The organism is Anoxybacillus sp. ST70, from assembly GCF_019553625.1.
Taxonomy (GTDB): Bacteria; Bacillota; Bacilli; order Bacillales; family Anoxybacillaceae; genus Anoxybacillus; species Anoxybacillus gonensis.
Window position 1 is genome coordinate 115,344 of sequence record NZ_JAHZOF010000007.1, and the last position, 52,555, is coordinate 167,898.

Genomic DNA, 52,555 nt, shown 5'->3' on the forward strand with positions numbered 1-52,555 from the left:
CAACGGTCTTGATCCAGAATATACAGTGATCGGTCGGGTAGCACGGCGCATTTGGGCGGTTGCGATGCGGGAGAAATATGGGGCGAACGAACGAAGCCAAAAGTTGAAATATCACGTACAAACATCAGGACGTTCCCTTCACGCCCAAGAAATTGATTTTAATGACATTCGTACAACATTACAGGCGCTCATGGCGCTTCATGATAACTGCAACTCGCTTCATACGAACGCTTACGACGAGGCGATCACCACGCCGACTGAGGAGTCTGTTCGTCGTGCGATGGCGATTCAGCTCATCATTACAAAAGAACATGGGTTAACGAAAAACGAAAACCCGCTACAAGGTTCATTCATTATCGAAGAATTAACAGATTTAGTTGAAGAAGCGGTGTTGAAAGAGTTTGAGCGTCTCGATGAGCGTGGCGGTGTGCTTGGCGCGATGGAAATGCAATATCAGCGCGGCAAAATTCAAGATGAATCGATGTATTACGAAATGAAAAAACATAGCGGGGAAATGCCGATCATTGGCGTAAACACATATTTAAACCCGAATGCAGCAGTCGAAGAAGAAATCGAAAGCTTACAGCTCGCGCGCGCATCATATGAAGAAAAACAACTTCAACTCGAAAACTTACGCAAATTCCATGAAGAACATAAAGACGAAGTGGAAGAAGCGCTTGCGCGGTTAAAACATGTCGCGGTAAGCGGCGGAAACATTTTTGCTGAGCTGATGGAGACAGTCAAAGTCGCTAGCTTAGGACAAATTACAAAGGCGTTGTATGAAGTCGGTGGACAATATCGCCGCAATATGTAATGTCGGGGGATGTCCCGACATTTTTTTTGGGCAACGCTCTAGCATAAAGTAAATGAATTTGTTTATAATGAATGGTATGGATTTTTGTTGTTTTCATACGTTGGAGAAAGGGAGTGCGGAAAGTGAGTTTGGAGCAATACTCTCAAGAACAATTGCGAGAGATGTCTTTCGTCGAACTTGCGTATTTGCTATTGTGTGAGAAAAAGCAAACGGTGTCTTTTCAAGAGATGGTCGAACAGCTAGTCGCGATTAAAGGATTATCTGAAAGCGAAGTGAGCGCGCGATTGGCGCAGTTTTATACAGATTTAAACGTCGATGGACGGTTTATTTGTATCGGGGAAACAGCTTGGGGCTTGCGCGCATGGTACCCATACGACCAAACAGAAGATGAAGCGGTACCTGTGGAGCGCGTGAAGAAGAAGAAAAAAGTCGCGGATGACTTTGATGACTTTGATGACATGATCGATGAAGACGAATTAGTATATGACGATTTAGATGAAGAATTATTAGACGATGAAGAGCTGTTAGACGATGACTTTGTATTAGATGAAGATGAAGAAGTAATCGATGATTTATTAGATGAAGAACTAAGTTTAGATGACGCCCCGCTTGATGAAGAGCTAGACGTCGTCGATGAAGAATTAGAGTTAGAAGAAGATGAGGAATTATAACCTTGACTTTTTACATCGATATATGTAGAATTCTGTTTGGGCTCTTTTCATAGAGATACGTTCGCTCCCTTACATATTTGTAAGCGGAGCGTTTTTATTTTTCCCCGAATTCGCACACACTGTAACTATTCCAAATGAGTTGAGGGGGAAGGTTTAATGACGAAATATATTTTTGTAACAGGTGGCGTCGTTTCATCGCTTGGGAAAGGAATTACGGCTGCTTCACTCGGTCGATTATTAAAAAATCGTGGCTTGAAAGTAACGATTCAAAAATTTGATCCGTACATTAACGTTGACCCAGGCACGATGAGTCCGTATCAACACGGAGAAGTGTTTGTCACAGATGACGGAGCGGAAACAGACTTAGATTTAGGTCATTATGAGCGCTTTATTGATATTAACTTAAACAAATATAGCAACGTGACAACAGGAAAAATTTATTCGACCGTATTGAAAAAGGAACGCCGTGGCGACTATTTAGGCGGAACGGTACAAGTTATTCCGCACATTACAAACGAAATTAAAGAACGCGTATTCAGAGCAGGACGTGAAACGAATGCCGATGTCGTCATTACTGAAATCGGTGGAACAGTTGGCGACATTGAATCTCTTCCGTTTTTGGAAGCTATTCGTCAAATCAAAAGCGACGTCGGTCGCGACAACGTGATGTATATTCATTGTACGCTCGTGCCGTACATTAAAGCAGCAGGTGAAATGAAGACGAAACCGACGCAACATAGCGTCAAAGAATTGCGCAGCTTAGGCATTCAGCCAAACGTCATCGTCGTGCGCACAGAAATGCCAATGTCTCAAGATATGAAAGATAAAATTGCTTTGTTCTGTGACATTGATCCGAAAGCGGTCATTGAAGCGCGCGATGCCGATACGTTATACGCTGTACCGCTCATGCTTCAAGAACAAAAGTTAGACCAAATTGTTTGTGAGCATTTAAAACTAAACTGCAACGAAGCGGATATGACAGAATGGATCGCACTCGTTGAAAAAGTGCGCAATTTATCAAATAAAACAACGATTGCGCTCGTCGGAAAATACGTTGAGCTTCAAGATGCGTACATTTCTGTCGTGGAAGCATTACGTCATGCAGGATATGCGTTTGATGCAGATATAGACATTCGTTGGATTAACTCTGAGCATGTCGATCGCGACAATGTGGCGCAGCTGCTTCAAGGAGTAAACGGTATTCTCGTTCCGGGCGGATTTGGCGATCGTGGAATCGAAGGAAAAATTGAGGCTATTCGCTATGCGCGTGAGCAACGCATCCCATTCCTCGGCATTTGTCTAGGTATGCAATTAGCATCTGTGGAGTTTGCTCGTCATGTCGTCGGGTTAAAAGATGCCCATTCGGCAGAAATCGATCCAAACACGCCACATCCGATTATCGACTTATTGCCAGAGCAAAAAGATATCGAAGATTTAGGCGGAACGCTTCGTCTCGGTTTATATCCGTGCAAGCTCGTTGAAGGAACGAAAGCATACGAAGCATATCAAGATGAAGTCATTTATGAGCGCCATCGCCATCGTTATGAATTTAACAATGAATATCGTACGGTGATGGAAGAAAACGGTTTTGTTTTTTCAGGGACAAGCCCAGATGGCCGTCTTGTAGAAATTATCGAATTGAAAGATCATCCGTGGTTTGTTGCGGCGCAGTTTCATCCGGAGTTTACATCTCGTCCGACGCGTCCACAGCCACTGTTCCGCGAATTTATTCGCGCATCGCTAGAAAAATAATAGAGGATGTCCGCTATGGGCATCCTCTTATTCATATTCGGCAACAATTTCTTTTGTCATCAGCACTAAACTATGATAAGCGAACAAAGCAACGACAGCGGAAGGGAAGCCGATCCGTGAGCCATCTTCTGTTGGGACGAGCGGCTGTTTCAAACATAAATCAATATGTACATCGACGTAATCAACGAGCGACGGTTTCGAACTCTCTGCGATAGATGACATACCGATCGTCCATATGTTTTGTTCGTGAAGCTGTTTTGCGATGCGAATCGCTTCTTCATCTGTGCAAAAGCGCGAAACGATGAGCACGCGGTCAGCGGTCGTTACTTCGTTCATGTTTAGAGGTTTAACGTTCGGCAATTTTTCAGCTCCGTGCAGCGCTTCAGCGACGACAGCTTCCATTTCGTCCATGCCGTAAACAAAAATGGTGCCGTCGCTAATGATCGCTTGGGCAAATAAACGGGCAGCATCTTCAAACTGCTCTTCTTCTTGCGCACTTATTCGCTGAAACACACCTGCAAGCTGCGTCGATAATATTTTTAACATAATCCATCTCCTTTTTATGCGACTTTCGCTTTTTGCTCATTATATTAAAAAATAAAAAAATGATCAAAATTAGAACATAAAGCAGGATAAATGGTAAAAATTTTGAAATAATGATACGATAATAAAAATAGCAGTTTTACATATGAAAAAGAGAAAATAAGAGGTGTTTATATGGCGGGGAAGATTTTGATTGTGGACGACCAGTTTGGCATTCGCATTTTATTAAACGAAGTGTTTCAAAAAGAAGGATATGAAACGTATCAGGCGGCAAACGGTGTTCAAGCGCTCGATTTGTTTGCGAAGCACTCCCCGGATTTAGTGTTGTTAGATATGAAAATTCCAGGCATGGACGGGGTAGAAATTTTAAAGAAGATGAAAGAAATGAATGAGCATGTAAAAGTCATCGTGATGACGGCTTACGGCGAACTCGATATGATTCATGAAACGAAAAAGCTCGGTGCGCTGACCCATTTTGCGAAACCTTTTGACATAGACGATATGCGTGATGCAGTGAAAAAATATATCGGTTAACCGTTGACAGCTTTTTGAACTTTTTTCACAAAGTTTTGTTCGTTTCGGTGAATAAGGTTGATGTGTGGAAACAAAGTTTGTTATTCTTATAATGTACATACTATTCGATGTCGTCTTGTATAAATTTGTCGTATTTTGGTCATTGTACATGTGAGAGGCGCTTTCGGATAGTGAATAATGGCTACATTTAAGGAGGATTTAGCGATGCCTTTAGTTTCAATGACGGAAATGCTTAAACAAGCATTGGCGGGCAAGTATGCGGTCGGTCAATTCAATATTAACAACTTAGAATGGACACAAGCGATTTTAGCAGCAGCGGAAGAAGAAAAATCCCCTGTGATCCTTGGCGTGTCTGAAGGAGCAGCTCGCTACATGGGCGGCTTTAAAACGGTTGTGAACATGGTGAAAGGATTAATGGAAGACATGAACATTACTGTTCCTGTCGCTATTCACCTTGACCATGGTTCAAGCTTTGAAAAATGTAAAGCAGCGATTGACGCTGGATTTACATCCGTTATGATCGATGCATCACATCATCCGTTTGAAGAAAACGTTGAAATTACATCAAAAGTTGTTGAGTACGCTCATGCGCGTGGTGTATCTGTTGAAGCTGAGTTAGGAACAGTCGGCGGACAAGAAGATGACGTTGTTGCAGAAGGAATTATTTATGCAAATCCAGATGAGTGCGAAGAACTTGTGAAGCGCACAGGCATTGACTGTTTAGCGCCAGCGCTCGGTTCTGTACACGGTCCATACAAAGGAGAGCCAAAATTAGGATTTAAAGAGATGGAAGAAATTCGCGATCGTACAGGTGTACCGCTCGTTTTACACGGTGGAACAGGTATCCCAACAGAACAAATTCAACGTGCCATTTCACTTGGTACATCTAAAATTAACGTAAATACAGAAAACCAAATGGCGTTTACAAAAGTTGTGCGCGAAGTGTTAGCGAAAGATGAAAAAGTGTACGATCCACGCAAATTCCTCGGCCCTGGCCGCGATGCGATTAAAGAAACAGTCATCGGCAAAATGCGCGAATTCGGTTCTTCCGGCAAAGCGTTGTAATACAAGCCGCACCGTTTCAGCCTTGCTGAAGCGGGCGGTTTTGTTTCATTCCATTTTTGAAAGCGTTTAGGAGGTTGAAAATTATGAAATTTTTTATTGACACGGCAAATATTGATGAAATTCGCCACGCTCATGAACTAGGCATTTTAGCGGGAGTAACAACAAACCCAAGCCTCGTCGCAAAAGAAAACGTGTCGTTCCACGATCGTCTTCGTGAAATTACTTCTCTCGTTTCCGGTTCCGTTAGTGCGGAAGTGATCGCAACGGATGCAGAAGGAATGATTGCAGAAGGGGAAGAATTAGCGAAAATCGCACCGAACATTACGATTAAAGTGCCGATGACGCCAGAAGGGTTAAAGGCGGTAAAAGTATTTAGCGAAAAAGGAATTAAAACAAATGTCACGCTCATTTTTAGTGCGAATCAAGCGTTGCTAGCGGCGCGTGCTGGTGCGACATACGTATCGCCGTTTTTAGGTCGTTTAGATGATATCGGTCATAACGGCTTAGAGTTAATTGAAACGATTGCGAACATTTTTGCCATTCACGACATTGATACAGAAATTATCGCGGCATCGATCCGTCATCCACAACATGTGACAGAGGCAGCATTAAAAGGTGCACATATTGCGACAGTACCTTACAACGTACTTATGCAACTATTTAAACATCCGCTTACAGATCAAGGCATCGAAAAGTTTTTAGCAGACTGGAATAAAGCAAACCAAAAATAATGATTGAGCAGTTTTCCGTCGCGTTCTAGGACTTGCTTTGCGAGAAGGGAGACACATATGGAAAAGTTAAAAATTGTCGGCGGTGACCTCCTTCAAGGCTCCGTGCGCATTAGTGGAGCGAAAAATAGCGCCGTCGCGCTCATTCCAGCCGCTATTTTAGCCAACTCACCTGTAGTCATTGAAGGGTTGCCGAACATTTCAGACGTTCATGTGTTAGGACAATTAATTGAAGAAATTGGCGGTACATTTCATTTTGATGAAAACGAAGTCGTCATTGACCCGTCGCATATCGTTTCCATGCCTTTGCCGAACGGAAAAGTAAAAAAATTGCGCGCTTCATATTACTTGATGGGCGCGATGCTTGGACGTTTTAAAAAAGCGGTCATCGGACTTCCGGGCGGTTGCCATTTAGGACCGCGCCCCATTGATCAGCACATTAAAGGATTTGAGGCGCTTGGCGCGAAAGTGACTAACGAGCAAGGAGCGATTTATTTACGGGCGGAAGAGCTTCGTGGAGCGCGCATTTATTTGGACGTTGTCAGCGTTGGAGCGACGATTAACATTATGTTAGCCGCCGTCTTAGCAAAAGGAAGAACAATTATTGAAAACGCGGCAAAAGAGCCGGAAATTATTGACGTTGCGACGCTGTTGACGAACATGGGGGCACGCATTAAAGGAGCGGGAACAGACGTCATTCGCATTGACGGTGTAGAACAGTTGCACGGTTGCCGCCATTCCATTATTCCGGATCGCATTGAAGCAGGAACGTATATGATTATCGGTGCGGCCATGGGGAAAGAAATGATTATTGACAACGTCATTCCGCAACATTTAGAAGCAGTCATTGCAAAAATGCGAGAAATGGGTGTTGTTGTTGAAACGAGCGATGACCAAATTTTTATTGCGACGAAAGATCATCTTCGTGCCGTCGATATTAAAACGCTCGTTTACCCTGGCTTTCCGACCGATTTACAACAGCCATTCACTTCACTATTAACGAAAGCGTCTGGGACGAGCATTGTGACAGATACGATTTATAGTGCCCGATTTAAACATATTGATGAATTGCGGCGCATGAACGCCAATGTGAAAGTCGAAGGACGGTCAGCCATTATTACAGGTCCATCACGACTACAAGGAGCAAAAGTGCGCGCAACCGATTTGCGTGCGGGTGCTGCGCTTGTCGTCGCCGGATTAATGGCCGAAGGGGTTACAGAAATTACAGGATTAGAACATATTGATCGCGGCTACAGCAACTTAGTTGACAAACTTGTCAACCTTGGCGCTACCGTTTGGCGCGAACAAATGACAGAACAAGAAATCGAGCAACTGAAGAACACATAATGCACCAAAGGGGAGAGGGAGAAACGATGGAAAGAAGTTTATCGATGGAGCTTGTCCGTGTCACAGAAGCTGCTGCATTAGCTGCAGCCCGCTGGATGGGGCGTGGGAAAAAAGACGAAGCAGATGAAGCTGCCACGTCTGCGATGCGCGACGTATTTGATACGATTCCGATGAAAGGAACGGTCGTCATCGGTGAAGGGGAAATGGACGAAGCACCGATGCTATATATTGGGGAAAAGCTTGGCAACGGGTACGGTCCGCGCGTTGATGTGGCGGTTGATCCGCTTGAAGGAACGAACATTGTCGCTTCTGGCGGGTGGAACGCGTTAGCGGTCGTCGCTGTGGCGGATCACGGCAATTTGCTTCATGCGCCAGATATGTACATGGACAAAATTGCGGTTGGGCCAGAAGCGGTCGGCATGATCGACATTAACGCTCCAATTATCGATAATTTAAAAGCGGTTGCCAAAGCGAAAAATAAAGATATTGAAGACGTTGTGGCGATCATTTTAAATCGCCCGCGCCACGAGCGCATCATTGCGGAGTTGCGTGAAGCAGGCGCGCGCATTAAGCTCATTAATGACGGTGACGTCGCTGCCGCAATTAATACAGCATTTGATCATACAGGTGTAGACATTTTATTTGGGTCAGGAGGCGCTCCAGAAGGGGTGTTAGCGGCTGTGGCGCTCAAATGTCTCGGCGGGGAAATACAAGGGAAGCTATTGCCACAAAACGATGCCGAACTAGAGCGATGCAAAAAAATGGGGTTAGATGTAAACCGTGTATTGCGCATGGAAGATCTCGTAAAAGGGGACGATGCCATTTTTGCCGCAACAGGTGTAACGGACGGAGAATTGTTGCGCGGTGTGCAATTTAAAGGAACATACGGCGAGACGCACTCTGTTGTCATGCGTGCGAAATCAGGCACCGTTCGTTTCATTGAAGGGCGCCATAGCTTAAGGAAAAAGCCGAACCTCGTCATCAAATAATCGCGAGATGCGCGAACTTTTCGCGCTCTCGCTCTTTTTCTATTGATTGACAATATAAAAAAAGGGTAAAATAGTCATGTTACGTTTCTTCTCGTAATCATCTTTTCATCTTCGCTGTTTCCATCCAAAAGAGCAATTCATGAAAATTAAATAAAAGAGTGGTGTAAGTATGGAGTTAGGAGATTTAACGATTGCAACGCTAGAAAATATGACCATTAAAGAGCTATATGAATTAGCTCGTCAATACAAAATTTCATATTACAGTAAACTGACAAAGAAAGAATTGATTTTTGCCATTTTAAAAGCGCGCGCTGAACAAGACGGCCTCTTTTTCATGGAAGGCGTGCTTGAAATTATTCAATCAGAAGGATTTGGCTTTTTGCGTCCAATTAACTATTCCCCTAGTTCGGAAGATATTTATATTTCCGCATCGCAAATTCGTCGCTTTGATTTGCGCAACGGTGATAAAGTATCAGGAAAAGTGCGCCCGCCAAAAGAAAATGAACGGTATTTCGGCTTGCTGCACGTCGAGGCAGTAAACGGTGAAGACCCAGAAATTGCGAAAGAACGCGTTCACTTCCCGGCGCTAACACCGCTTTATCCGAACCGACAAATGAAGCTAGAGACGACACCAGACAAGCTATCTACTCGCCTCATTGATTTGATTGCTCCGATCGGATTTGGCCAGCGCGGTTTAATTGTCGCGCCTCCGAAAGCGGGAAAAACGATGTTGTTAAAAGAAATTGCCAACAGCATTACAACAAATCACCCAGATGTTGAACTCATCGTTTTGCTTATTGATGAGCGTCCAGAAGAAGTGACGGATATTGAACGTTCTGTATCGGCGGATGTCGTCAGCTCGACGTTTGATGAAGTGCCAGAAAACCATATTAAAGTGGCGGAGCTTGTGCTTGAACGTGCGATGCGCCTCGTTGAACATAAGCGTGATGTCGTTATCTTAATGGATAGTATTACGCGTTTAGCGCGCGCATACAACTTAGTCATTCCTCCAAGCGGACGCACGTTATCGGGAGGAATTGACCCGGCCGCATTCCACCGTCCGAAACGGTTTTTTGGAGCGGCGCGAAACATCGAAGAAGGGGGCAGCTTAACGATTTTAGCGACTGCTCTTGTCGATACAGGTTCGCGCATGGACGATGTCATTTACGAAGAATTTAAAGGAACAGGAAATATGGAGCTTCATCTCGATCGCTCATTAGCGGAAAAACGAATTTTCCCTGCCATCGACATTCGTCGTTCGGGCACGCGAAAAGAAGAATTATTAATTCCAAAAGAACATTTAGAAAAATTGTGGGCCATTCGTAAAACGATGTCAGATACGCCAGACTTTATTGAGCGATTTATTCATCGATTAAAGCAAACGAAAACGAACGAAGAGTTTTTTGCGATGTTAGATGAAGAGTGGAAAGCAGCCGGAAATTTAAAACGGTTATAAATGGATAGTTGCAAAACAGCGATACGGTTGTTATAATTTTATCATGTGTGTTTTTCATTGCATATAAACTCTGTTTCGAAAAGATTCAGGGCGGAAGGAGATGAAATGAGATGAAAGCAGGAATCCATCCAAACTATAAAAAAGTGATGGTTAAATGCGCGTGTGGAAACGAGTTTGAGAGCGGTTCTGTAAAAGACGAAGTGCGCGTAGAAATTTGCTCAGCGTGCCACCCATTCTATACAGGACGTCAAAAATTCGCTTCTGCTGCAGGACGTGTTGATAAATTTAACAAAAAATACGGCCTTAAGTAATCCGTATGTTATGAAAACAGGCAAGCGAACTTCTTTTCACTTGCCTGTTTTTTTCGTGAAAGTTTGAAAGAAAGGGGTCGCCCTGATGTATGTCATGAAGCAATCCGGCTGGCTAGAAGTCATTTGCGGGAGCATGTTTTCCGGAAAATCGGAGGAGCTCATTCGTCGCGTACGACGCGCGCAGTTTGCGAAACAAGAAGTGAAAGTGTTTAAGCCAGCGATCGATAATCGATATAGCGAAGAAGCAGTCGTTTCTCATAATGGAACATCTGTTATCGCCATCCCTGTTTCTTGTGCGCTAGACATTCGAAAGCACATCTCCACACATACGGATGTTGTGGCAATCGATGAAGTGCAATTTTTTGACGAACATGTCGTTGATGTTGTTCAACAGCTCGCCGATGAAGGATACCGTGTCATCGTCGCTGGGTTAGATCAAGATTTTCGCGGCGAACCGTTCGGCCCTGTCCCGACGTTAATGTCTATCGCTGAATCGGTGACAAAGCTACAAGCTGTTTGTACCGTTTGCGGTTCCCCTGCATCGCGCACACAGCGGCTCATTAATGGGCGTCCAGCATCTTACCACGATCCCGTCATTTTAATCGGAGCCAGTGAATCGTACGAACCACGATGCCGCCATCATCATGAAGTGCCTGATCATCCAAAGAAAAATAAAACATGTAAAGAAACGGCCACTCGTCCATAAGGGCGAGTTTTTTCATATGGTTGTTTATGATATAATGAAAAGTCGAGGTGAGAAAAATGTTCGATCGTTTACAGGCGGTAGAAGCCCGTTATGAAAAATTAAATGAGCTATTAATGGATCCAGAAGTATTAAATGACCCGAAAAAATTGCGTGATTATTCAAAAGAACAGTCCGATTTAGCGGAGACGGTACAAACGTATCGCGAATATAAATCGGTGCGCGAGCAGTTGGCGGATGCGAAAGCGATGCTTGAAGAAAAGCTTGATCCGGATATGCGCGACATGGTGAAAGAAGAAATTAGTGAACTAGAAGAGCGCGAAGAACAGCTTGTTGAAAAGTTAAAAGTATTGTTGCTTCCAAAAGATCCGAATGACGATAAAAACGTCATTATGGAAATTCGCGGAGCGGCAGGTGGAGAGGAAGCGGCGCTTTTTGCAGGCGATTTATATCGCATGTATACGCGCTATGCCGAGTCGCAAGGATGGAAAACAGAAGTGATTGAAGCACACCCGACAGGACTTGGCGGCTATAAAGAAATTATTTTCATGATTCAAGGAAAAGGGGCATATTCGAAATTAAAATTTGAAAACGGTGCCCATCGTGTGCAGCGTGTACCAGAGACAGAATCAGGCGGACGCATTCATACGTCAACGGCGACAGTCGCTTGCTTGCCGGAGATGGAAGAAATCGAAATTGAAATTAACGAAAAAGATATTCGTGTTGATACGTTTGCATCGAGCGGTCCGGGCGGGCAAAGCGTCAATACGACGATGTCAGCTGTTCGTTTAACCCACATTCCAACAGGCATTGTCGTGTCTTGCCAAGATGAAAAATCGCAAATTAAAAATAAAGAAAAAGCGATGAAAGTATTGCGTGCGCGCATTTACGATAAATATCAACAAGAAGCGCGTGCAGAATACGATCAAACGCGGAAACAAGCGGTCGGAACAGGCGATCGTTCCGAGCGGATTCGCACGTACAACTTTCCTCAAAATCGCGTCACCGATCATCGGATCGGATTGACGATTCAAAAACTTGATCAAGTGTTAGAAGGAAAATTGGATGAAATTATCGATGCGCTCATTTTAGACGATCAATCGAAAAAATTGGAGCAAGCGAACAATGAGCAGTAAAATATATGAAGTCCTCCAATGGGCTTCTTCTTTTTTCCGAGAGCATGGAAAGGAAGAAACGGCTGCGGAATGGTTATTGCGTCATCATTTACAAATGACGCGTGCGCAACTATTCGCTAATTTGCGCGATCCGATCGATGAAACATGCAAACAAACATTTATGGCGGATGTAAAAAAACATGCGCTAGAGCATATCCCAATTCAATATTTAATCGGATATGAACAGTTTTACGGACGGACGTTTATCGTCAATGAACACGTATTAATTCCGCGCCCAGAAACAGAAGAGCTTGTTTCTCATGTGCTTGCCCGAACAACTGAAAAGCCGCTTTCCGTTGTTGATGTCGGAACAGGCAGCGGAGCGATTGCAGTGACGTTGTCGTTAGAGCGACCAACGTGGCATGTGTACGGCGTGGATATTGCGGCTTCATCGCTTGAAGTGGCGAAGCGAAATGCCGATCAGCTTGGCGCTTGCGTTCATTGGTTAGAAGGGGATTTACTGCAACCGATCATCGACCGTGGCATACAAGTAGATGTTGTCGTTTCTAATCCGCCATACATCCCCGCACACGACATTTCGACGTTATCGCCTATCGTGCAAAAAGAGCCGTTTCGAGCGCTCGTCGGTGGCGAAGATGGGTTGTTATTTTATCGTCGTTTAGCGAACGAACTGCCGCATGTCGTTACCCCGCAGGCGCTTATTGCGTTTGAAATCGGTCACGGACAAGGGCAAGCGGTGGAAACGATGTTGCAACAAGCATTTCCTTCGGCGCGCATTGACGTTCTGTTTGATATAAACGGCAAAGAGCGCATCGTCATCGCCGATCTCGCTTCCGAGTAACATCGGAAGCTTTTTTATATTTTTTCATTTTGATAGTTTATCAACTTCTCTTTCTGGTTACACTGCATAACAAGAAAGGGGAGGTAAACGATGAACAAATACGTTATCATTTTATATATGACAATCGTGATGATTGGGGGCATTGTCACGATATATGGGCAACAAACAGAGGCACAAAGCGATGTTGTCATTCCAAACGAAGCGGTACGGTTGCGCATTTTAGCAAATAGCGACTCACGAGAGGATCAAGCGTTAAAACGCGCGGTTCGCGACGCAGTAAATGAACAAATAACAACATGGGTTAGCGACTTAACGTCATTTGAAGAGGCGAAACAAGTCATTGCCCAACATGTGCCAGACATTGAACAAACGGTCGCTCGTGTTCTTCATGAGAAGAAGAGCGATCAGACGTACAACGTGACGTTTGGACGCGTGTCATTTCCGACGAAAATATACGGATCATATATATATCCAGCAGGTGAGTATGATGCTGTATTAATTACGCTCGGTAAAGGGGAAGGAGCAAACTGGTGGTGCGTCTTGTTTCCGCCGCTCTGTTTCCTCGACTTTTCCACAGGTGAAGCTGTTCGTCCTGTGGAAAAGCAAATAGAGCAACAAGAACGAATGGATGAACAACCGCTTGTTGTGGAAGACGAGCAGCAAGTAGAAGTGAAATTTTTCGTGGCGGAAGTATGGAAGAAGCTTATTCAATAACATATCCACAAAATTATCAACAAAAATGAGGAACTTATTCACAATTTGTGGACAATTGTTGTTTGGTTTGTGTGAATCTTTTATACTCATGGAAGAAAAAAGTTGTAAAATGCGTGTGAAATGTTGATAAAAAAGCAAGCGATTTGAATATTTATGAGGTGAAAACGTTGAAGACACAGGTGTTTTTTGTGGATAAAAATGTGGATGATTTAAATACTTATCCACACATTTTGCAAGCCGCTTCGTATTTACAGCGAGGTGAGCTTGTCGCTTTTCCGACAGAAACGGTGTATGGTCTTGGTGCGAACGCGATGTCCACGGCTGCTGTGGAAAACATTTTTGTCGCCAAAGGAAGACCGAGCGATAATCCACTGATTGTCCACATTGCGACAAAGGAGCAATTGCACGATATTGCCTGCGACATTCCCCCTGTCGCACACACATTGATGGACCATTTTTGGCCTGGACCGTTGACGCTTATTCTTCCAAAAAAAGAAGCCGTGTCTCCACGTGTGACGGCAGGGTTGAACACGGTAGCCGTTCGCATGCCGAATCATCCGATTGCCCTTGCGCTCATTCAGGCAAGCGGTCTGCCTATTGCTGCGCCAAGTGCGAATCGTTCCGGAAGACCAAGTCCGACGACGGCTAAACATGTGCTAGATGATTTAGATGGACGCATTGCGGCCATTGTCGATGGAGGGGCAACAGGCGTCGGGGTGGAATCGACGGTTATTGACTGCACGACAGCAATTCCGACGATTTTACGACCGGGTGGCGTAACGAAAGAGGACATTGAACAAGTGATCGGTGTTGTGGATATCGATCGTGCGCTTGTGGAAAAAGGAGCGGTGCCGAAATCTCCGGGAATGAAATATACACATTATGCTCCCAAAGCGCCGTTAATTGTCGTCAACGGTTCTTCGACCTTTTTGCAACAACTTGTGAATGAAAAGCGCGCCAACGGCTTAAGAGTAGGAGTGTTGACGACAGAAGAACGTCGTCACACATATGAAGCTGACGTTGTCATTCCTTGTGGACGACGGAGCGATTTACGGACGGTTGCTCAACATTTATATGATGTACTGCGAGCGTTTGATGAAACGAATGTGGATATCATTTATAGCGAGTCTTTCCCGAATGAGGGGATGGGTGTAGCCATTATGAACCGTTTATTAAAAGCAGCAGGTCATGAACAAATCATGGAAAAATGATGTCTAAACTCCTTAGGGTGTGCATATGTTAACGTGAAGGCACGTCCTAAGGGGGCATTCGTATGATTGGGGAAATGATCACATTGGCGATGATGGCATTTGCGTTAGGAATGGATGCATTTTCAGTCAGCCTCGGCATGGGGTTGCTTCGGCTTCGTTTGAAACAAATCGCCTATATTGGATTAACGGTCGGTTTCTTTCATATCGTCATGCCTTTAGCAGGCATGATGATTGGGCAGCTATTATCTGTCCAGCTCGGTCATATGGCGACGTATATCGGTGGGGGATTGTTGTTTATTCTCGGTGTGCAAATGGTCATCGCTTCGTTTCGTCATGAACAAGAACGTTGGCTGAGGCCTGTTGGCATCGGTTTGTTTTTATTTGCATTTAGCGTCAGCCTCGACAGTTTTTCTGTCGGACTCAGTTTAGGGATTTACGGAGTAGAGATCGTATTAGCGGTCATGGCGTTTGGGGTTACGAGCATGGTGTTGACATGGATTGGGCTGCTTCTTGGGCGGCGTTTTCAACGTTGTTTAGGTACATATAGCGAGGCGCTCGGTGGCGCCATTTTGCTTTTGTTTGCATGCAAACTTTTATTTCCGCTATGAGCTGGAGCGTTTCCAGTTCTTTTTTCTTTTTTTCGCTCTATATTTTGTCCAACCGTTTGCTTTATAATAATAGTAAACATGTGGGAATGATGCGAGGTGTGAATAAGTGAATCAAACGAACGTTTTGTTTGTATGCACAGGAAATACGTGCCGCAGTCCGATGGCAGAAGCGTTGCTAAAGCATAAACAATTGCCGCATGTGCAAGTGAGATCAGCCGGCATATTTGCGTTTGATGGAAGTGACGCTTCACAACATGCGAAAGCTGCGCTCGCTGAAAAAGGAATCCATATCGACCATCGTGCGACGTTATTATCGAAAGAACATATTGATTGGGCGACGTACGTGTTGACGATGACCGAAAGTCATAAACAACATGTGTTAGCGCGTTTCCCAGAGGCAGAAGGAAAAACGTTTACGTTACACGAATTTCTTGGGGGCGATAAAGATGTCGTCGATCCGTTTGGTGGCTCCATTGACGTGTATCGTCAAACGCGCGATGAGCTCGAACAAGCAATCGAAAAGCTACATGAAAAGCTATAAAGCAAGGGGGATGTATGATGGGGGGAAAATACACATTTAGCTTACAAAAAAAGCTAGCCATTTTTACAACTGTATTAGCAATCATTACGTATTCAACGAGCGCTTTTTACATTTATGTGCTTTACGACTATGTAAAACAATGGCTTCCGTTTAGTAAAAATACGTTTACAATTTTGACGTTGCTTCTCGGTATTTTTTGGTCTGGTGTCTTAGCATATTTTGCGGCGCGTGTCATTACGAAACCGCTTTCTCAACTGGAGCAAGCAGCGTTAAAAGCGGCGGAAGGTGAAATCGGACAAGATGTGCCTGTGCCAAAATCCGATGATGAAATTCGTGCGCTTGCGCTCGCGTTTAACGATATGTTGCGAAGCTTGCGTGACATGGTGCGCAACATTCAACAAAATTTTGCGCATACGAATGAAAAAGTAGTAGAGATGACAAACGTGTCTCGCATCGCTGCGGAACAAGCGGAAAACATTGCGCGCACGATTGATGAAATTTCAAAAGGGGCGGACAATTCAGCCGTTGCGATGCAGACGACGGCAGAAGCGGTGGAAGATGTGTTAGTGATCGCAGGGAATGTACAACAAAAAGCGATGCAGTCTGAAAAGCTATCGACCGATATGGTCGAAACGCTTGAACAAAGCCGTCGCGTCATCGGTTCACTTATTGCAGGCATTCAACAATTAGCGAAAAACAACGAAGCGTCATTACATGTTGTGCGGCGTTTAGAAGATCATGCGAAAGAAGTCGGGCAAATTATTTCGCTGGTTGGAGATATTGCAGGACAGACGAATTTACTCGCGCTCAATGCTTCGATTGAGGCGGCGCGTGCTGGTGAACACGGGAAAGGTTTTGCTGTCGTTGCAGAAGAAGTAAGAAAGTTGGCAGATGAAAGCGCCAAAGCAGTACAAGGTATTTCTGAGCTTGTGCAAAACATCCAACATGAAGTAGGAAACGTCGTCAATCAAATTACAGAGCAAGTGAAAAAAGCAAATGATGAGGCGAAAAAAGGAAATGAAACAAACGAAGCAATTTCGCATATGAGCGCATCGATTCATGAAGTGGCAGATGCGGTGAAACAAATTGCCCAACTTGTCGATGAACAAATGAAATACATTCAACAAACATCTGTTCAATCACAAGAAGTTGCGGCGATTGCCGAACAAACGTCGGCCGGTGCTGAAGAAGTGACAGCAGCGACACAAGAACAAACAGCGGTCATTGAAAGCATGCGCGAGCTAGCGACAGAACTAGGAGAACAAGCAGAAAAATTAAAACAAACGATTGCCCGTTTTCGTTTGTAAGCATAATAAATGATGAAAAGACCGTCTCGACCCGTTAAAATGAAAAGAGACGGCTTTTTCTTTATAACGATAAGGAGGGGTTCAAACGTGAAAGTAGCCATTGCATCAGACCATGGTGGCATTCGAATTCGTGAGGAAATCAAAAAACTAATGGATGAAATGGGTATCGAATATACAGACTTTGGGTGTGAGTGTGAAACATCGGTCGATTATCCAGATTATGCCCTGCCAGTTGCGCAAAAAGTGGCGAGCGGCGAATTTGACCGCGGGATTTTAATTTGCGGAACAGGAATCGGCATGAGCATCGCAGCAAACAAAGTGAAAGGAATTCGTTGCGCCCTCGTTCACGACGTATTTAGTGCAAAAGCGACGCGCGAACATAACGACAGCAATATATTAGCGATGGGAGAGCGCGTCATCGGACCAGGATTGGCACGAGAAATTGCGAAAGTATGGTTGACGACTCCGTTTGAAGGAGGCCGTCACGAAAAACGCATTCAAAAAATTTCTGCTTATGAAAACGAGCAATAAAGGTGGGAATAGCGTGACGGACATGGAACGATGGCGCAATGAATGGCAAACGGCGCTAGCTGAGTTTCGTGCACAAGTGCCGCTAACGGATAAAGATGTTGTCGTCATTGGATGTAGCACAAGTGAAGTCATTGGGGAAAAAATTGGGACGGCAGGAACGATGGACGTGGCGGCCATGTTATTTCAAGAACTAAAACGGTGGCACGACGAAACGGGGGTACAGCTTGCGTTTCAATGTTGTGAACATTTAAACCGCGCATTAGTTGTGGAACGACAAACAGCTGTGACAAAGCAGCTTGAAATCGTGACGGTCATTCCGGTTCGCCACGCTGGTGGAGCGATGGCGGCATATGCATATACGCAATTTCGCGATCCTGTCGTTGTTGAACATATTCGGGCAGATGCAGGCATCGACATCGGGGCTACATTAATTGGCATGCATTTAAAGCACGTCACTGTTCCTGTGCGAACATCGATCAAACAAATTGGACATGCGGTGCTCACATTTGCGAAAACACGACCGAAACTGATCGGGGGCGAGCGCGCCGTGTATTCGCAAGAAAAGGCGAACAAATCATGTTGAATCGGTTAAATTTGTTCACTTTTTCATTTGAAAATGTGTTAAGATAAAAAAGAATATTCACACTTTAGGGGAGGATTGTCAATGAGTCGCTTGTCACAGCAAGATCCGCAAGTATTTCAAGCTATTCAAGATGAATTAAAACGACAACAAACGAAAATTGAATTAATTGCATCAGAAAACTTCGTTAGCGAAGCGGTCATGGAAGCGCAAGGGTCGGTATTAACGAACAAGTATGCAGAAGGATATCCGGGACGTCGCTATTACGGCGGTTGTGAACATGTTGACGTCGTTGAAGAGCTTGCGCGTGAGCGTGCAAAACAATTGTTCGGAGCCGAGCATGCAAATGTTCAGCCGCACTCAGGAGCGCAAGCGAACATGGCTGTATATTTTACCATTTTAGAGCACGGTGATACTGTACTTGGCATGAACTTATCACACGGAGGGCATTTGACGCACGGTAGCCCGGTTAACTTTAGCGGCATACAATACAATTTTATTGAGTATGGCGTCGATCCAGAAACGCACCGTATTAACTACGATGACGTTCGTGAAAAAGCATTAAAACATAAACCGAAATTAATCGTTGCTGGGGCAAGCGCATATCCTCGCACGATTGACTTTGCGAAGTTTCGTGAAATTGCCGATGAAGTAGGCGCTTATTTCATGGTCGATATGGCACATATCGCTGGGCTTGTTGCGGCAGGGTTGCATCCAAATCCTGTTCCTTATGCTCATTTTGTGACGACAACAACGCATAAAACGTTGCGCGGTCCACGCGGGGGAATGATTTTATGCCAAGAGCAATTTGCAAAACAAATTGATAAAGCGATTTTCCCAGGCATTCAAGGCGGTCCGCTCATGCATGTCATCGCTGCCAAAGCTGTTGCGCTCGGAGAGGCGTTGCAAGATGATTTCAAAACATATGCGCAAAACATCGTGAACAACGCCAAACGGTTAGCAGAAGCGTTAACGGCAGAAGGGTTTACACTCGTTTCTGGCGGAACGGACAACCATCTATTGTTAATTGACTTGCGTTCGATCGGATTAACAGGAAAAGTTGCTGAGAAAGTGCTCGATGAAATCGGCATCACCGTGAATAAAAATACGATTCCATACGATCCAGAAAGCCCGTTTGTCACAAGCGGTATTCGCATCGGTACAGCGGCCGTAACAAGCCGCGGCTTTGGTCTTGAGGAAATGGATGAAATTGCGCGCATCATTTCCATTGCGCTCAAACATAAAGACGATGAACAAAAATTAGACGAAGCGCGCCGCCGCGTTGCAGCATTAACAGAAAAATTCCCATTGTACGTATAACGACAGGTGTCCCGAATGGGGCACCTTTTCTTCGGTTGAATCATCGTCTGTTTTTATGTAAAATTTACAAGAATGCATATGAAAAAGGAGCGATTGACATGAGTAAAGTGTACGTATTTGATCATCCGTTAATTCAACATAAGCTTACATACATTCGCGACAAACATACAGGAACAAAAGAGTTCCGTGAGCTTGTCGAAGAAGTAGCGACGCTCATGGCATTTGAAATTACACGCGATTTGCCGCTTCAAGAAGTTGAAATCGAAACGCCTGTCAGCAAAGCAAAAGCGAAAGTGATCGCAGGAAAAAAATTAGGCATCATCCCGATTTTACGTGCAGGAATCGGAATGGTTGACGGGATTTTAAAGCTTATTCCAGCCGCAAAAGTTGGACATATCGGTCTATATCGCGATCCGGAAACGTTAAAACCGGTCGAATATTACGTGAAACTTCCAACGGATGTTGAAGAACGCGACTTCATTGTCGTCGATCCGATGCTTGCGACAGGTGGATCCGCTGTGGAAGCCATTCATGCGTTGAAAAAACGTGGCGCAAAAAACATTAAATTTATGTGTTTAATTGCTGCGCCAGAAGGAGTCGAAGCGGTGCAACAAGCGCATCCGGACGTCGATATTTATATCGCTGCGTTAGATGAAAAGTTAAACGATCACGGCTATATTGTGCCAGGTCTTGGCGATGCTGGAGACCGTCTATTCGGAACGAAGTAAGGTGGGTATAATGAATAAACGAAAAGTGATGACCATTTTCGGGACGAGACCGGAAGCGATCAAAATGGCTCCGCTCGTTTTAGAGTTGCAAAAGTACGAAGACATTGAATCGATTGTGACTGTGACAGCACAACATCGCCAAATGCTTGATCAAGTGCTCGATATTTTTGGCATTCAACCAGATTATGATTTAAACATTATGAAAGAGCGCCAAACGCTTGTCGATATTACGACAAGGGCGCTTGCCGGCTTGGACGATGTTATGAAAAAAGTACAGCCTGACATCGTGCTCGTTCATGGCGACACGACAACGACATTTGTCGCTAGTCTGGCGGCGTTTTACAACCAAATTGCAGTCGGACATGTAGAAGCAGGACTTAGAACGTGGAATAAGTACTCGCCATTTCCGGAAGAAATGAATCGACAATTGACGGGGGTATTAGCTGACTTGCATTTTGCCCCGACCCCAAAAGCAGCCGAAAATTTACGTGCAGAAAACAAGCCAGAGCACGCCATTTTCATTACAGGCAACACAGCGATCGATGCGTTAAAAACAACGGTGCGCGAGACTTATACGCATCCGATTTTAGAAAAGGTAGCGGGAAGCCGCATGATTTTATTGACAGCGCATCGTCGTGAAAACCTTGGCGAGCCGATGCGAAACATGTTCCGAGCGGTGAAAAGGCTCGTTGAAAATTACAATGACGTGCAAGTCGTTTATCCTGTTCATTTAAATCCGGTCGTGCGCGAGTTAGCGAACGACATGTTAGGAAACGATGAACGCATTCATTTAATTGACCCGTTAGACGTCATCGACTTTCATAACTTTGCGGCGAGAGCGCACATCATTTTAACAGATTCAGGCGGTGTTCAAGAAGAAGCCCCTTCACTTGGCGTGCCTGTACTCGTCTTGCGCGACACAACTGAACGACCGGAGGGCATCGAAGCCGGAACGCTCAAGCTTGCGGGAACAGATGAACAAACGATTTACGCGCTAGCAAGCGAGCTATTAACAGATGAAAAAGCGTACGAGCAAATGGCGAAAGCGTCCAATCCGTACGGTGACGGTTGGGCATCGAAGCGGATTGTCGAAGCGATTCGTTACTATTTTAAACAAAGCGATGTTCCGCCAACGCCATTTCAATAAGAAAAAGGGATGTGACGACGCATCCCTTTTTCTTACCAAAAATTTTCCCTATTTTTGTGACCGAACACATTGACATCGTGTTTTCACTATTGTATGCTTACAAAGGGATAAGGATAACCTTTTTAAAAATACAGTAAATTCTGAAAATGAAAAGTGAGGCTTCCGTATGCGACAACATGAGCGCCATCCGTTTCGAGCGATCGGTTTGATGACGGCCATCTCCTCTCAACTTGTCGGTTCCGTTTTAGTTGGGGTTTTTGGAGGGCGTTTTGTCGACGAGCGTTTTGGTACCGAACCGCTTTTTTTAATTGTCGGTTTGCTTCTCGGATTAGCGGCTGGTGTTTATGCGATGATTCGCCTCATTCGCTCATTTTTTTCAGGAGAGGAAAAATGAACGAGTTACAGCAACATTGGCGCCGTCACAAATCATACATACTATACTTGCTGTCGATTTACGTGTTAGGTTGGGCATTTACGCCTTATCAGCAAGCGTTTTCAAGTTTGCTTCTCGGGACGGTTATCAGCCTATATAACGGTTGGACGATGGTGCGGAAAGTGGAGCGGTTTGGACAAGCGGTTGCGTCTGGACAAAAAGCGCGCTCGCTTGGCATGATGTCGCGCATGGCTGCTGCTGCGTTCGCTGTATTTATTGCTTTTCGTTGGCCTGAACAGTTTTCTGTCGGCTGGATCGTATTGGGATTAATGACATCTTATATTGTCATTATAATAGATTTCTTTTTCCAAAAAACAAAAGGGGAAGAGAGGTGAGTACAGATGCATCACGAAGCTCCTTTATACACGCTGTTTGGCTTAACATTTAACTTAGCCAACGTATTAATGATTACGGTTACATCCGTCATCGTCTTTGTCATTGCCGTATTAGCCACGCGCAACTTAGCGATGAAGCCAACGGGAATGCAAAATTTTCTTGAATGGGTTATGGATTTTGTCAAAGGAATTATTAAAAGCAACATGGATTGGAAAACAGGTGGACGCTTTCATATGCTCGGCATGACGCTCATCATGTACATTTTTGTAGCGAACATGCTCGGTCTGCCGTTTTCAGTCGTCATCGACAATAAGCTATGGTGGAAATCACCGACAGCTGATCCAGTCGTGACGTTGACGTTGGCGACGATGGTTGTCGCGTTATCGCATTACTATGGCATTAAGCTTAACGGGTTTAAAGAATATGCAAAAGGATTCGTTAGCCCAATGCCAATTTTGTTCCCATTAAAAATTATTGAAGAATTTGCGAATACATTAACGCTCGGTCTCCGTCTATACGGGAACATTTTTGCGGGTGAAATTTTGTTAGCGCTCTTAGCGGGAAGTTTAGCGACAGGAGTCGGCGGAACAATTGCGGCGATCATTCCAACGATCGCATGGCAAGGATTTAGTATTTTCGTCGGCGCGATCCAAGCGTTTATTTTCACGATGTTAACAATGGTTTATATGGCGCACAAAGTGAGTCATGACCATTAATTTTCAATACACATTCATTTCAACATAAAAAATTGAAGGAGGACTTTTCAAATGGGTGTATTAGCAGCTGCAATTGCAATTGGTTTAGCGGCACTTGGTGCTGGTATTGGTAACGGTTTAATCGTATCTCGTACAGTAGAGGGAATTGCACGTCAACCAGAGGCGCGCGGTATGTTACAAACAACAATGTTTATCGGGGTAGCGTTAGTCGAAGCGATTCCGATCATCGCGGTCGTTATCGCGTTCATGGTTCAAGGTCGTTAAAACTGAGCGCTCGTTCGAAACGAGCGGTAACTGCATACGGAAACGAAACTCGTTCAACAATGGCGAAGATCATTCCATGAGAACCTTCGCCATTCCTTTATGTTCGTACGCACACGTTCCGACTAGTATTCGGGCGATTTTTGAAGGGAGTGAAACGCGCGGTGGTAAACATGTTTGTATTAGGCGCTGGTGGACATGGGTTCAACGGCGGCGATATCGCATTCCAATTAGTCATGTTCTTATTGCTCATGTTTTTGCTTCGCAAATATGCGTTCGGTCCATTAATGGGCGTCATGAAACAGCGCGAAGAGCATATTGCGAACGAAATTGAGCAAGCAGAAAAGCATCATCAAGAAGCGAAAAAGCTTGCAGAAGAGCAACGTGAATTAATGAAAAAGTCACGCCAAGAAGCGCAAGCGCTGATCGAAGAAGCTCGCAAGCTTGGCGAAGAGCAAAAAGAGCAAATCATTCAAGCCGCTCGTCAAGAAGCAGAGCGCTTAAAAGAGGCAGCGAAAAAAGAAATCGCACAAGAAAAAGAACAGGCGATGGCAGCGTTGCGTCAACAAGTCGCTTCTTTATCTGTACTTATTGCATCAAAAGTCATTGAAAAAGAGTTGAGCGAACAAGATCAAGCGAAGCTGATTAGTGAGTACATTCAAGAGGTAGGAGAAAGCCGATGAACAAACAAGTCGTAGCGAAACGATATGCGTCGGCACTTTTTGAAATTGCGAAAGAACAGCAGCTTCTTGATCAGCTCGAACAAGAACTTCGCGTCGTCAAACAAGTGTTTGCACAAAATGAAGCGCTTCTTTCTGTGCTAAACCATCCAAAAATTGCGCTAACGAAAAAGAAAGCGCTCGTCCAAGAAGCGTTTGCGAACATTTCGACGGTATTGCAACATACGCTCATGTTGCTTTTAGATCGCCATCGCATCGACATCGTGAACGATTTAGCAGATGCGTTTATTGCGCTAGCAAATGAAGCACGCGGTGTAGCTGAGGCGATCGTTTATTCGGCTCGTCCGTTAACGGAAGACGAAACGAATGCGCTTGCAGACGTGTTTGCGAAAAAAGTTGGCGTCGACGCGCTTCGCATTACAAACGTCATTGATAAAGATGTGATCGGCGGCGTCAAAGTGCGCATCGGAAACCGCATTTTCGACGGAAGCGTCAGCGGAAAATTAGCAAGATTACAGCGACAGTTAACTCGCTAACATTTATAGATAGGGGTGAAATGCATGAGCATCAAAGCGGAAGAAATTAGCGCGCTGATAAAAAAGCAAATTGAAAACTATCAGTCTGAAATCGAAGTGAGCGATGTCGGTACAGTCATTCAAGTTGGTGACGGAATCGCTCGTGCTCATGGCCTCGACAACGTTATGTCAGGAGAGCTTGTTGAGTTTGCCAACGGCGTCATGGGATTGGCGCTAAACTTAGAAGAAAACAACGTCGGTATCGTTATTTTAGGACCGTACACAGGCATTAAAGAAGGCGATGAAGTACGTCGTACAGGTCGCATTATGGAAGTGCCAGTAGGTGAAGCGTTAATCGGTCGTGTCGTCAATCCATTAGGTCAACCAGTTGACGGACTTGGTCCAATCGAAACGACAGAAACTCGCCCGATTGAAAGCCCAGCGCCTGGCGTTATGGATCGTAAATCTGTCCATGAGCCACTTCAAACGGGAATTAAGGCGATTGACGCGCTTGTGCCAATCGGTCGCGGTCAACGTGAGTTAATTATCGGAGACCGTCAAACAGGAAAAACGTCCGTTGCAGTAGATACAATCATTAACCAAAAAGGGAAAAACATGATTTGTATTTATGTGGCGATCGGACAAAAAGAATCAACAGTTCGTAACGTCGTTGAAACGTTGCGTAAATACGGTGCATTAGATTACACAATCGTCGTTACAGCGTCTGCGTCACAGCCAGCTCCGCTTTTATTCTTAGCACCATATGCGGGCGTAACGATGGGCGAATACTTCATGTACAAAGGACAACACGTTCTTGTTGTATACGATGACTTATCAAAACAAGCGGCAGCTTATCGTGAGCTTTCGTTATTATTACGCCGTCCGCCAGGTCGTGAAGCGTATCCAGGTGACGTATTCTACTTGCATTCTCGCTTGCTTGAGCGGGCAGCAAAATTAAGCGATGCGAAAGGTGCAGGTTCATTAACAGCGTTGCCGTTCGTTGAAACACAAGCGGGCGACATTTCAGCATACATTCCAACGAACGTCATTTCCATCACAGACGGGCAAATTTTCTTGCAGTCTGACTTGTTCTTCTCAGGCGTGCGTCCAGCGATTAACGCCGGTCTTTCTGTATCGCGCGTCGGTGGGGCAGCACAAATTAAAGCGATGAAAAAAGTATCTGGTACGTTGCGTCTTGACTTAGCGGCATATCGCGAGTTAGAGGCGTTTGCGCAGTTCGGTTCTGACCTTGATAAAGCAACACAAGCGAAACTTGCTCGCGGTGCGCGCACAGTTGAAGTGTTAAAACAAGGTTTACATGAGCCGCTACCAGTTGAAAAACAAGTAGCGATTATTTACGCATTAACACGCGGCTTTTTAGATGACATTCCAGTAGAAGACATTCGCCGCTTTGAAAAAGAGTTCCATGCATGGTTAGACAAAGACGAAAACGGTCAAAAACTGATGGAACATATTCGCACAACAGGCGATCTTCCAAACGAAGAAGACTTCAACAAAGCGATTGAAGCGTTCAAAAAGACGTTTGTTGTATCGGAGTAAGAAAAGTGAGCGGAACAGCTTAGCTGTTCCGTCCCTTTCAACAATTGAGCGAAAAAGGTGGTGAAACCTTTGGGAGCATCGTTACGCGATATAAAAGCGCGCATTAACACGACAAAAAAGACGAGCCAAATTACAAAAGCGATGGAAATGGTCTCGGCATCAAAATTAAATCGTGCGGAACATAATGCAAGATCGTTTACGCCGTATATGGAAAAAATTCAAGAGGTCGTCGCGAGCGTCGCGCTCGGAAGCAACGACGCTTCTCATCCGATGCTTGTGAAGCGCCCGGTAAAAAAGACGGGATATTTAGTCATTACATCTGACCGTGGCTTAGCTGGCGCCTACAACAGCAACGTGCTTCGTACCGTTTTTCAAACGATTCAAGAGCGTCACCGTTCGACAGAAGAATATGCGATTATTGCGATTGGTCGCGTCGGCTTAAACTTCTTTAAACGCCGCAATATTCCGGTAGCTTTACATATTACCGGTTTGCCAGATCAACCAACGTTTGCGGACATTAAAGAAATTGCGAACAAAACGGTGAACATGTTTGCAGATGGTACGTTTGATGAATTGTATATGTTTTACAATCATTTCGTAAGCGCCATCCAACAAGATGTGACGGAGAAAAAGTTATTACCATTAACCGATTTAGCATCGGAGAAAAAGTTGACCACTTACGAATTTGAACCGTCACAAGAAGAAATTTTAGAAGTGTTGTTGCCGCAATACGCTGAAAGCTTAATTTATGGCGCGTTGCTCGATGCGAAAGCGAGCGAGCATGCTGCGCGGATGACAGCGATGAAAAACGCAACAGACAACGCAAAAGAATTGATTCGGACACTTACGCTTTCTTACAACCGCGCTCGTCAAGCAGCGATTACGCAAGAAATTACAGAGATTGTGGCCGGAGCGAACGCCTTGCAATAGCTTAAGCAGTTAGTTAGGAGGGAAAACGATGGCAAAAGGACGCGTTATTCAAGTTATGGGTCCTGTTGTAGACGTAAAGTTCGAAGACGGACACTTACCTGCGATTTACAACGCCCTAAAAATTAAACATAAAGCGCGTAACGAAAAAGAAGTCGATATCGACTTAACGTTAGAAGTAGCCCTTCACCTTGGGGACGACACAGTGCGCACAATTGCGATGTCAACGACTGACGGATTAGTGCGTGGAATGGAAGTCATCGATACGGGAGCACCGATTTCTGTTCCTGTCGGTGAAGTCACGCTCGGACGCGTATTTAACGTATTAGGAGAGCCGATTGACTTAGGAGAAGATATTCCAGCAGACGCTCGTCGCGATGCAATTCACCGTCCAGCACCAAAATTCGAACAACTTTCAACACAAGTTGAAATTCTTGAAACAGGGATTAAAGTTGTAGACCTTCTTGCCCCTTATATTAAAGGTGGAAAAATCGGTTTGTTCGGTGGTGCAGGAGTAGGAAAAACGGTTTTAATCCAAGAGTTAATTAACAACATCGCGCAAGAGCACGGTGGTATTTCTGTATTCGCCGGCGTTGGTGAGCGTACGCGCGAAGGAAACGACTTGTACCATGAAATGAAAGACTCTGGCGTTATTAACAAAACAGCGATGGTATTCGGTCAGATGAACGAGCCGCCTGGAGCACGTATGCGCGTTGCGTTAACAGGATTAACAATGGCGGAATATTTCCGTGATGAGCAAGGACAAGACGTATTGTTCTTCATCGACAACATTTTCCGTTTCACGCAAGCAGGTTCAGAAGTTTCTGCCCTATTAGGACGCATGCCTTCAGCGGTAGGTTACCAACCAACACTTGCGACAGAAATGGGTCAATTACAAGAGCGTATTACATCAACAGCTGTCGGTTCGGTTACGTCGATCCAAGCGATTTACGTTCCAGCGGACGACTACACTGACCCAGCACCAGCGACAACGTTCGCACACTTAGATGCGACAACAAACTTAGAGCGTAAATTATCAGAGATGGGTATTTACCCAGCGGTAGACCCGCTTGCATCGACATCTCGTGCGCTTTCACCAGAAATTGTTGGAGAAGAGCATTACCAAGTGGCGCGCAAAGTGCAACAAACGTTGCAACGCTATAAAGAATTACAAGACATTATCGCCATTCTTGGTATGGATGAGCTTTCAGAAGAAGATAAACTTGTCGTTCATCGCGCTCGTCGCATTCAGTTCTTCTTATCACAAAACTTCCACGTCGCTGAACAGTTTACAGGGCAACCAGGTTCATACGTACCTGTAAAAGAGACAGTTCGTGGCTTTAAAGAAATTTTGGAAGGAAAATATGACCATCTTCCAGAAGATGCGTTCCGCTTAGTTGGCCGCATTGAAGAAGTAATTGAAAAAGCGAGAAAAATGGGCGTAGAAGTTTAATAAGGGACCGAGGAGGATTTTTTCATGAAGACGATTAAAGTCAGTGTCGTAACTCCGGACGGCCCAGTGTATGAAGCGGATGTGGAAATGGTAAGCGCTAAAGCGCAAAGCGGCGAACTCGGCGTGTTGCCAGGGCACATTCCGATGGTCGCACCGCTAGAAATTGGCGCGGTTCGTTTAAAAAAAGGAAACGCGACTGAGCTCGTGGCGGTGAGCGGTGGCTTTTTAGAAGTTCGCCCTGATCGTGTGACGATTTTAGCGCAAGCAGCAGAACGAGCAGAAAGTATTGACGTTGCGCGCGCAAAAGCGGCGAAAGAGCGGGCTGAACGCCGCTTGCAAGCGAAACAAGATGATATTGATCATAAACGGGCGGAATTAGCTTTACGTCGTGCGATTAACCGTTTAAATGTTGCGAATCGCAATTTTTAACCCTAGGAGCATCGTCTCTTAGGGTTTTTTTGTTTATTTTTGGAACAAGTTTTATCGACACATATGTGAAGAAGTGATATAATGTTATCGGTTACAGTCGTAATAGTATGACGTTTTTGAAAAATGTGTATAAAGTCACAAAGGGGTGGGACATCGTTGAACGTTTATGTAAACAGTTATGTAGTCGTCTTTGTGTTTCTTTGTTTAGGCATTTTACTTCCAATCGTTGCACTCACGGCGGGGCGTTTTCTTCGTCCACATGCGCCAAATGCAGCGAAACAAACAACGTACGAAAGCGGATTAGATCCGTTCCACGATTCACGCGTGCAGTTTAACATACGGTATTACATTTTTGCGTTATTGTTCGTCATTTTTGACGTAGAGACGGTATTTTTATATCCGTGGGCGGTGGCGTTTGAAAAGCTTGGTGCATTTGCGCTCATTGAAATGCTCATTTTCGTCGTCATGTTGTTGATTGGACTTGTGTATGCTTGGAAGAAGAAGGTGTTAAAATGGATGTAAAATTATTGAACGTATCAGATCAAGAAATGGAAGAAATGCGTCGCAACGTTTTTTTAACGACGTTAGAACAGCTCAAAGCATGGGCGCGCAGCAACTCATTATGGCCGCTCACGTTCGGTCTTGCCTGTTGTGCGATTGAAATGATGGGGGTTGGCTCTTCGCATTACGATTTAGATCGTTTTGGTTCTTTTTTCCGTACGTCGCCTCGCCAATCCGACGTCATGATCGTCTCAGGAACGGTGACGAAAAAAATGGCGCCAATCGTTCGCCGTTTATATGATCAAATGCCTGAACCGAAATGGGTGATTGCGATGGGTTCTTGTGCGACAGCAGGTGGGCCGTATGTAAAATCGTATTGCGTCGTAAAAGGTGTTGATCAAATTGTACCGGTTGACGTATATATTCCAGGCTGTCCGCCAAATCCAGCTGCATTAATTTATGGCATTAACAAACTGAAAGAAAAAATTCGCTACGAAGCGAAAACAGGAAAGAAGGTGCTGTAAGTTATGGATGAAAAAGATTTACAGCAACTAAAAAAAGAGGCGGCGGAACGGGCGAAACAATTAGCGAAAGAGCGTCTTGCGACGAAGCAAGCAGCGGAACAAACTGAGCCTCCGCTCGAAGGTGAAGAAGACCTTGCGCTAGCGAAGAAAAAAGCAGCAGCAGCAGCGAAAGCAAAAGCTGAAGCGTTAGCGAAACAAAAAGCGGCAGAGTCAGGGGAATTAAGCGAAGAAGAATTGGCGAAGAAAAAAGCAGCGGCAGCAGCGAAAGCGAAAGCCGCGGCGTTAGCAAAACAAAAAGCGGCAGAGTCAGGGGAATTAAGCGAAGAAGAATTGGCGAAGAAAAAAGCAGCGGCAGCAGCGAAGGCGAAAGCCGCAGCGTTAGCGAAACAAAAAGCGGCAGAGTCAGGGGAATTAAGCGAAGAAGAATTGGCGAAGAAAAAAGCAGCGGCAGCAGCGAAAGCGAAAGCCGCAGCGTTAGCAAAACAAAAAGCGGCAGAGTCAGGGGAATTAAGCGAAGAAGAATTGGCGAAGAAAAAAGCGGCGGCAGCAGCGAAGGCGAAAGCCGCAGCGGCAGCAAAAGCAAAAAGTGCAGATGTCGCTGAAGAAAAAGAGGAAAAGCCGTCACCAAATCAGCCATATCTCGACAAATACGTTAAAGTCATTGAAGAACATCTCGGAAAAGATGTATTAGAAAACGCTTACATCAATCGTTTGTCGAAAGACGTGCCGACGCTCGTTGTAAAAAAAGATACATATTTTAAAGTGGCTGAGTTTTTAAAATATAATGAGCAGCTAAGTTTTGATTATTTATCAGAATTGCACGGAACAGACTTTCAAACGCATATGGAAGTGTATGTGCACTTATATTCGTATAAAAATCGCCAATCAGTTGCGTTGAAAGTAAAAATTGATCGCGATCAACCGGTCATTGACTCGCTCGTTCCGCTTTGGCCAGGAGCAAATTGGCCGGAGTGTGAGGCGTATGATTTGCTTGGCATTCGTTTTGAAGGTCATCCGCAACTCATTCGCATTTTCTTAGGGGAAAACTGGGTCGGCTATCCGCTTCGGAAAGATTACGAGCCGTACGATATGGAGGGTTAAGGCGTGCTGAGAACAGAGGAGATGCTTTTAAACGTCGGACCGCAACATCCGAGCACACACGGCGTGTTTCGTCTCGTGTTAAAAATCGATGGGGAAATCATTAAGGAAGCGACTCCTGTCATCGGTTATCTTCATCGCGGGACAGAAAAAATCGCAGAAAATTTGCAGTATACACAAATCATCCCATACACTGATCGCATGGACTATTTATCAGCGATGACGAACAACTACGTCATTTGTCACGCAGTAGAGACGATGATGGGCATTGAAGTGCCGGAGCGTGCCGAGTATTTACGCGTGCTTGCGATGGAGCTCGGTCGCATTGCGAGCCACCTCGTTTGGTGGGGAACGTATTTGCTTGATATTGGTGCAGTCAGTCCGTTTTTATATGCGTTTCGTGAGCGGGAAATGATTATTAATCTATTAAATGAACTATCAGGTGCGCGCTTAACGTTTAACTACATGCGTGTGGGCGGCGTGAAATGGGATGCGCCAGACGGATGGATTGATAAAGTAAAACAGTTCGTTCCATATATGCGCAAACAGCTAGAAGGCTACCATGAACTTGTCACGGGAAATGAAATTTTCCGCAACCGTGTCATCGGAGTTGGCAAGTACACGAAAGAAGAGGCGTTAGCATATTCGCTAAGCGGCGTCAATTTGCGTTGTACTGGTGTGAAATGGGATTTACGAAAAGATGAACCATATTCTATTTATGATCGATTTGATTTCGATGTTCCTGTACGTACAGAAGGAGATTGTTTTGCGCGCTATGAGTGCCGACTTGCTGAAATTGAACAATCGCTTCGTATTATCGAGCAGGCGTGCGAGCAGTTTCCAGATGACGGCGAGATTATGGCGAAAGTGCCGAAAATTATTAAAGCGCCACCGGGAGAAGCGTATGTGCGCATCGAGTCACCGCGTGGGGAAATCGGTTGTTATATTGCGAGCGACGGGAAAAAAGAGCCGTATCGCTTAAAATTCCGTCGACCGTCATTTTATAATTTACAAATCCTTCCAAAACTATTAAAAGGGGAAAATATCGCGAATTTAATTGCGATACTTGGCGCGATTGATATCGTGCTTGGGGAGGTCGATGGATGATGATGGAACAACTTTTGCAGTCGACGCCAAGCTGGACGAATGTCGCCATTTTCTTTGCGATTGGCGTTGGACTATTGCTCGTTGTATTAGGATTTGTCACGTATGGCATTTTAGCGGAACGAAAAGTGATGGGATTTATGCAAGGCCGCATCGGTCCGAACCAAGTTGGAGGACGCTGGGGGTTGCTGCAAACGGTGGCTGACGTTTTAAAGCTATTGTTAAAAGAAGATACGATTCCAAAAGCAGCCGATCGCCCGTTGTTTATTTTAGCACCGGTCATCGCGTTTGCCCCTGCATTTATGGTGCTTGCCGCACTGCCGTTTACCGATGCGTTGCAATTTGCTGATATTGGCGTCGGGCTATTGTATTACATCGCCGTTTCCGGATTAACGACAATCGGAGTGGTGACAGGCGCATGGGCATCGAACAACAAATATGCCCTGCTTGGCGGCATGCGCGCAGCTGCGCAAATGATTTCATACGAAGTGCCGCTTGTCATGTCTGTCATTGGTGTCATTTTGTTGTCGGGAAGCTTAAACTTAAACGACATTGTCGAAGCGCAAAAAGATGTATGGTTTATCGTTGTACAGCCGATCGGCTTTCTCGTTTTTCTTATTGCCGCTGTGGCGGAGTTAAACCGAACGCCGTTTGACTTGCCGGAAGCGGAATCGGAACTTGTTGCAGGATTCCATGTTGAATATTCTGGATTCCGCTGGGCGTTTTTTATGCTCGCAGAGTACGTGTACTTTTTTGCGATGGCAGCATTAACGACGGTGCTCTTTTTAGGAGGATGGCATCCGCTTCCGTTTCTCGACTTTATTCCAGGGGCCGTTTGGTTTGCGTTAAAGTTTAGTCTTGTCGTCTTCTTATTTATTTGGTTTCGCATTACGTTTCCGCGTGTGCGTGCCGATCAATTGATGGAGTTTGGTTGGAAAGTGTTATTGCCTGTTGCGCTCGTCAATATTTTTGTCACAGCTCTTGTGAAACAACTATTTTTTTAAATAAAAAGGTGGGTGGGCAGAAATGCTCGGTTTAATGAAAGGATTAGCGTATACGCTGAAAAACTTAACAAAAGAAAAAGTGACGTACGATTATCCGAATGAATCGCTTCCGCTTCCGGATCGCTTTCGCGGCATTCAAAAGTTTTATCCGGAAAAATGTATCGTTTGTAATCAGTGCGCAAACATTTGCCCGACCGACTGTATTCAGCTGACGGGCAAAAAACATCCGGATCCGACGAAAAAAGGAAAAATTATTGATACGTATGACATTAACTTTGAAATTTGTATTTTATGCGATTTATGTACGGAAGTATGTCCGACTGAGGCGATTGTGATGACGAACAACTTTGAATTAGCGGAATATAGCCGCGATGAATTATTTAAAGATTTAACGTGGCTTGATGAAAACGATACGAACGTGCGGAAGGTGAATAAGCCATGAGTGGACAATATCTCGCATTTTTCGTTCTTGCGCTCATTGCGCTTGGCGGCGGCGTGTTTATGTTAAATTTAAACAAAGTTGTTCATATGGTCGTCGCGCTCGTTTTTACGTTCGTCAGTATCGCCGGCATTTACGTTCTTTTATCGGCTGAATTTGTAGCGGCCGTCCAAGTACTGATTTACTCTGGTGCGATTACAATTATTATGTTGTTCGGGATTATGCTTACGCGTCATCAAGATGACGGCCAATCGACAGGCAGCCCGCTTCGAAAAGCATTCGCCCTACTTGGTACGGTTGCTTTTGGTGCGGTGATGTACATCGGCATTCGCACGCTTGACTTTGGCAGCGAAGCGGTTGGGCTTCATGATAAAAATACGGAACAAATCGGAATCGCGCTCTATTCGAAGTACGTCATTCCGTTTGAACTTGCGTCCGTTTTATTGCTCGTCGCACTCATTGGCGCCGTCATTTTAGCGAAAAAAGATGATAAGGAGGCGGGAGAATGAATGTACCGTTATCCGCCTATCTCGTATTTGCGCTTTTATTGTTTTGCATCGGATTGTACGGAGCGTTAACGAAACGCAATACAGTCATTGTGCTTATTTGTATCGAGCTCATGTTAAATGCCGTAAACGTCAACTTAGTTGCATTTAGCAAATACGGGGTAAATCCAGGCATTACAGGTCAAGTATTTTCGCTCTTTACCATTACTGTTGCCGCAGCGGAAGCAGCAGTCGGGTTAGCTATTTTAATTGCGTTATACCGCAATCGCAAAACGATTCATATTGATGAAGTCGATTCGATGAAACGATAAAGGATGGGAAACAAAGGGGTTACATATAAATGCACCTGAAAAAGGGGATGATTGAACGATGATGGAAAACGCATGGCTCATACCGCTTTTTCCGTTCGTCTCGTTTGTTGTGCTGCTTGTTGTGGGCAAGCAGTTAAAAGAACGAAGCGCGTATGTCGGAATGTTGTTGACGCTTCTTTCGCTCGTCTTCGCCCTCGGAACGTTGTACGAGCGCTGGACGGAGCCAACATATAAACAAGCATACACATGGTTGACAATTGGGGATGTGCATTTGACTGTCGGCTTTGAAGTGAACGCACTCAATGCGCTCATGCTCGTTGTTGTATCGCTTGTTAGCTTTCTCGTACATACGTATGCGAAAGGATATATGCACGGTGATGAGCGCTTCCCGGTATTTTACGCCTACTTAGGTTTGTTTACATTCGCGATGCTCGGGCTCGTCGTATCACCAAATTTACTGCAAACGTATATTTTTTGGGAACTTGTCGGTCTCGGCTCGTTCTTACTCATCGGATTTTATTTTTACAAAGAAGAAGCGAAAGCTGCGGCGAAAAAAGCGTTTATTATGACGCGCATCGGGGATGTTGGCTTATTGATCGGCATGATTTTATTGTTCCTTGAAGTAAAAAGTTTTGAATATGAAGCTATTTTTGCTGCGTTACAACAAGGGGATGTTTCAACGACAATCATGACGTTAAGCGCCATTCTCATTTTTATCGGTGCGATCGGGAAATCCGGTCAATTTCCGCTTCATACGTGGCTTCCAGATGCGATGGAAGGGCCGACGCCTGTCTCGGCATTAATTCATGCGGCAACGATGGTTGCTGCCGGGGTATATTTAGTTGCGACGTTGTTTCCGCTTTACGAAGCAAGTGAAGTTGCGATGACGACCGTTGCTTACGTCGGAGGATTTACCGCCATTTTTGCAGCGTCCATCGGCCTAGTGCAAACGGATATTAAACGCGTGCTTGCCTATTCGACTGTTAGCCAGCTCGGTTACATGATGTTAGCGCTCGGCTCTGCTGGGTACGTGGCAGGCGTCTTTCACTTAATGACACACGCTTTTTTTAAAGCGCTCCTTTTCTTAGCGGCAGGTAGTGTCATTCATGCGGTGCATACGCAAAACATTGAACAAATGGGCGGGTTATGGAAAAAAATGAAATGGACCGCTCCGCTCTTTTTAATCGGAACGTTAGCTATTAGCGGATTTCCGTTTTTCTCAGGCTTTTTCAGCAAAGATGAAATTTTAATTGCGGCGTGGACGCACGGGCATGTCGGTTTATTTGTTGTCGCTGTTATCGCTGCCTTTTTCACAGCGTTTTATATGTTTCGTTTATTTTTCCTCGTGTTTGCGGGAGAAGCGCGGACGGCAAATGATGGTGTACACGAATCACCGATGGTCATGGTGTTTCCGATGATCGTCCTCGGTGCGTTGGCCGTCGTTTCGGGTTATGTTCAAACACCGTGGGGAGCGTTTTTAGGCGAGTGGTTGACAGAAGGAACGAACTGGCATGCACATACGGAAGGTCCGAGTTGGATTATGATTGTAGCGACCGTTGTTTCTTTATGCGGAATTGCTCTTGCATGGCTCATATATGGTAAACGTGCCATTGCTCGCGACTGGCTATCGTCACGTTTTCCAATGACGTACAATGTGCTCATGAACAAATATTACATCGATGAGTTTTACGGATTGACAGTCATCCGTGCAACGTCATTCATTAGTTTATTGTTTGAGTATATCGACCGTTTCCTCATCGAAGGAGTGGCTCAACTATTTGCTGCAACAGCGCGCGGCATTGGACGCATCGGCTCACGTTTACAAAACGGTCAAGTACAAATGTACGGTACGGTGACGATTGTTGCTTTAGCGATTCTCGTCGTCATTTTTGCGGTGACAGGGGGGTATTTATAATGCAGCCATACTTTTTATCGCTCTTAATTTTCTCCCCGCTTTTAGGCATACTCGTTCTTTCGCTCCTTTCGAAAGAACAAGAAAAAGCGATTAAATGGCTTGGTGTTTTAGCGACGTTGCCATCGTTATGTTTATCGTTATTTGCGTTTTGGCAATATCAAAACGGCTATGATATAAGCAAATTAGCGGAAAAACGGTCATGGATTCAATTTGGCGAGTTTCCATTTTTAAAGGAAACAGATTTTACTGTCGCATATGAACTTCATGTTGACGGTTTTGCACTTGTTATGATCGTTTTGACGACCGTTTTAGCAACGCTCGCTGCGATTGCTTCGATGTCCATTCAAAAAGAATGGAAAGGATATTTTCAACTATTTTTATTGCTTGAAATTGGTATGCTCGGCGTGTTTGCCGCAAGCAACCTTGTGCTCTTTTTCATCTTTTTCGAGCTGACGCTCATTCCGATGTTTTTCCTCATCGGAAAATGGGGATATTTCGAAAAAGAAAAAGCGGCATATAGCTATTTAATTTATAACGGGCTCGGTTCAGCCGTTTTATTGATCGTCATTGCCGTCTTGTTTGCGCGCACGGGCACATCGAATATCGCTGAGCTGCACCACATATTAACGGATCCGATGGCACAAACGATTTCGCCAATTTCCGACGCGCTTCGCTACGGGTTGTTTCTTGCGCTGCTCATCGCCTTTGGGGTCAAGCTACCAATCGTGCCGCTTCATCGCTGGATGTTGCACGTGCACGTACAAGCGCCACCATCTGTCGTTATGCTACACGCAGGAGTTTTGTTAAAAATTGGTGCTTTTGGTCTTGTTCGCTTTGCGTTCGGATTATTTCCCGGGCAATTCCAACAATTTTCGACATGGCTCATCGTTTTAGGTGTCGTCAACTTGTTGTACGGTGCGTTTTTAGCACTGAGACAAACCGATTTTAAAATGGTGCTTGCTTATTCGAGCGTGTCGCATATGGGCATTGTATTAATCGGGCTCGGTTCGCTCACTGAGGCAGGAATACAAGGAGCGATTTTCCAAGCGGTGTCACACGGATTTATCGCTGCGTTTTTATTCTTCTTCGTCGGTGTCATGTACGAAAGAACGCGCACGACGACGCTCGCTCGTTTAGGTGGGTTGGCGAAAACAATGCCTTATGTATCAGGATTTATTCTTGCTGGGGCGATGGCTTCGCTCGGTTTGCCAGGAACGTCTGGGTTTATTAGCGAATTTATGGCGTTCGTTGGCGCATTTCAAGCAGAACCTTTGCTCGCTGCGATCGGTACGCTCGGCATTATTATGACAGCTGTGTATTTATTACGTGCTGTTCTCGGCATGACATTCGGGCAAACAAAGGTGACAAACGTTTCCGATTTGCGTGGCATAGAATGGGTACCAGCGATTAGTTTACTGTTGCTTATTGTCATCATCGGGGTATATCCGAACGTCTTGGCGATGCCGCTACAAACGACGATTGAAACGATGATGAACGGGTTAGGGGGTTGATGAGATGGATTTCGAAACATTACTTAGCTATGAATGGGGCGTCATGATGCCGGAATTTATTATTCTCGGCGTAGCCGTTGCGCTCTCGCTCATCGACCTATTTATGCCGGAAAACCGAAATCGGCAACTGCTTGGTTTATTCGCTTTTGTTGGCATCGCCGTTTCATTCGTTTCATTGCTCGGTTTATGGACGAGTGATGTCACATCCATTTTAGGCGATACGTTCCGCCTCGATTCGTTTGCCAAATCGTTTAAAGCGTTATTGCTGATTGGTAGTGCGCTCGTGTTGTTGCTTTCGATTCATTATGAACCAAAAGAGCGCATCGCATATCGTGGCGAATTTTATTACTTATTTTTAACAGCGCTTCTCGGCGCAATGATGATGGCATCAAGCGGCGATCTCATTACATTGTTTGTCGGGCTTGAGCTATTGTCGATTTCTTCTTATATTCTCGTCGCGATTCGGAAAAAACATACACTCGCAAACGAAGCGGCGTTAAAATACGTCATTACCGGAGGTATTGCAACGGCGATTACGTTGTTTGGGATGAGCTACATATTCGGCTTCACCGGATCGACAAATATAAAAGAAATTGCCGGGCAGCTTGCGAGCACGTACGATGAAAACCATCAATACATTTTATCGCTCGCCTTTTTGCTTACCTTCGTCGGGTTATCGTTTAAATTGGCATCGGCTCCGTTTCATATGTGGGCACCTGACGTATATCAAGGTGCGGCGACGCCTGTTGTTTCTTTTTTAAGCGTCGTCTCTAAAACAGCTGGATTTGTCATCGTCTTGCGTGTCATCGTTTCCGTCTTTGCGCAAACGCCAACAGGAAGCTCGGCTTCGATGCTCATGACGCTTGCGCCATATATCGCCTTTTTAGCAGGAGCAACGATGATCATCGGCAATACGATGGCGCTTCGGCAACGAAACGTTAAGCGCATGCTAGCATATTCGAGCATCGCACATGCTGGATACGTGTTAGTTGCTTTCGCAAGCTTATCGATGTTTATGTTTGAAGCGATTTGGTTTTACTTGTTTGCGTACGTATTCATGACGATCGGGGCGTTTGCGATTTTGCAAGTCGTTTCTCAACATCATGATGACGAAGACATTAGCATATTTGCTGGCTTGTATCGGCGCTCGCCGTTCATGGCGGTAGCGATGACGATCTTTTTACTATCGCTTGCAGGAATTCCTGGGACAGCGGGGTTTATCGGAAAAATGAACATTTTCCTCGGCGCATTTGTCGTTGAACCCGCTCATTACGTGCTTGCATCAATCATGGTAGTGACAACCGTCATTTCGTACGTATATTACTTTGGCATTTTCGTGCAAATGTTTTTCCGACCTGTCGAACATACGCATCGATTACAATGGCCGCCTGGTGTCATTGCTGTTGTTGTCATTTGTATCATCGGTACGGTGTTGTTAGGGGTATTTCCAAACATCGCCTACGATTGGCTTGCGCCATTTGAACATTTTAGCGATTTTCTTCAGTAAGACGTATAATGGAAGGGGTGTACCCTTCCATTTTTTTATGTGAGGAGAGATAAAGATGGAAACATTCGGACAAGAAGCGTTAATTAGTTTATTATCGCATGTATTTTTTATTACGGTGACGTGGTGGACGTTGCAAGCTGTTCGACTGGAAGTAATTTTTAAACCGAATCGCATCGTTCAAGCGCGCGTCTTTTACATTTTAATAACGATTGCGATCGGCTCGTTAGTGAGCAATTTCTTTTTAGATTATTTACGTTGGTCACGCCAATTGCCATTTTTACTTTAAGCGCGAGCGTTGTCGATTTTTTTCACGTATGTTCCCTTCCGATCTGGCAACAATAAAAGCTAAGGAGAGGAAGGGAAAAGAGATGAGAAAAAGATGGTTGGCACTCGTTATTTTTTGTTTGTTATTAAGTGGTTATCGGATGTATGATGATGAACGTGTCGAAAGAGAAATAACGAAAATAAACGACATGCTCGGCGTATTTGAAGCCCATCATATTCACCCCAAACGATGGAACGTCTACGCCAAAGAGCAAGTGCTTACAAAAGACCCTCACAACTGGATCCAACAATACGTGAGAACATGGTCCTCTTTCCATTGGACAGTTGAACCGCACAAGATGATTGGCAAACGTGAAACCTCCGCTTACGTTGAAACGATTCAACTCATCACGGTCGCTCATCATCCAGCAGTCATTATTTTATACGAAGCAACCGGTTCAACGTGGAATAAACAACTCGAACGCACGCTCGTCCGACAAACGACAAAATTATTCGTAAAACCTACATTTTTCACTTGTATTACAGGGGAATTCGATGGTAAGATGAAAGGTGTTTTGTTTGACAAGGCGGTTCGCTTGCTTGCTTCCTTTCAAGCGCAACCGATTGAATCATTACGTGAAGAGACATTTGTCTCCGTCTCAGCATATACTGAGCAGTGGAAGACATCACTTTCTGTCGGACAACAACAAATGAATCTTCAACTGGCGTTACGACAAAACGGATTGGGCGCGCGAACGACCGTTGTCATTGGCACCCCAATCATAACAGCTGAATATTAATATAGAGACTTTGGACGCGGAGGGGAATGCCTTGGAAAAAATCATCGTCCGCGGCGGGAAGCGGTTGAGCGGCACAGTGAAAGTGGAAGGTGCGAAAAACGCTGTGTTGCCTGTCATCGCCGCAACATTATTAGCGAGTGAAGGAAAAAGCGTCATTTACGATGTACCTGAACTCTCCGATGTATATACGATTAGCGAAGTGTTACGTCACTTACAAGCAGACGTGACGGTTGGCAAAAACACCATCGTCGTCGATGCATCTGGAGAGCTAAGTATTGAAGCTCCATTTGAATATGTACGAAAAATGAGAGCATCTGTATTAGTAATGGGTCCATTGCTTGCGCGCAAAGGTCGCGCACGTGTCGCACTACCGGGTGGCTGTGCGATCGGGTCAAGACCAATTGACCAACATTTAAAAGGATTTGAAGCGATGGGTGCGACGGTGAAAATCGGCAACGGTTTCATCGACGCTGAAGTGGACGGAAAATTGCGCGGGGCAAAAATTTATTTAGATTTCCCAAGTGTCGGTGCGACAGAAAACATTATGATGGCTGCCGTTTTGGCAGAAGGAACAACAATTATTGAAAACTGCGCAAAAGAACCAGAAATTGTTGATTTAGCGAACTTTTTAAATGCGATGGGCGCAAAAGTGCGCGGTGCAGGAACAGGCACGATTCGCATTGAAGGTGTTACTACATTATATGGTGCACAACATACCGTTATTCCTGATCGCATTGAAGCAGGAACATTTATGATTGCCGCTGCGATTACAGGAGGAAACGTCCTCGTACAAGGTGCGGTGCCAGAACATTTAACGTCGTTGATCGCCAAACTTGAGGAAATGGGTGTCACCATTATTGAAGAAGACAGCGGTTTGCGCGTCATTGCTCCTGACAAGCTAAAAGCGGTCGATGTAAAAACGATGCCACATCCCGGTTTTCCAACGGATATGCAGTCGCAAATGATGGCGCTGCTTATGAAAGCGGAAGGCACAAGCATGGTGACAGAAACAGTATTTGAAAACCGCTTTATGCACGTTGAAGAATTTCGTCGCATGAACGCGGATGTGAAGATTGAAGGCCGTTCGGTCATCATTAACGGTCCGTGCAGCTTGCAAGGGGCAGAAGTGGCGGCAACGGACTTGCGTGCTGCGGCAGCGCTTATTTTAGCTGGATTAGTGGCAGAAGGATATACGCGTGTAACTGAGCTGAAACATTTAGATCGCGGTTACGTTCGCTTCCATGAGAAGTTAGCTGCTTTAGGGGCGGATATTGAACGTGTACGCGAACATATCGACACGGTAGAAAAACAAGTTACAGATATTGGATAACTTTGAGAAAACGACCGTTTGCGAAAAGCTAATGGTCGTTTTTGCATATATGCTTGTCCTCCTGCATACAGTTTAATAATGATAAAGGGGGGATGGCATTTGCGACAATGGATGATTGCGACCGTTGCGTTATTTACACTTATTTTACTTATTCCTGCATTAGTCGTTTTAGCGTTTGGGGAAAAGGAAGACACACCCCTTCCGGCCGAACCGCAGTCCGTTCAAGCGCGCGACGAACCGATCGTGGAAGTGGCAGTGTACAGAAGTAAAGAGAAAAAGGTCGAACGGCTTCCGCTTGAGCAATATGTCGTTGGCGTTGTAGCGGCGGAAATGCCAGCGGAATTTGAAATGGAAGCGTTAAAAGCTCAAGCGCTTACCGCAAGAACGTATATCGTTAAACAGTTGATGCATAATCAACCCATTCAACTGCCTGAAGGAGCGAACGTGACCGATACGGTTATGCATCAAGTGTATTATAACGACGAGCAGTTGAAGGAACGATGGGGAATCAGTTACGAATGGAAAATAAAGAAAATTAAAGAAGCGGTCGAGGCGACGCGCGGACAAATTTTAACGTACAACAATGAGCCGATTGAAGCCGCGTTTTTTTCCACAAGCAACGGCTATACGGAAAATTCAGAAGCGTATTGGCAAAACGCTTTCCCTTATTTAACGAGCGTGGAGAGCCCGTGGGATGCACAGTCGCCAAAATTTTACGAACAAGTGACGCTATCTGTGCGCGAATTTGAACAGCGGCTCGGTGTAAAATTGCCAAAAGACGGATCAGTCGGCAAAGTGCTCGCGCGCACGCCGGGAAAACGGGTCGCTCTTGTCGATATTAATGGAAAACAGCTGACCGGACGGGAAGTGCGCGAAAAGCTGCAATTAAAATCAACGGATTTTACATGGACAAGGCAAGGAAACAACATTGTCGTCACGACGAAAGGATACGGTCACGGCGTTGGGATGAGTCAATACGGGGCGAACTTTTTAGCAAAGCAAGGAAAAACGTATAAAGAAATTGTCCAATATTATTATCGCGGAGTACAAATTCACGATGTGTCACTTGTCGCTTCAAAATTTTGAAGCGGCAAATTTTTTTATTTTCTTGTGTATAAATGTTCTTCTTTCTGTTCACAATGGTTGCTGAGGTGATGAACATGAAAGAAGAAAACAAAAAAGTTTCAAAGTTGTTCCGTAAACGTTGGGTTGTTCCTTCGATTTATTTGTTAAGCGCAGCGCTCATTTTAACAGGTGTGCTTTGGTTCCAAAGCAAAACAAACGATATCGTGCAACCGCCTGTTGATGAAACAAAACCGGGCACAGCTGTAAACGAACAAGAATCTGTTCCTGTCCAACAAGCAGTTGAACAAATCGCGATGCCTGTCCTTGATCCAAACGCTGTCGAAATCGCAAAACCGTTTTACGACTTTAATGCATCAGCCGAAGAACAAGAAGCTGCTCTCGTCTCTTATAATGATGAATATTATCCGAACAAAGGTGTCGACATCGCGATGAAAAACGGCGAAAGCTTTGATGTGACCGCATCGTTAAGCGGAACGGTCGTGAAAGCAGAAAAAGACCCGCTCTTTGGTTACGTCGTTCATATTCAACACGATCGTGGCGTTGTAACGATATATCAATCATTAAAAGACGTACAAGTGAAAGCAGGCGATACAGTAAAACAAGGACAAGTGATCGCAAAGGCCGGAACAAACGAGTTTAATAAAGAAGCAGGCGTCCACGTCCATTTTGAAATTCGGAAAGATGGGCAAGCTGTCAATCCGGTCGCTTACTTCGATCAACCGCTTAGCGCATTAGAAACGAAAGAACAACAAACGGAACAACAAGAAACAAATCAAAACAAAACAGATGAACAAGAAAGCGATCCGTCAAGCACTGTTCCAGATGCTTCGATCGGAATGGCAAGAACATGAACAGATGGGCAAAATGCTCATCTGTTCGCTTTTTTATGGAATATATTTTCTCCTTCCCTAATACACTATTACAAACTTGAACAACGAGGGTGTTTGAGGTGAGATGAACGATTAATAGATGAGATTGACGATTTCGTTATGAACGAGTAAACGCCACTGCGATAAACGCCTTATACGTCTCATTTCACACTTCTCACATCCAACTTAGGGAGGGCGAGCAGTGTGCACGATTACATCAAAGAGCGTACAATCAAGATTGGCAAGTATATCGTGGAGACGAGAAAAACCGTTCGCGTCATCGCGAAAGAGTTCGGTGTATCCAAAAGCACCGTGCATAAAGACTTAACGGAACGGCTCCCGGAAATTAACCCCGAATTAGCGAATGAAGTAAAAGAAATTTTAGATTACCATAAATCCATTCGCCATTTGCGTGGAGGAGAAGCGACGAAGAAAAAGTATAAAAAAGAAACGGAGCAAGCGACGTAAATTTGTTGTTCCCCTTGTCAAAAATATTCTCTTTTTTTCGTCATCGTTGTGGTAGAATATTTTATTAGGAGAAATGGCAAGGAGGAACATACATGTTTTTAGCAAGAGATATCGGCATCGATCTCGGCACGGCGAACGTGTTGATTTATGTGAAAGGAAAAGGCATTGTATTAAACGAACCTTCTGTGGTAGCGATTGATCAACATACGAAGCGGGTGTTAGCGGTAGGGGAAGAAGCGCGGCGCATGGTCGGACGTACGCCTGGGCATATTGTTGCCATCCGTCCGTTAAAAGATGGTGTCATTGCGGATTTTGAAATTACAGAAGCGATGCTGAAACATTTTTTAAGCAAACTTAACTTAAAAGGATGGTTTGCGAAACCGCGCATTTTAATTTGTTGCCCAACAAACATTACATCGGTAGAACGGAAAGCGATTAAAGAAGCAGCAGAAAAAAGTGGCGGCAAAAAAGTGTACTTAGAAGAAGAGCCGAAAGTGGCCGCGATCGGTGCAGGAATGGATATTTTCCAACCTTCTGGAAACATGGTCATCGACATCGGTGGCGGCACGACGGACGTTGCTGTTTTATCGATGGGTGATATCGTCACATCTGCATCGATTAAAGTAGCGGGCGATAAATTTGATCAAGAAATTTTAAGTTATATTAAACGAGAATATAAACTATTAATCGGTGAGCGAACAGCGGAAGAAATTAAAATAAACATCGCTACGGTATTCCCGAACGCTCGCGATGAAGCGATGGACATTCGCGGTCGCGATTTAGTGACAGGGTTGCCACGAACGGTTACGATTCGTTCTGGCGAGATTGAAAAAGCGCTACGCGAAACGGTATATACGATCGTCCAAACGGCAAAAAGCGTCCTTGAGCGCACACCGCCGGAATTATCGGCAGACATTATCGACCGCGGCATTTTCTTGACAGGCGGCGGGGCGTTGCTTCACGGCATCGATCAACTGCTTGCGCAAGAGCTGAAAGTGCCTGTCTTTATCGCGGAAAATCCGATGGATTGCGTGGCGATCGGCACAGGTTTAATGCTTGATAACATTGACAAAGCTCCGTATCGTCAACCTGTATAGGTGCCATTGGGAAATGGTACCTATTCGCTTTTTTCCCCTTTTTCTTTTATAATGGAAGTAGTGTAAAAACGATTGGGGAGGACGTTTTATGTTTCGCGGACTATATACAGCTGCTTCAGGCATGCTTTCTCAACAGCGTCGCATTGAAATGATAACGAACAATATCGCAAACGCCAATACGCCAGGCTACAAAGCCGATCAAGCGTCATTAAGAGCTTTTCCAGATATGCTCATGCATCGTATTCAACAAATGACGATTCCGACTGAAAAAAAACCGACGTGGCGTGATCGTACATATATCGGTCCGTTATCGACAGGTGTGTACGTGCAAGAGCTTGTGCCAAACTTTACTCAAGGGGATATACGCGAAACAGGCAATAACACCGATATCGCGATCGTTGATGGGACAGGCACATCGTTTTTTATCGTACAAAATGAATCAGGCGACGTTCGTTATACGCGGAATGGTCATTTCACCATAGATGCAGACGGGTTTTTAACGACGACGGACGGCTTTTACGTGCTTGATGAAAGCGGTAACCGCATTCAAGTAGGCGATGAGCAGTTTACAGTACGTGAAGACGGCACGATCACAAAAGGCGAAGAAACGATCGCGCGCCTTGGCATCGCTTATGCGGCAAACGTTCAATCGCTTGCGAAAGAAGGAAACGGTTTATTCCGAGCAGAAGGGGAGCTTCCGCTTGCTGAGACGTATACGATTCGCCAACAATATATTGAGCGCTCGAACGTCGATTTGTCTCGCGCGATGACAGATATGCTTTCAGCTTACCGAGCGTTTGAGGCGAACCAAAAAATTTTACAAGCGTACGATAAAAGTATGGACAAAGCAGCCAACGAAATTGGTCGCTTAAAGTAGGAGGATACGTATGTTGCGCTCAATGATTACTGCCGCCAATACAATGAACCAACTACAACAACAGCTTGACGTCATTAGCCATAATATCGCAAACGTCAATACGACTGGATTTAAAAAGCGCGATGCCGTATTTGGCGAACTGCTTGCTCAACAATTTCAAAACTTGCCAAAAACAGACGAAGCACCACGCTTCACGCCTGACGGTCTTCGCCTTGGCGTCGGAGCGAAAATAGCATCGACACATATGCAAATGAAACAAGGGCTCGTTGTGAAAACAGATCGCCCGCTCGATCTCGCCTTCACAAAAGAAGGACAGTTTTTTCGCATTTTTGTCGATGGTGGGATTCAATATACGCGCGATGGTGCGTTTTACCTTAGTCCGTCCGCGAACAATCCAGATGAACTGATGCTTGTAACAGCAGATGGTTATGCGGTGCTCGATGAAAACGATGAACCGATTACCGTGCGCGAAGGGTTTAAAAATATTCAAGTCAATCAAAACGGCACGATGCAATTCATTGCGCCAAACGGAAACGTAATGCAGACGGTAAACATTGGTGTTTCATATGTGACACGTCCGCAGCTCATGCAAGCGCTCGGCGAAAACCGATTTGCTTTCCCAGCTGATGTAAGTGCGCCGAATGCGGTCGTCAATTTAGCTAACAACAACCGTACCTCGATCTCGATGCAACAATATGCCCTTGAACAATCGAACGTGGAACTACCGAAAGAAATGAGCGAACTGATGATCACTCAACGGTCATATCAGTTTAATGCTCGGGCGATTACATTATCGGATCAAATGATGGGGCTGATTAACGGTATTCGTTCATAGAGAGGGAAGAAGATGGAGGAAAAACAAAAACGTTCACTTCGTCGTCCGCGCCGTCGCCTCATTCCGATTTGGCTTCGCCTCATCATTGTGGTTGCTCTCGTGGTGCTAAGCGGGGCGATCGGGGCGATGATCGGTTACGGTGTGATCGGCGGCGGCAAGCCGTTGGATGCACTAAAACCAACAACATGGCAACATATTATCGATTTAATCGAAAAACAGTAGTGGACAGACCACTGAAAAACATGATACATTGAAAGCAAACGACGGAAGGGAGATCCTTCCGTTTTTTTATAAAGGAGGAATCACATATGCTTGATATGCAACAAATTCAACAAATTATCCCACATCGCTATCCATTTTTACTCGTTGATCGCATCGTTGAAGTGGAAGAAGGAAAGCGAGCCGTCGGCATTAAAAACGTCAGTGCAAACGAGCATTTTTTTGTCGGTCATTTTCCTGAATATGCTGTGATGCCGGGCGTATTAATTGTTGAAGCGCTCGCACAAGTTGGGGCTGTCGCGATGTTAATGAAGGAAGAAAATCGCGGCCGTCTCGCCTTTTTCACAGGCATCGACAACTGCCGATTTAAAAAGCAAGTGAAACCGGGCGATCAACTTCGTTTAGAAGTCGAAATGATTCGCTTTAAAGGCGCCATCGGCAAAGGAAAGGGCATCGCCACAGTCGATGGCGAACTCGTTTGCGAAACAGAAATCATGTTTGCGCTTGGAGAAAAATAATGTATAACCGGTCCCCTTTCTGGACATGTTATAAGTGATTACATACATGACAGAAAGGAGAACAACGATGAAAACAAAATGGCTATTTAAACTACTTAGCGCGCTCATTGCCATCATGGTTGTGACCGGTTGTAACAATGACGATACAGATAACGACATGAACAACCAAGAAGAAATGCAGCCAGGCGAAGACACAAATGAAGGTGTCGGCGACGATGAAAACGATGCGGTCCCAGATGAAGAAGACGCTGTTGAAGACGCTGAAGATATGAACGATGCAGACAATACGGACGAATAAGCGCAAGAGATTTCCTCTTGCGTTTTTTTATTCCCTCCCTTCCTATAACATCTAGCAAAGTTATAAAAAAACTTTGTCAACACACGTTTCTTTATGATACATTAACGGTTGACGATAATGATATGGAGGGTTTTTATATATGTTAAAACAGCTTCCTCATCGCATGAAAATGAACATGACGCTGTCGATTAAAAAAGTATTTGAACGATATATGGAAACAATCGGTTGGGATGAAACGAAATACGATGCGGCAACATTGATGGAACAGTGGCGCCATTATTTGTACAATAAAGCAACATGGTTTGCAGAATTAGACGATGCGATCAAAACAAACCCACAATTTCATGAACAGCTCGCTGCGCGCATTAACGAAATTATCGACCAACTCGTCAACGAACCTCCAACAGACGAACAAATCGCAGAAATTAACCGTCTCGTTGAACGGCTCGGCATCGACGATTTCCCTTACGGCTGCAAGTTAGAAGCAAAATATCATATCGAACGTCTCCAACAAGAATTAAAAAAAAAGAAAAGCTAACGAAACGAGCGAGCGAAAAGCAACGAAAACTAGCAGAAATTTTATATTATCAAGCATATGACCGTCCGCTCCCAGATCGAGAATATACCGTTGCTGAAGTGAATGATATCATCGCACAAGCAAAACGAATCATTGGAGAAGAAGGACATAACGAAGAAACGATTCATTAACCGGCAGAACATGGCACTGTCGGTTTTCTTTTTTGTGGGAATAAATTAACAAAAAGGGTAGAGAAGAGGGTGTATTTGTCGTTATAATGAATCTAGTGAATGTTTTAAATATGTGTATGATATCTTATCGTTATCAATGAAGGCCATTGATCGTACTGTGAGTGGAACGATGACGATCTGCTCACCTTAGGTGCTTGTCGTCGATGGTGCGGTGTGAGGATGGGTAATGCCAACCTCTCTTTTTAAGCGTGTTATAATGGAAAAAACGGCAAAGGGGGAATACAAATGAACCAAGAGTTAAAAGATGTGCTTCGCTCTGTGTTAAAGGAAGAACTGCAGCCGATTCATGAGTAATTAGAACGTGTTGAACAAACGCTTCAACATTTGATGCAACTAAACAGCAAGGAAGAGTGGCTATTAAACGATTTACAACTTATGAAAGAATCAATCCACTTAACGATGTCTCATTTAAAGGTAAAATACGATGTGCTGCTCGATCGAATTATAGAACATAAAAAAATGTTAAACTTAACGTCTACCTGGCTAACTCTCAACGGGAGCTATTTTTTGTACATCGACGTATATGTTGTGCATATATAACATGTACGTGGGTGTACAGTTTAGAAAGCGAGGGATCTATGTGAAAAAGGTGCGAAAGGCAATTATCCCAGCTGCCGGGCTTGGAACAAGATTTTTACCTGCGACAAAAGCGATGCCGAAGGAAATGCTTCCGATCGTTGACAAACCGACGATTCAATACATCGTCGAAGAAGCGATCGAATCCGGTATTGAAGATATTATTATTGTCACAGGAAAAGGAAAACGCGCGATTGAGGATCATTTCGATCATGCTTTTGAACTAGAACAAGCTTTATTAAAAAGCAAGAAGCATGACTTGCTAGAAAAAGTAAAAGAACCGTCCAAAGTTGACATTCACTACATTCGCCAAAAAGAGCCGAAAGGACTCGGCCATGCCGTTTGGTGCGCACGCAAATTCATCGGCGACGAACCATTCGCTGTCCTATTAGGCGACGACATCGTCCAAGCAGAAAAACCTTGTTTAAAACAGCTGATGGACGAATTTGAACGAACACATAGCTCCATCATCGGAGTGAAACAAGTCAGAGATGACGAAACACATCGCTATGGCATCATCGACCCACTCGACAAAAAAGGCCGCCGCTATCAAGTGAAACAATTCGTCGAAAAACCAGCCCCGGGAACTGCTCCATCGAACTTGGCAATTATGGGACGGTATATTTTAACACCAGAAATTTTTATGTTTCTCGACAAGCAAGAAGCAGGGGCAGGTGGAGAAATTCAGCTGACTGATGCGATTCAACAACTAAACGAAATTCAAAGAGTGTTTGCGTACGAGTTCGAAGGCAAGCGATATGATGTCGGGGAGAAGCTAGGATTTATCCAGACGACGGTGGAGTTTGCGATGCAAGATGAGGAGTTGAAAAAACAGCTTATTCCATTTATCGAGAACATATTAAAAGAAGCAAAAGTGACTGAATGAAGGGGGATGAAGGAAGTTGGCTCAATCAGGCAATACTGCCAGTATACAAGTCCAACAAAGATATACACAACAAGTACTCATTAACGAGAGAAAAAGCTACTTAATCACCAAGCGAATGATGGACATTATAGGAGCTTTGATCGGCTTAATTGCCTTATCATGGCTCTTTTTTCTTGTAGCCGTTTTAATCAAATTAGAAGATCGAAAAGGCCCTGTCTTTTTTAAACAAGTTCGTGTAGGGAAAGACGGAAAAGAATTTTACATGTACAAATTTCGCTCAATGGTGACAGATGCGGAGGAAAAGTTACAGGAATTGTTGAAGTACAACGAAGTGTCCGGCGCGATGTTCAAAATGAAAAACGATCCGCGCGTTACGAAAATCGGAAAATTTATTCGCAAAACAAGCATTGACGAACTGCCACAATTATGGAATGTATTAAAAGGGGAAATGAGTCTTGTCGGTCCACGCCCACCGTTGCGAAGTAGCGCAGTATACGGAATACGACAAACAGCGATTTCTTGTGACCCCAGGGTGTACAGGGTTGTGGCAGGTGAGTGGGAGAAATGACTTAGGGTTTCGTGATATGGTTGAGTTAGATTTACAATATATCCGTGAACGCTCATTCTTATATGATTTAAAGATTATTGTTAAGACAATCGTAATAATGATTAAGCCGAATGGTGCTTATTAAAAAGAAGAGAGAGGGTAATAGAATGCAAAAAGTATGTGTCGTTGGTTTAGGGTATATTGGTTTACCAACAGCGGCCTTGTTGGCGAATAGTCAATTTCAAGTGCATGGTGTTGATATAAATCAAAAAGCTATTGATATGATAAATAATGGTCAGGTGCATATTTATGAGCCAGACTTGGATAAAATGGTGCAAAATGCTGTGAATAATGGAAACTTACAGGCATCTACTTTACCTGAAAAAGCGGATGTTTTTGTTGTTGCTGTTCCAACTCCTTTTACGGAAAATTACAAGCCAGATTTGGCTTACGTAGAACAGGCTACAAGATCTATTTCCCCTTACTTAGAACCAGGAAATATTGTTATTTTAGAATCAACAAGTCCTGTCGGAACAACAGAGAAGGTAGCAAAATGGATTTTAGAAGAACGTCCAGACTTAAATATTACAGGAAATAGTGAGAACAGAATTTTTGTTGCTCATTGTCCTGAACGAGTTTTACCAGGGGAAATTTTGAAAGAACTAGTAGAGAACGACCGGATTATCGGTGGAATTGATGAAGAATCGACTAAAAAAACAGTTCAGTTCTATAAGAAGTTTGTTAAAGGGGAAATTTTGGAAACAAATGCCAGAACAGCAGAGTTAGCAAAATTAACTGAGAACGCATTTCGTGATGTAAATATTGCATTTGCAAATGAACTCTCTATGATTTGTGATGAGCTCAACATTAATGTGTGGGAGTTAATCAATTTAGCAAATCATCATCCACGTGTAAATATTTTGCAGCCAGGTCCCGGAGTAGGTGGGCACTGCATAGCAGTTGATCCTTGGTTTATCGTGGATGCAGCTCCTGAAACAGCAAAACTCATTCGAACAGCTCGTATGGTAAATGACTCTAAGCCTTATTTTGTTATTGAAAAAATTAAAGAAGTAACAAAAAATCTTCAAAATCCAACGATTGTATGCCTAGGTTTAGCATTTAAAGCAAACGTTGATGATTTACGAGAGAGCCCAGCTGTGAAAATTGTAAAAGAATTATCAGCTATTTATGATCAAACTATATATGTAGCTGAGCCACATATTGAGGAGCTTCCAAAAGATTTACTAGAATTAAATGTCCAACTTGTAAAAACAGAGGAAGCGATCGAAAAAGCTGATGTTGTTGTGTTGCTGGTGGATCATGATTATTTTAAGGAGATAAATCCGAGGGTATTTGAAGGTAAAAAATTAATAGATACTAGAGGAATTTATAAAAATGAAGAAGAAAGAATGACTCGGTTAAGTATTAGAATTTAAATGCAATTGATTAAGAGGGGAAAAACAATGAATTATCTTCTTATTACTAATATGTACCCTAAAGAAGGGGATTATTATAGAAATGCATTTGTCCATCGAAGAGTTATTAATTATAAAGAATACATGCCGAATATTGATATTACCGTATTTGTTTTAGATAATAAGTTAAAAGAACAAAATAATTATTCGTTTGAATCTATAAATGTAATTGAAGGAAACAAGGAAAGATTATTAAATCTTATTGAACGTAACTATTCAGCCACATCATAAAGTGAGCTGAATATTTTTTGCTTTTCCTGTCTATGATGTGAATATTGATAGACAAGGAGGTGAATCACATGTTGACGGTACAACAAGCTGTATTTACAGTTGAG

61 protein-coding genes and 1 pseudogene (1 of these 62 running past the window's edge) are annotated in these 52,555 nt (G+C 44.4%); 61 read left to right on the plus strand and 1 reads right to left on the minus strand.

Features of this window, described 5'->3' with window-relative positions; genetic code table 11:
* The 3 genes from icmF to K1I43_RS10720 form a co-directional block, all read left to right on the plus strand.
* Positions 1–814: the end of a fused isobutyryl-CoA mutase/GTPase IcmF gene (gene icmF, locus K1I43_RS10710; protein WP_019418646.1), read on the plus strand. Its footprint begins 2,441 nt before the window's first position; the window shows 814 of its 3,255 coding nt (coding positions 2,442–3,255); its start codon lies off the left edge, out of view; the stop codon is at positions 812–814.
* A gap of 71 nt (positions 815–885) precedes the next feature.
* Positions 886–1,485 carry a DNA-directed RNA polymerase subunit delta gene (rpoE, locus tag K1I43_RS10715; RefSeq protein WP_019418645.1) on the plus strand — a complete coding sequence of 200 codons (600 nt, stop codon included), beginning with the start codon at positions 886–888 and terminating at the stop codon, positions 1,483–1,485.
* 156 nt (positions 1,486–1,641) lie between these two features.
* Positions 1,642–3,237: a CTP synthase gene (locus K1I43_RS10720; protein ID WP_019418644.1), complete on the plus strand. Its 1,596-nt coding sequence runs from the start codon at positions 1,642–1,644 to the stop codon at positions 3,235–3,237.
* 27 nt (positions 3,238–3,264) lie between these two features.
* Here the strand turns inward: K1I43_RS10720 and K1I43_RS10725 are convergent, their stop codons facing one another.
* Complete coding sequence (locus K1I43_RS10725) at positions 3,265–3,783, minus strand: DUF2529 domain-containing protein (RefSeq protein ID WP_009360983.1); 519 nt, start codon at positions 3,781–3,783, stop codon at positions 3,265–3,267.
* Positions 3,784–3,954: 171 nt separating this feature from the next.
* Here K1I43_RS10725 and K1I43_RS10730 point away from each other — a divergent pair, with 171 nt between their 5' ends.
* The 58 genes and pseudogenes from K1I43_RS10730 to K1I43_RS11015 all read left to right on the plus strand — a co-directional run bounded on the left by K1I43_RS10730 (position 3,955) and on the right by K1I43_RS11015 (position 52,451).
* Positions 3,955–4,314, plus strand: coding sequence for a response regulator (locus K1I43_RS10730; protein ID WP_009360982.1), 360 nt, complete (start codon positions 3,955–3,957; stop codon positions 4,312–4,314).
* A 204-nt stretch (positions 4,315–4,518) separates the two neighbouring features.
* Positions 4,519–5,379, plus strand: coding sequence for a class II fructose-bisphosphate aldolase (locus K1I43_RS10735; protein WP_009360981.1), 861 nt, complete (start codon positions 4,519–4,521; stop codon positions 5,377–5,379).
* Positions 5,380–5,462: 83 nt separating this feature from the next.
* Complete coding sequence (gene fsa, locus K1I43_RS10740; RefSeq protein ID WP_009360980.1) at positions 5,463–6,110, plus strand: fructose-6-phosphate aldolase; 648 nt, start codon at positions 5,463–5,465, stop codon at positions 6,108–6,110.
* 57 nt (positions 6,111–6,167) lie between these two features.
* Positions 6,168–7,454 (plus strand): UDP-N-acetylglucosamine 1-carboxyvinyltransferase, encoded by a 1,287-nt coding sequence (locus K1I43_RS10745; RefSeq protein ID WP_009360979.1) that lies wholly within the window; start codon positions 6,168–6,170, stop codon positions 7,452–7,454.
* 26 nt (positions 7,455–7,480) lie between these two features.
* On the plus strand, positions 7,481–8,443 hold the full coding sequence (gene glpX / locus K1I43_RS10750; RefSeq protein ID WP_009360978.1) for a class II fructose-bisphosphatase: 963 nt from the start codon (positions 7,481–7,483) through the stop codon (positions 8,441–8,443).
* Positions 8,444–8,612: 169 nt separating this feature from the next.
* Positions 8,613–9,899 carry a transcription termination factor Rho gene (gene rho / locus K1I43_RS10755; protein ID WP_019418641.1) on the plus strand — a complete coding sequence of 429 codons (1,287 nt, stop codon included), beginning with the start codon at positions 8,613–8,615 and terminating at the stop codon, positions 9,897–9,899.
* A 110-nt stretch (positions 9,900–10,009) separates the two neighbouring features.
* Complete coding sequence (rpmE, locus tag K1I43_RS10760) at positions 10,010–10,210, plus strand: 50S ribosomal protein L31 (RefSeq protein WP_003397039.1); 201 nt, start codon at positions 10,010–10,012, stop codon at positions 10,208–10,210.
* A gap of 85 nt (positions 10,211–10,295) precedes the next feature.
* Complete coding sequence (locus K1I43_RS10765; protein WP_019418640.1) at positions 10,296–10,916, plus strand: thymidine kinase; 621 nt, start codon at positions 10,296–10,298, stop codon at positions 10,914–10,916.
* Positions 10,917–10,972: 56 nt separating this feature from the next.
* A complete protein-coding gene (prfA, locus tag K1I43_RS10770; RefSeq protein ID WP_006320978.1) occupies positions 10,973–12,049 on the plus strand; it encodes a peptide chain release factor 1 in 1,077 nt (358 codons plus the stop codon).
* Entirely contained in the window at positions 12,039–12,890 is an 852-nt protein-coding gene (prmC, locus tag K1I43_RS10775; RefSeq protein ID WP_019418638.1) for a peptide chain release factor N(5)-glutamine methyltransferase, read from the plus strand. Before prfA ends, prmC begins: the two co-directional genes overlap by 11 nt.
* Positions 12,891–12,980: 90 nt before the next feature.
* Positions 12,981–13,604 (plus strand): stage II sporulation protein R, encoded by a 624-nt coding sequence (spoIIR, locus tag K1I43_RS10780; protein ID WP_019418637.1) that lies wholly within the window; start codon positions 12,981–12,983, stop codon positions 13,602–13,604.
* Between the two features lie 167 nt (positions 13,605–13,771).
* Positions 13,772–14,815: an L-threonylcarbamoyladenylate synthase gene (locus K1I43_RS10785; protein ID WP_026011871.1), complete on the plus strand. Its 1,044-nt coding sequence runs from the start codon at positions 13,772–13,774 to the stop codon at positions 14,813–14,815.
* Positions 14,816–14,877: 62 nt separating this feature from the next.
* Entirely contained in the window at positions 14,878–15,423 is a 546-nt protein-coding gene (locus K1I43_RS10790; RefSeq protein ID WP_009360972.1) for a manganese efflux pump MntP, read from the plus strand.
* A gap of 106 nt (positions 15,424–15,529) precedes the next feature.
* Positions 15,530–15,964, plus strand: coding sequence for a low molecular weight protein arginine phosphatase (locus tag K1I43_RS10795; protein WP_019418635.1), 435 nt, complete (start codon positions 15,530–15,532; stop codon positions 15,962–15,964).
* Positions 15,965–15,978: 14 nt separating this feature from the next.
* Positions 15,979–17,271, plus strand: coding sequence for a methyl-accepting chemotaxis protein (locus K1I43_RS10800; RefSeq protein WP_019418634.1), 1,293 nt, complete (start codon positions 15,979–15,981; stop codon positions 17,269–17,271).
* A gap of 87 nt (positions 17,272–17,358) precedes the next feature.
* Positions 17,359–17,802, plus strand: a complete 444-nt coding sequence (rpiB, locus tag K1I43_RS10805) for a ribose 5-phosphate isomerase B (RefSeq protein ID WP_006320966.1) — start codon at positions 17,359–17,361, stop codon at positions 17,800–17,802.
* Positions 17,803–17,824: 22 nt separating this feature from the next.
* Entirely contained in the window at positions 17,825–18,385 is a 561-nt protein-coding gene (locus tag K1I43_RS10810; RefSeq protein WP_238148444.1) for a TIGR01440 family protein, read from the plus strand.
* A gap of 81 nt (positions 18,386–18,466) precedes the next feature.
* Positions 18,467–19,702: a serine hydroxymethyltransferase gene (gene glyA / locus K1I43_RS10815; protein ID WP_009360967.1), complete on the plus strand. Its 1,236-nt coding sequence runs from the start codon at positions 18,467–18,469 to the stop codon at positions 19,700–19,702.
* A 98-nt stretch (positions 19,703–19,800) separates the two neighbouring features.
* Positions 19,801–20,430: a uracil phosphoribosyltransferase gene (upp, locus tag K1I43_RS10820; RefSeq protein WP_009360966.1), complete on the plus strand. Its 630-nt coding sequence runs from the start codon at positions 19,801–19,803 to the stop codon at positions 20,428–20,430.
* A gap of 10 nt (positions 20,431–20,440) precedes the next feature.
* Complete coding sequence (wecB, locus tag K1I43_RS10825) at positions 20,441–21,577, plus strand: non-hydrolyzing UDP-N-acetylglucosamine 2-epimerase (protein ID WP_026011869.1); 1,137 nt, start codon at positions 20,441–20,443, stop codon at positions 21,575–21,577.
* Between the two features lie 166 nt (positions 21,578–21,743).
* Positions 21,744–21,971 carry an AtpZ/AtpI family protein gene (locus K1I43_RS10830; protein ID WP_009360965.1) on the plus strand — a complete coding sequence of 76 codons (228 nt, stop codon included), beginning with the start codon at positions 21,744–21,746 and terminating at the stop codon, positions 21,969–21,971.
* Positions 21,968–22,345 carry an ATP synthase subunit I gene (locus tag K1I43_RS10835; RefSeq protein WP_009360964.1) on the plus strand — a complete coding sequence of 126 codons (378 nt, stop codon included), beginning with the start codon at positions 21,968–21,970 and terminating at the stop codon, positions 22,343–22,345. The genes K1I43_RS10830 and K1I43_RS10835 overlap by 4 nt, the downstream gene beginning before the upstream one ends.
* A 6-nt stretch (positions 22,346–22,351) precedes the next feature.
* Positions 22,352–23,062, plus strand: coding sequence for a F0F1 ATP synthase subunit A (gene atpB, locus K1I43_RS10840; protein WP_006319877.1), 711 nt, complete (start codon positions 22,352–22,354; stop codon positions 23,060–23,062).
* 51 nt (positions 23,063–23,113) lie between these two features.
* Positions 23,114–23,326 carry a F0F1 ATP synthase subunit C gene (atpE, locus tag K1I43_RS10845; protein ID WP_003253662.1) on the plus strand — a complete coding sequence of 71 codons (213 nt, stop codon included), beginning with the start codon at positions 23,114–23,116 and terminating at the stop codon, positions 23,324–23,326.
* A gap of 170 nt (positions 23,327–23,496) precedes the next feature.
* Positions 23,497–24,006: a F0F1 ATP synthase subunit B gene (gene atpF / locus K1I43_RS10850; RefSeq protein WP_009360963.1), complete on the plus strand. Its 510-nt coding sequence runs from the start codon at positions 23,497–23,499 to the stop codon at positions 24,004–24,006.
* Positions 24,003–24,539, plus strand: coding sequence for a F0F1 ATP synthase subunit delta (locus tag K1I43_RS10855; protein WP_019418630.1), 537 nt, complete (start codon positions 24,003–24,005; stop codon positions 24,537–24,539). The genes atpF and K1I43_RS10855 overlap by 4 nt, the downstream gene beginning before the upstream one ends.
* Positions 24,540–24,563: 24 nt before the next feature.
* A complete protein-coding gene (gene atpA / locus K1I43_RS10860; RefSeq protein WP_009360961.1) occupies positions 24,564–26,078 on the plus strand; it encodes a F0F1 ATP synthase subunit alpha in 1,515 nt (504 codons plus the stop codon).
* A gap of 69 nt (positions 26,079–26,147) precedes the next feature.
* Positions 26,148–27,008: a F0F1 ATP synthase subunit gamma gene (locus K1I43_RS10865; protein ID WP_009360960.1), complete on the plus strand. Its 861-nt coding sequence runs from the start codon at positions 26,148–26,150 to the stop codon at positions 27,006–27,008.
* A 28-nt stretch (positions 27,009–27,036) separates the two neighbouring features.
* The gene (atpD, locus tag K1I43_RS10870) at positions 27,037–28,458 is read left to right on the plus strand and encodes a F0F1 ATP synthase subunit beta (protein ID WP_009360959.1); all 1,422 of its coding nucleotides are present in this window, start codon (positions 27,037–27,039) and stop codon (positions 28,456–28,458) included.
* Positions 28,459–28,482: 24 nt separating this feature from the next.
* Positions 28,483–28,887, plus strand: a complete 405-nt coding sequence (locus K1I43_RS10875; protein ID WP_019418628.1) for a F0F1 ATP synthase subunit epsilon — start codon at positions 28,483–28,485, stop codon at positions 28,885–28,887.
* A 123-nt stretch (positions 28,888–29,010) separates the two neighbouring features.
* Positions 29,011–29,409: an NADH-quinone oxidoreductase subunit A gene (locus K1I43_RS10880; protein WP_019418627.1), complete on the plus strand. Its 399-nt coding sequence runs from the start codon at positions 29,011–29,013 to the stop codon at positions 29,407–29,409.
* Positions 29,400–29,912, plus strand: coding sequence for a NuoB/complex I 20 kDa subunit family protein (locus K1I43_RS10885; RefSeq protein ID WP_006319894.1), 513 nt, complete (start codon positions 29,400–29,402; stop codon positions 29,910–29,912). Before K1I43_RS10880 ends, K1I43_RS10885 begins: the two co-directional genes overlap by 10 nt.
* Positions 29,913–29,915: 3 nt before the next feature.
* Positions 29,916–31,013: an NADH-quinone oxidoreductase subunit C gene (locus K1I43_RS10890; RefSeq protein WP_220382663.1), complete on the plus strand. Its 1,098-nt coding sequence runs from the start codon at positions 29,916–29,918 to the stop codon at positions 31,011–31,013.
* Positions 31,014–31,016: 3 nt separating this feature from the next.
* Positions 31,017–32,117, plus strand: a complete 1,101-nt coding sequence (locus K1I43_RS10895; protein WP_009361914.1) for an NADH-quinone oxidoreductase subunit D — start codon at positions 31,017–31,019, stop codon at positions 32,115–32,117.
* Positions 32,117–33,118: an NADH-quinone oxidoreductase subunit NuoH gene (gene nuoH, locus K1I43_RS10900; RefSeq protein ID WP_026011867.1), complete on the plus strand. Its 1,002-nt coding sequence runs from the start codon at positions 32,117–32,119 to the stop codon at positions 33,116–33,118. Before K1I43_RS10895 ends, nuoH begins: the two co-directional genes overlap by 1 nt.
* Positions 33,119–33,140: 22 nt before the next feature.
* Positions 33,141–33,560, plus strand: a complete 420-nt coding sequence (gene nuoI, locus K1I43_RS10905; protein WP_019418624.1) for an NADH-quinone oxidoreductase subunit NuoI — start codon at positions 33,141–33,143, stop codon at positions 33,558–33,560.
* Positions 33,557–34,066 carry an NADH-quinone oxidoreductase subunit J gene (locus tag K1I43_RS10910; RefSeq protein WP_009361912.1) on the plus strand — a complete coding sequence of 170 codons (510 nt, stop codon included), beginning with the start codon at positions 33,557–33,559 and terminating at the stop codon, positions 34,064–34,066. The genes nuoI and K1I43_RS10910 overlap by 4 nt, the downstream gene beginning before the upstream one ends.
* A complete protein-coding gene (gene nuoK, locus K1I43_RS10915; RefSeq protein WP_009361911.1) occupies positions 34,063–34,374 on the plus strand; it encodes an NADH-quinone oxidoreductase subunit NuoK in 312 nt (103 codons plus the stop codon). The genes K1I43_RS10910 and nuoK overlap by 4 nt, the downstream gene beginning before the upstream one ends.
* Before the next feature lie 58 nt (positions 34,375–34,432).
* On the plus strand, positions 34,433–36,289 hold the full coding sequence (nuoL, locus tag K1I43_RS10920; protein WP_019418623.1) for an NADH-quinone oxidoreductase subunit L: 1,857 nt from the start codon (positions 34,433–34,435) through the stop codon (positions 36,287–36,289).
* Positions 36,289–37,800, plus strand: coding sequence for an NADH-quinone oxidoreductase subunit M (locus K1I43_RS10925; protein WP_019418622.1), 1,512 nt, complete (start codon positions 36,289–36,291; stop codon positions 37,798–37,800). The genes nuoL and K1I43_RS10925 overlap by 1 nt, the downstream gene beginning before the upstream one ends.
* A 4-nt stretch (positions 37,801–37,804) precedes the next feature.
* Positions 37,805–39,307, plus strand: coding sequence for an NADH-quinone oxidoreductase subunit NuoN (gene nuoN, locus K1I43_RS10930; protein ID WP_019418621.1), 1,503 nt, complete (start codon positions 37,805–37,807; stop codon positions 39,305–39,307).
* Between the two features lie 55 nt (positions 39,308–39,362).
* Positions 39,363–39,593 carry a DUF1146 family protein gene (locus K1I43_RS10935; protein ID WP_009361907.1) on the plus strand — a complete coding sequence of 77 codons (231 nt, stop codon included), beginning with the start codon at positions 39,363–39,365 and terminating at the stop codon, positions 39,591–39,593.
* An 82-nt stretch (positions 39,594–39,675) separates the two neighbouring features.
* A complete protein-coding gene (locus tag K1I43_RS10940) occupies positions 39,676–40,371 on the plus strand; it encodes a YwmB family TATA-box binding protein (protein ID WP_009361906.1) in 696 nt (231 codons plus the stop codon).
* Between the two features lie 31 nt (positions 40,372–40,402).
* Positions 40,403–41,701 (plus strand): UDP-N-acetylglucosamine 1-carboxyvinyltransferase, encoded by a 1,299-nt coding sequence (gene murA, locus K1I43_RS10945; RefSeq protein ID WP_026011866.1) that lies wholly within the window; start codon positions 40,403–40,405, stop codon positions 41,699–41,701.
* Positions 41,702–41,779: 78 nt separating this feature from the next.
* Complete coding sequence (spoIID, locus tag K1I43_RS10950; RefSeq protein WP_033383646.1) at positions 41,780–42,787, plus strand: stage II sporulation protein D; 1,008 nt, start codon at positions 41,780–41,782, stop codon at positions 42,785–42,787.
* 74 nt (positions 42,788–42,861) lie between these two features.
* Positions 42,862–43,638 carry a stage II sporulation protein SpoIIQ gene (spoIIQ, locus tag K1I43_RS10955; RefSeq protein ID WP_033383645.1) on the plus strand — a complete coding sequence of 259 codons (777 nt, stop codon included), beginning with the start codon at positions 42,862–42,864 and terminating at the stop codon, positions 43,636–43,638.
* A 222-nt stretch (positions 43,639–43,860) separates the two neighbouring features.
* A complete protein-coding gene (spoIIID, locus tag K1I43_RS10960) occupies positions 43,861–44,124 on the plus strand; it encodes a sporulation transcriptional regulator SpoIIID (protein WP_003396966.1) in 264 nt (87 codons plus the stop codon).
* Between the two features lie 92 nt (positions 44,125–44,216).
* Complete coding sequence (mreB, locus tag K1I43_RS10965; RefSeq protein WP_019418618.1) at positions 44,217–45,221, plus strand: rod shape-determining protein; 1,005 nt, start codon at positions 44,217–44,219, stop codon at positions 45,219–45,221.
* A gap of 88 nt (positions 45,222–45,309) precedes the next feature.
* Entirely contained in the window at positions 45,310–46,098 is a 789-nt protein-coding gene (gene flgF, locus K1I43_RS10970; protein WP_019418617.1) for a flagellar basal-body rod protein FlgF, read from the plus strand.
* Positions 46,099–46,108: 10 nt separating this feature from the next.
* Positions 46,109–46,933 (plus strand): flagellar hook-basal body protein, encoded by an 825-nt coding sequence (locus K1I43_RS10975; RefSeq protein ID WP_019418616.1) that lies wholly within the window; start codon positions 46,109–46,111, stop codon positions 46,931–46,933.
* Between the two features lie 12 nt (positions 46,934–46,945).
* Entirely contained in the window at positions 46,946–47,155 is a 210-nt protein-coding gene (locus tag K1I43_RS10980) for a DNA-directed RNA polymerase subunit beta (protein ID WP_019418615.1), read from the plus strand.
* Positions 47,156–47,241: 86 nt separating this feature from the next.
* Positions 47,242–47,670, plus strand: coding sequence for a 3-hydroxyacyl-ACP dehydratase FabZ (fabZ, locus tag K1I43_RS10985; RefSeq protein ID WP_019418614.1), 429 nt, complete (start codon positions 47,242–47,244; stop codon positions 47,668–47,670).
* 67 nt (positions 47,671–47,737) lie between these two features.
* The gene (locus tag K1I43_RS10990) at positions 47,738–47,968 is read left to right on the plus strand and encodes a hypothetical protein (RefSeq protein WP_009361897.1); all 231 of its coding nucleotides are present in this window, start codon (positions 47,738–47,740) and stop codon (positions 47,966–47,968) included.
* A gap of 139 nt (positions 47,969–48,107) precedes the next feature.
* A complete protein-coding gene (locus tag K1I43_RS10995; RefSeq protein ID WP_019418613.1) occupies positions 48,108–48,506 on the plus strand; it encodes a hypothetical protein in 399 nt (132 codons plus the stop codon).
* 810 nt (positions 48,507–49,316) lie between these two features.
* Positions 49,317–50,198 (plus strand): UTP--glucose-1-phosphate uridylyltransferase GalU, encoded by an 882-nt coding sequence (gene galU, locus K1I43_RS11000; RefSeq protein ID WP_026011864.1) that lies wholly within the window; start codon positions 49,317–49,319, stop codon positions 50,196–50,198.
* A 43-nt stretch (positions 50,199–50,241) separates the two neighbouring features.
* Positions 50,242–50,890 (plus strand): annotated as a pseudogene (locus K1I43_RS11005) (sugar transferase).
* A gap of 22 nt (positions 50,891–50,912) precedes the next feature.
* Complete coding sequence (wecC, locus tag K1I43_RS11010) at positions 50,913–52,181, plus strand: UDP-N-acetyl-D-mannosamine dehydrogenase (RefSeq protein WP_019418611.1); 1,269 nt, start codon at positions 50,913–50,915, stop codon at positions 52,179–52,181.
* A gap of 27 nt (positions 52,182–52,208) precedes the next feature.
* Positions 52,209–52,451, plus strand: coding sequence for a hypothetical protein (locus K1I43_RS11015; RefSeq protein WP_033383644.1), 243 nt, complete (start codon positions 52,209–52,211; stop codon positions 52,449–52,451).
* The last annotated feature ends 104 nt before the right edge of the window (positions 52,452–52,555 follow it).

Coding starts and splice junctions, on each gene's coding strand:
- spoIIQ (WP_033383645.1), top strand. CDS start 42,862: ATGAAAGAAGAAAACAAAAAAGTTTCAAAGTTGTTCCGTAAACGTTGG.
- spoIIR (WP_019418637.1), top strand. CDS start 12,981: ATGAACAAATACGTTATCATTTTATATATGACAATCGTGATGATTGGG.
- K1I43_RS10790 (WP_009360972.1), top strand. CDS start 14,878: ATGATTGGGGAAATGATCACATTGGCGATGATGGCATTTGCGTTAGGA.
- K1I43_RS10835 (WP_009360964.1), top strand. CDS start 21,968: ATGAACGAGTTACAGCAACATTGGCGCCGTCACAAATCATACATACTA.
- glyA (WP_009360967.1), top strand. CDS start 18,467: ATGAGTCGCTTGTCACAGCAAGATCCGCAAGTATTTCAAGCTATTCAA.
- atpD (WP_009360959.1), top strand. CDS start 27,037: ATGGCAAAAGGACGCGTTATTCAAGTTATGGGTCCTGTTGTAGACGTA.
- nuoK (WP_009361911.1), top strand. CDS start 34,063: ATGAATGTACCGTTATCCGCCTATCTCGTATTTGCGCTTTTATTGTTT.
- K1I43_RS10720 (WP_019418644.1), top strand. CDS start 1,642: ATGACGAAATATATTTTTGTAACAGGTGGCGTCGTTTCATCGCTTGGG.
- K1I43_RS10990 (WP_009361897.1), top strand. CDS start 47,738: ATGAAAACAAAATGGCTATTTAAACTACTTAGCGCGCTCATTGCCATC.
- wecC (WP_019418611.1), top strand. CDS start 50,913: ATGCAAAAAGTATGTGTCGTTGGTTTAGGGTATATTGGTTTACCAACA.
- K1I43_RS10765 (WP_019418640.1), top strand. CDS start 10,296: ATGTATGTCATGAAGCAATCCGGCTGGCTAGAAGTCATTTGCGGGAGC.
- nuoL (WP_019418623.1), top strand. CDS start 34,433: ATGATGGAAAACGCATGGCTCATACCGCTTTTTCCGTTCGTCTCGTTT.
- K1I43_RS10830 (WP_009360965.1), top strand. CDS start 21,744: ATGCGACAACATGAGCGCCATCCGTTTCGAGCGATCGGTTTGATGACG.
- K1I43_RS10890 (WP_220382663.1), top strand. CDS start 29,916: ATGGATGAAAAAGATTTACAGCAACTAAAAAAAGAGGCGGCGGAACGG.
- K1I43_RS10940 (WP_009361906.1), top strand. CDS start 39,676: ATGAGAAAAAGATGGTTGGCACTCGTTATTTTTTGTTTGTTATTAAGT.
- K1I43_RS10880 (WP_019418627.1), top strand. CDS start 29,011: ATGTGTATAAAGTCACAAAGGGGTGGGACATCGTTGAACGTTTATGTA.
- K1I43_RS10735 (WP_009360981.1), top strand. CDS start 4,519: ATGCCTTTAGTTTCAATGACGGAAATGCTTAAACAAGCATTGGCGGGC.
- fabZ (WP_019418614.1), top strand. CDS start 47,242: ATGCTTGATATGCAACAAATTCAACAAATTATCCCACATCGCTATCCA.
- K1I43_RS10745 (WP_009360979.1), top strand. CDS start 6,168: ATGGAAAAGTTAAAAATTGTCGGCGGTGACCTCCTTCAAGGCTCCGTG.
- atpF (WP_009360963.1), top strand. CDS start 23,497: ATGTTTGTATTAGGCGCTGGTGGACATGGGTTCAACGGCGGCGATATC.
- K1I43_RS10800 (WP_019418634.1), top strand. CDS start 15,979: ATGATGGGGGGAAAATACACATTTAGCTTACAAAAAAAGCTAGCCATT.
- K1I43_RS10885 (WP_006319894.1), top strand. CDS start 29,400: ATGGATGTAAAATTATTGAACGTATCAGATCAAGAAATGGAAGAAATG.
- nuoH (WP_026011867.1), top strand. CDS start 32,117: ATGATGGAACAACTTTTGCAGTCGACGCCAAGCTGGACGAATGTCGCC.
- rpoE (WP_019418645.1), top strand. CDS start 886: ATGGTATGGATTTTTGTTGTTTTCATACGTTGGAGAAAGGGAGTGCGG.
- rho (WP_019418641.1), top strand. CDS start 8,613: ATGGAGTTAGGAGATTTAACGATTGCAACGCTAGAAAATATGACCATT.
- K1I43_RS10810 (WP_238148444.1), top strand. CDS start 17,825: ATGGAACGATGGCGCAATGAATGGCAAACGGCGCTAGCTGAGTTTCGT.
- nuoI (WP_019418624.1), top strand. CDS start 33,141: ATGCTCGGTTTAATGAAAGGATTAGCGTATACGCTGAAAAACTTAACA.
- flgF (WP_019418617.1), top strand. CDS start 45,310: ATGTTTCGCGGACTATATACAGCTGCTTCAGGCATGCTTTCTCAACAG.
- atpE (WP_003253662.1), top strand. CDS start 23,114: ATGGGTGTATTAGCAGCTGCAATTGCAATTGGTTTAGCGGCACTTGGT.
- rpmE (WP_003397039.1), top strand. CDS start 10,010: ATGAAAGCAGGAATCCATCCAAACTATAAAAAAGTGATGGTTAAATGC.
- K1I43_RS11015 (WP_033383644.1), top strand. CDS start 52,209: ATGAATTATCTTCTTATTACTAATATGTACCCTAAAGAAGGGGATTAT.
- spoIID (WP_033383646.1), top strand. CDS start 41,780: ATGATAAAGGGGGGATGGCATTTGCGACAATGGATGATTGCGACCGTT.
- K1I43_RS10855 (WP_019418630.1), top strand. CDS start 24,003: ATGAACAAACAAGTCGTAGCGAAACGATATGCGTCGGCACTTTTTGAA.
- atpB (WP_006319877.1), top strand. CDS start 22,352: ATGCATCACGAAGCTCCTTTATACACGCTGTTTGGCTTAACATTTAAC.
- nuoN (WP_019418621.1), top strand. CDS start 37,805: ATGGATTTCGAAACATTACTTAGCTATGAATGGGGCGTCATGATGCCG.
- K1I43_RS10935 (WP_009361907.1), top strand. CDS start 39,363: ATGGAAACATTCGGACAAGAAGCGTTAATTAGTTTATTATCGCATGTA.
- fsa (WP_009360980.1), top strand. CDS start 5,463: ATGAAATTTTTTATTGACACGGCAAATATTGATGAAATTCGCCACGCT.
- wecB (WP_026011869.1), top strand. CDS start 20,441: ATGAATAAACGAAAAGTGATGACCATTTTCGGGACGAGACCGGAAGCG.
- K1I43_RS10875 (WP_019418628.1), top strand. CDS start 28,483: ATGAAGACGATTAAAGTCAGTGTCGTAACTCCGGACGGCCCAGTGTAT.
- K1I43_RS10925 (WP_019418622.1), top strand. CDS start 36,289: ATGCAGCCATACTTTTTATCGCTCTTAATTTTCTCCCCGCTTTTAGGC.
- atpA (WP_009360961.1), top strand. CDS start 24,564: ATGAGCATCAAAGCGGAAGAAATTAGCGCGCTGATAAAAAAGCAAATT.
- K1I43_RS10725 (WP_009360983.1), bottom strand. CDS start 3,783: ATGTTAAAAATATTATCGACGCAGCTTGCAGGTGTGTTTCAGCGAATA.
- K1I43_RS10980 (WP_019418615.1), top strand. CDS start 46,946: ATGGAGGAAAAACAAAAACGTTCACTTCGTCGTCCGCGCCGTCGCCTC.
- upp (WP_009360966.1), top strand. CDS start 19,801: ATGAGTAAAGTGTACGTATTTGATCATCCGTTAATTCAACATAAGCTT.
- K1I43_RS10730 (WP_009360982.1), top strand. CDS start 3,955: ATGGCGGGGAAGATTTTGATTGTGGACGACCAGTTTGGCATTCGCATT.
- prfA (WP_006320978.1), top strand. CDS start 10,973: ATGTTCGATCGTTTACAGGCGGTAGAAGCCCGTTATGAAAAATTAAAT.
- mreB (WP_019418618.1), top strand. CDS start 44,217: ATGTTTTTAGCAAGAGATATCGGCATCGATCTCGGCACGGCGAACGTG.
- K1I43_RS10995 (WP_019418613.1), top strand. CDS start 48,108: ATGTTAAAACAGCTTCCTCATCGCATGAAAATGAACATGACGCTGTCG.
- K1I43_RS10910 (WP_009361912.1), top strand. CDS start 33,557: ATGAGTGGACAATATCTCGCATTTTTCGTTCTTGCGCTCATTGCGCTT.
- glpX (WP_009360978.1), top strand. CDS start 7,481: ATGGAAAGAAGTTTATCGATGGAGCTTGTCCGTGTCACAGAAGCTGCT.
- prmC (WP_019418638.1), top strand. CDS start 12,039: ATGAGCAGTAAAATATATGAAGTCCTCCAATGGGCTTCTTCTTTTTTC.
- K1I43_RS10975 (WP_019418616.1), top strand. CDS start 46,109: ATGTTGCGCTCAATGATTACTGCCGCCAATACAATGAACCAACTACAA.